Source organism: Lascolabacillus sp. (assembly GCF_028696275.1).
Lineage (GTDB): Bacteria > Bacteroidota > Bacteroidia > Bacteroidales > Dysgonomonadaceae > Proteiniphilum > Proteiniphilum massiliensis.
Map to the genome: position 1 here is coordinate 1 of NZ_JAQVHI010000017.1, position 40,372 is coordinate 40,372.

Here is a 40,372-nt window from a genome sequence, read left to right on the forward strand (position 1 = left end):
AGGTACAAACTGAAGCTCTGCGAAATAAGCAAAATACTTGTTCAAAACTCCCGAGATATCGAGAAATAATAATGAAATAACAATAAAAAAGGCTATTGCCAAAGCAACTCTTATTTTCTTTAACATGGCATCAGGTTGTTTTTAATTGTTGAACAAGATTGTCTATATTTAGTAATTCTGTGGGTATTTTTATGTTCTGAGGACAGGTAATTTCGCACTCCCCGCAATTAATGCAATGGTTTGCCTGCTCCAGTTCGGGAATAGTACGGTTGTAATCTGTTAAAAATGCCCTGGATGAACGTTTAAACTCAGCATCGCGAGGCCCATCCAGATTTGGCAGATTGCTATCCCAGGTAGCCTTGTTGTAATATAGCAGCACTCCCGGAATATCAACACCATATGGACATGGAACACAATATTTGCAATCTGTGCATGGGATAGTTTTTATGGAACGTATTATATCTGCAGCTGTGAGTAGCATATCTTTTTGTTTATCATTAATCTGAACAAGAGGAGAGAATGTTTTAATATTTTCCTGCAGATGTTCCATTAATGTCATGCCACTCAATACCACCATAACATTCGGATGTGAACCTGCAAAACGAAATGCCCACTGTGCTGGTGTGCTGTTAGGACTCTCTTCCTGCATCATCTCCAATACTGCTCGGCTTACTTTTGCAAGACGACTTCCCAGCAGAGGTTCCATAATCATTACCGGAATATTTCTCTCCACCAGTTTATTGTACATATATTCGGCAGGAACATACCCATACTTCCAGTCCAGGTAGTTCATCTGAATCATCACGAAATCCCACTCTACAGGCTCAGCAAGGACTTTGTTAAATAGTTGCTGATCTCCGTGAAAAGACCACCCCAGGTTGCGTATACGTCCTTCCTTCTTTTCATTCAGCAGGAAATCCAGCATTCCCCATTCTTTATAAATGCGCTCATACATTGAATCACTACTTAGGCTGTGCAGGTGATAATAATCGAAATAATCTACCTGAAGTTTTTCCATCTGCTTGTGATAAGTAGCAATTGCATCCTCTCTTGATTTAACGCTACCTGGTAATTTTGTTGAGACATAAAAACTGTTTCTTGGATATTTTTTCAGTATTTTACCGGTAAATGTCTCAGATTCTCCCTGGTGGTACATCCAGGCAGTATCATAGTAGTTAATGCCGTGTGCCATAGCGTAATCGATAAGCTGTTCTGCTTTTTCCTCATCAATGAATCTCCTTACCCCTTCCGGAGTCTCTCTTTCCACTGTAGGATAGCGCATTGTACCAAATCCTAACAGAGAAATCCTGTCACCAGCTTTTGACAATGTTCTATAAGTCATTTTATCTGTTGGGATGTTCGTTAAATCCGGAACGATCTGGTCGGTTTTTATTTTTTTCCCACAGCTGTTCAGATAAAAGCTTGCTGGTATAGCTGCTGCACCAATTCCCATGTATTTTAAGGCTGCTCTTCGCGAGATTTTATGTTTTCCATCGTCACCTTTCATAGCTTATATGTTTTTTATAGTATGTCACAAATATAGATAAAAGTTTAAATTTTTTTTATTAAGGACCAAAGAAATTAAAGTCCTGACTCCCCTCATGTTGCCCACTCCAGTTAATAGGACAGGAAAAGATTTACTGTACCATTATTCTTGAATATAACAAAAAAGCCACCTGACTTTTTTTACAGTCAGGCAGCTTTTAGGCGTGCGTTGTTTCGAGTGACCCCGCCAGGGTTCAAACCTGGAACCTTCTGATCCGTAGTCAGATACTCTATTCAGTTGAGCTACGGGGCCTTATTTGAGAGTGCAAAGATACATCAATTTCATAAAATCACAAAAAAGTTGACTTATAATTTTTAGTCTTATAATATACATGTTGATTTTAAACAGCTTAAGCATATTAATTAGTAGTGATTTTTAATGTTCAGTATTAGAGTGTGAACTTTTCGATATACAGCTTGTTATAGATAAATAGAATAATAAAAATACAGATATAGATGAAAACAGATATATTAGGGCTGCATCATGTAACTGCAATATCCAACAGTGCACAAGGCAATTTTGATTTTTACACAAATGTACTTGGCCTCAGACTTGTAAAAAAGACTGTAAACTTTGATGATCCCGGTACTTATCATTTCTACTTTGGCGATGAGCAGGGTACTCCCGGCACAATAATAACTTTCTTTCCCTGGGAGGGAATAGGTAAGGGTGTTAATGGTGCCGGAATGGCAACACATACTGCCTACTCAGTACCTTCGGGAAGTTTTGATTTCTGGAAAAGCAGACTCCAGAGTTTTGGAATCGAATCTCAAGAGAGTGTTATCTTTAATGAGAAAGTTTTATCATTTAATGATCCAGACGGAATGCAGTTGCAACTTGTTATTCCTGAAAAAAATGATGACAGAGAACCGTGGACAACGGATCAGATTGGAAAAGAGGTTGCTATAAGAGGATTTCATACTGTTACTCTTACACTTTGGTCGGCCGGACCAACTGCAAGTGTTCTGACAGATATATTGGGGTACACTCAAATTATGCATGAAGGCAACAGGTATAGATTTGCAGTTGATACTGTAAATAATGCAAATTATATAGATATTTTAGAGGATAGTGAAGCACCGGGTGGAAGAAATGCCGGTGGAACCAATCATCATATAGCTTTTAGGGTTAAGGATGATAATATCCTTATGGAGGTTAGAAAAAAAGTGACTGAAGCAGGTCTGCAGATTACTCCAAAAATTAATCGCGATTACTTTTTCTCACTCTATTTCAGAGAGCCGGGAGGAGTGTTGTTTGAACTGGCTACCGATAACCCCGGATTTACTGTTGATGAACCACTTGATAAACTGGGCAGCTCTCTAAGGTTGCCAAAAAGGTATGAGAGTATGAGGGATAAGATTGAGAGTGTTCTTCCTGATTTAAAATAAGAAAATAATGTCACATATACTTGATATAAAATATGGTGGAGTATCGGTTAATGAGGCTGATAAAGCTATAATTATGCTTCATGGAAGAGGAGGAAAAGCAGAAGATATCCTCTCGATATCACAATATCTTGAACTTCCCGGTTTTGCACTCGTTGCTCCACAAGCAACAAATAGCACCTGGTATCCCTATTCTTTTCTTGCACCAATAGAAGAAAATGAGCCATGGCTATCATCAGCTATCGATATTGTTGGTAAGACATTTGAAGAGTTGCTGAATCATGGTTTCACTGCAGAAAATATCTATTTTCTCGGATTCTCTCAGGGAGCCTGTCTCACTTTGGAGTACACAGCTCGTAATGCACAGCGTTATGGAGGAATTGTAGCCTTTACAGGAGGATTGATAGGAGATGAAATTGATCCTGCAAAATATAAAGGAGATTTTGAACAAACACCTGTTATGCTGAGTACCGGTGATCCAGATGCACATGTGCCTGTTGATCGTGTTCTATCTACTTCAGGTTTCTTTAAAGAGATGAATGCTTCGGTCACTGAAAAGGTTTTCCCTGGCAAAGTGCATTCTGTTTCAATGAAAGAGATTGAAATTGCAAATAATTTGATTTTTGGTCAGAAATAGTAGCAATTAATTTATGATCACTTTATTACAATATTAATAGGATAAGTATGAAAGTTACTCGTGTATATAGTGATGAAAACGGAGAGTCTCGTTTTGATGAAATTGATGTACCACTTTTTAATAAAGGTGAGATCGGTTACCTCTCAGAATCAGTTGCAGTGAAATCACTTCAGTTCCGAAAGGTGCCACCTGATTATGATTATGATTTTCACAACGCGCCTCAGCGGCAATATATTGTTTTGCTTGATGGGGGTGTTGAAATTGAGACCTCACTTGGTGAGATAAGAAGGTTTCAGACAGGTGAAATTTTACTGGTTGAAGATACGGCAGGAAAAGGACATCGCACAAGAAATCTGGAAAAGAGAGAACGCACATCGATATTTATCCATCTGCTATAGAGGATATAGTTGCAGTTAAATATTGATTTCCCGATTGGAGTTAAGTCCGATCGGGATTTATTTTTATGCTAAAAAATCAAATTGGAATGTTTATTGTTAAAATATTAACTTCTGTTCAAAATGTAGCTGATTTAGATTACTTTTTACTACAAAAAAGGAGTAGCAGGTAATTGTATTAACATAGTTAAGAAAATAAAAGACAAAAAACATAAAACAAAATTAAGCTTATGACGTTATAGTGAAAGATTGAATTAATATATTTTAAACGTTAAACCTTCGATAAATTTTAATCTATGAGCCTAAAACATTTTTCTATTTTAATTTTTATTGGTTTGCTTATGCTTTCCTGTGGTGGAAACAGATCTTCGGATGAAGGGAAAGACGGATCGCCCGGACTTTCTGAGGCTGTAGGTGGTTTTAGAAACCTTAATAAAGCTGCGAAAGCTGCTGAGGGCTGGGAAAAGAAACAGAGCGATTTGCAAAGCAAAACGCCGTTAACTAATGATGAGATGAAGGCTGTTTTGCCGGAAAGTTTAGCTGGAATGAAGCGCACAAGATTCTCTGTTGGAGATGCTTCTATGATGGGTTTGGTTACAGCTCAGGCAACTTACTCTGATGATCAGAGCAGGAGTGTTGAGCTGTCGATTATGGATGGTGCAGGAGAAGCCGGTTCAGGTGTGATCGCAATATATGTGATGTCTCTTTCAATGGATATGGAAGAGGAGACTGAGTCGGGATTCAGTAAAAATACAACAATTAATGGTAGTCGTGCTTCAATTAAAGAGCAGAGGGGGGATGACTGGGTAAATTCTGAGATAGGAGCCTTGGTGTCAGATAGGTATCTCGTGACGCTTAATGGATCAGGGTTGACCTATAAGGAGTTGGAGGATGTTTTTAAGGAGCTCAATTTTATAGGTCTTAAATAATAGATCAGGCTCTACTTCTTATAATATACGGCAGAGCGATGTTCTGCCGTATATTTTTTTAAATAAATAGGTAATGGATAGTCTTCACTGATACACACATGTTAGGTATTATTAAAAATAATTTAACATGTGGTTTAATAATTATTTTGTTGAATATTTTGCAAAATTAATGTTTGTTACTATCTTTGGGCGTGTACTAGTGAAAGAGAATTAACCTAAAATGTTGTAAAGTGCTGAAAATAAGGCAGAGGAGACTATTATGATGGCCCGGACGCCTGTTTCGGACTTATATTGTTAGCAAAATTAAATTGGAGTTATGTTAAATTTATTCATTAACTATTAATCATTGTTTTATGCAAAAAGAAAAACATTTGTTTTCAGAGTTGAGAAAGCTATGTCTGCTTTCTTTACTGATGATTGCCAGTGCAGGCTTGATGTTTGCACAGGTAAATGTTACCGGAGTGGTAACTGATGCTGATGGGGAAACACTCGTAGGTGTGAATGTTATCGAGAGAGGAACGGCACATGGGACTATCACCGATATAGATGGTAAATTTGCCCTTGACGTTGCTTCTCCGAATTCATATTTAGTATTTTCGTACGTGGGTTTCACTACCCAGGAAGTTCAGGTTGGAAACACTCGCAATTTCAATATTGTGTTGCAGCTCGACATGGAAACACTCGAGGAGATTGTTGTAGTGGGATATGGAACACAAGCAAAGAAAGATATTACAGGTTCTGTTGCTGTAGTAAACACCGAAGATCTTTTAATTACTTCAGGTTCTTCAGCAACACAACAGCTGCAAGGTAAAGCTCCTGGTGTTTATGTAGGACAAACAGGTTCTCCGGGATCTGCAACAATGGTACGTATTCGTGGTGTGAACACTGTTAATGATAACGGTCCATTATACGTTATTGACGGTGTTGCTACACGTAACCAGAACTTAAGTAGTTTGAACCCTAATGATATTGCAAGTATGCAGGTATTGAAGGATGCTTCTTCTGCTGCAATTTATGGTGCACAGGCTGCCAATGGTGTAATTCTTATTACAACAAAATCAGGTAGCAGAACAGGAGCTCCAAAACTTACCTATGATGCATATTATGGTATGCAGAAGACAACCTCAAGATATGATCTTGTAAACTCTATGGATAGGTTGAATTTGGAATGGGAAGCACAAAATAACTCTTTCCTGATTCGTGGTACTAAATTTGATGAGGATGGAAATGAAAGATTCCCGACTCATCCTCAGTTTGGTACAGGTCCAACTCCAAAGATTCCTAACTATATGACTACAACCGGTGCTAACGGTAGAACTGACATTAACATTAATGACTATTCATTCCCAAACAACCAGATGGTTAAGTTTTCTGACACAGACTGGTGGGATGAAGTTGACCGCACAGCTCCAATTCAGAATCACCAGTTGTCACTGGTAGGTGGTAATGACAGGGGTCAGTATCTGCTTGGTCTTAACTATTTCGATCAGCAGGGTACTGTAATTCACTCTTACTTCAAACGTTATCAGACCCGTATCAATACATCATTTGATATACGCAAATGGTTCAGAGTTGGTCAGAATTTACAGTTTACATATACAAAAGATCAGGGATTGCAGAGCAGTTCAGCAGAATCTTCAGCCTATTCTTATACTTACAGACCTTCACCGTGGGTGCCTGTTAAAGATGAGTTTGGCAACTGGGCAGGTTCTAAGATTGCAGGAACAGGTAACTTTGTTAACGTTGTTGCACGTGAAACAAGAAATAAAGACAACTATTGGGTAAATACCCGTCTGTTTGGTAACCTATGGGCTGAACTGGATCTTATGAAGGATTTGACTTTCCGTACCAGTTTTGGTCTTGACCATTCTACATTTTGGGGTTATAATATGAGCAAGAAGGATCCTGAATTCTCTGAAAGTCCGGGTACAAACTATTTCAATGAAGAGGCCAACAGTGGTTACAACCTGCAGTGGCAGAATACTCTTACTTACAGCAAAAGATTTGGAGACGTACATAGCTTAACAGTACTTTTAGGATCTGATGCTTTAAGAGGTGGACTTGGAAGAACACTCCGAGGCAGAAGATATAATTATCTGTTCGAAGATAATATTGATACATGGACGCTTCAGATGGGTGAAAACAACAACCAGAGACAGACTGAGTCATGGTATTGGGGTGAAACTGCACTATTTGGTGTGTTCGGTCGTGTTGACTATGGATTCGCCGACAAATATCTGTTCACTGGTATTGTACGTCGTGATGGTGCTTCTCGTTTCTCTCAGTCACAACGTTACGGAACATTCCCATCTGCATCTTTCGGATGGCGTGTTTCTGAAGAGGCCTTTATGGAAAATACACGTGATTGGTTAGATGACCTGAAGCTTCGTGTTGGTTATGGTTTGACAGGTAACTCTGAAATTCCTCGCGCAACTAACTTTGCATCTCTTTTCACAACTACTCCTGACAGAACAAACTATGACCTTTCAGGTGCAAATACAGGTACTTGGCTGGGATACAGACTATCTACATATGGTAACCCTGAAACCCGCTGGGAGGCTACAAAACAGCTGAACTTAGGTTTGGATATAACTTTCGGACAGGGTCGCTTCAATTCAACTCTTGAGTTCTATAATAAAGAAACTTCTGACATGTTGATTGGTGCTGCTTATTCTAACCTTGCTGGTGAGCCCGGAACTCCTTATATCAACTATGGTAGTATGAGAAACAGAGGTTTTGACTTCGCTTTCAATTACGCTGATAGAAAAGGTGATTTAGGATGGGATATTGCACTTAACCTATCAAGATATGAAAATGAAGTTCTTTCTCTTGCAGCAGCTGATGATTATGCAATCTACCAAAGTGGAACACGTATCTCAGATTCTGTAACAAGAACTATTAAGGGAGAACCAATTTCACATTTCTTTGGATATAATGTAATTGGATTCTATGAGTCAGAACAGGATGTATTGAGTTCACCAACTCCTTATGGTACAACAGCTAGCGCTATTACAAGTAATCCTGGATCTTATGTAGGTAAATTTAAATTTGAAGATGTTAATGGTGATGGCAAGATAGATAGCAGCGACCGTACTATCATTGGTAATCCTCATCCAGATCTTGTTGGAGGTTTGAACGTAGGCTTGACTTACAAGAATTTTGACTTTACTATGTTCTGGTATTCATCAATAGGAAATGATCTTTTCAACAACACCAAGTATTTCACAGACTTCCCATTGTTCGGTGGTAACCGTTCAACAAGAATGAGAGATTTGTCATGGAAACCGGGTGCAGATAATTCAAAGGCTATTCTTCCTATTCTGGACTCTAATGACAGTTGGGGTGGTGCAGTATCAAGTTCTTACTATGTTGAAGATGGTTCATTCCTGAAACTAAAGAACCTTGTATTGGGCTACACACTTCCTCAGGATTTAGTGAGAAAAGCTACAATTGAGAGACTGAGACTTTATATTCAGGCTGAAAATGTTCTTTCTTTTGACAGTTACACAGGATTAGATCCGGAATTCACAAATGCGGATACAGGTCAGGGTAGTGGAGCTGACCTTAGAAGAGGACTCGATATGGGTGGTTGGCCAACCACAATGCGTTTACTCTTTGGTGTTAACTTTACGTTCTAATCTTTAAAATTAATAAGTATGAAAAAAAATATATTATTGACACTTTTAATATCAGTATTTGTAATGCTGAGCTCCTGTGGAGAGGATTTCCTTTACATTGCTCCTCAGGGAAGTATCGACCAAAATGCGCTAAAGAACCAAACTGGTATTGACCTGCTTACTACAAATGCATATGCAAACTTCTCTGAAAATGGTTGGGGTGCATCTATTACCAACTGGACTTTCGGAAGTATGTATGGTGGTGATGCCAACAAAGGTTCTGACGCTAATGACCAGTCTGTTCTGAATACTATGGAAACTTATAGTATTTTAGCAAATAATGGATATATAGGTGAAAAATATTCTTGGGTATATAAAGGTGCCAAGCGTACCAATGTTGCCATTCAGACTATAAACGAAACTGAAGGTCTGCCTGATGCATTCAAGAATTCAAGACTTGGCGAAATGTATTTCCTTCGTGCATTGTTCTATTTTGAAGGAATCAGAGTATTCGGACCATATCTTCCATGGGTAGATGATACATTTACTGAAAATGATCCAAAGGTTCATAACGATATCGATATTTATCCAAAAGTATTGGCTGACATCGATCAGGCAATTGCGCTTCTACCTGCAACACAACCAGAAGTTGGTAGAGCTAACTCTTGGGCAGCAAAAGCACTTAAAGCAAAAGTTCTGATGCAGAGAGGTGATTTAGCAGCTGCTAAACCAATTCTGAAAGATGTAATTGATAATGGTGTTACTTCTAATAATCTGAAGTATGGTCTTGAGAATGATATGGATAGAAACTTCTATAGTCCAACTGATAATGGCAAGGAATCTGTTTTTGCAATTCAATTCTCAAACGACTATAACAATGCTAATCCTGGTATCTCAATTGCTTATCCTCACGGTGGAGCAGGTGGACCTGGTGGTTGCTGTGGTTTCTTCCAACCCTCTAATGAATTGGCAAACTCCTATAAAGTTGATGCAAACGGTCTTCCTTTCCTTGACAAATCATACAGGGATGCTCCTTTCGTAGCTGAAAGAAATACAGACCCTGCAGGTTATCTGTCAGTTAACGGAACAATGCCTGTTGACCCACGTCTTGACTTTGCAATTGGTCGTTTTGGTATTCCATATAAAGATTGGGGCCTACCACAGAACAACTGGGTAAGAGATGTTGCAAATGGTGGTTTCTATATGCCTAAAAAACATGTTTATACTAAGGAAGAGCTTGATGCAGGTCTTGCAAATGGTGGTATACACGATGGTTGGGCACCGGGTTCTGCTATCAATTATCAGTATCTGAGCTTCCGTGATATTCTTCTTCTTTATGCTGAGTGTCTTGCTAATGATAATCAATTGGCAGAAGCTATGAGTTATGTAAACATGATTCGTGAAAGAGCCGGACATGAGGATAATATTATTTTATTGCCAAATGGTGAGCCAGCTGCTAATTATCTGGTAAATCCTTATCCATCAACTCATGCTACATTCACTAATAAAGATCTTTGTATTGAAGCAATCCGCATGGAACGTAAGCTTGAACTTGCAATGGAAGGACAGCGCTGGTTTGACCTCGCTCGTTGGGGAGGACAATATATGGCTACAACTCTTTCTGAATATGTTGACTTTGAAAAGAATTTTATTACTAAATTTGCTTCGTCAGCTAAATTGGATGCAGCTAAAACAATGTTCCCTCTACCAGATGGTCAGATTCAAACAATGGGTAACGACGAAAATGGGAATCCTTATTTAGTACAACCGGATCCCTGGAAATAGAACTATTTTATAAATCGATAAAAAGGGAGGGCAACCTCCCTTTTTTTAATAAATTAATTATATATGGCAAAGTATAACCTGTTTATCTGTTTTGTTTTATTAATCGTGTTGATGGGCTGTAACAGCAATAGCAGCGAAAATAAGAATGAGGGTTCAGCTGAATTTGGTGAGTTCTCATACAAGTTTAGTATGGAAAGTGTGGATAATTATAAAGTAGAGTTTCAGATGAATCCCGATTCAACATATAAGATTGTACAGCAGAACATGTTCTTTGATAGATTTGCAGATAGGAGAAACCCAAGTACCAGGGAGGGTAAGTTGACCGCCGAAGAATTTGCCAGGTTTGATAAGCTTATCAGAGAAAGCAACATTTACAGCATGGAAGATGCATACGGTTTTGATGATGAAACCGAGAGCCCAATTATGTATATCATTGAACTTAATGATGGGGATAGCGTGAAATATGTTTCTATTAATCCTGAAACACCTCAAAACTTTTCATGGGAGTTTTCCGATTTAATTGAATTCACTACTAAGTTTATGGATTCTAAATTGGTAGATTGAGAAAATAAATTTTTTCATAAAAGAAAATAGCTTTAAACTCTTTGTTAATATATTGAATTATTGTAACTTTGCAGTCCGATTATTAGTTTTTTTCGATTAAGAGTTTGATTTTAAGCTTTTTATTTGCCTATTCTGTCCCTTAGCAAGACAAAACAGGAAGCAGAAAGAATCAACTTCACATTAACTTACTAATTAAATTAAACAAACAAGAATGGATACGCTTAGTTATAAAACCATTTCTGTAAACAGAGAAACGGCTCAGAAAGAATGGGTTGAAATAGATGCCACAGGGCAGACATTAGGGCGTCTCAGCTCAAAAGTAGCAAAATTACTTAGAGGTAAGTATAAAGCCAGCTTCACTCCACATGTGGATTGCGGTGATAATGTTATAATTCTGAATGCAGATAAAGTAATACTTACAGGAAATAAGTGGACAGAACGCACCTATTACCGCTATTCGGGATACCCAGGTGGTCAGCGTACATCTACACCATCAGAACTGATGGCAAAAGGTCCGGACAGACTCTTCAAAAAAGTTGTAAAGGGTATGCTGCCTAAAAATAAATTAGGTGATGCATTATTAAATAATCTGTTTGTGTATGCCGGTAATGAGCACCCACATCAGGCACAGAAACCAAAGAAAATCGATATTAACAGTCTTAAATAATAATGATGGAAGCAGTAAATGCAATAGGAAGGCGTAAAGCCGCAGTGGCCAGGGTTTTCGTGACCGAAGGTACCGGAAAGATCGTTATTAATAAACGTGAATTAGAAAATTATTTCCCATCTTCTATACTTCAGTACATAGTAAAACAACCATTAAATACTCTGAATGTAGCTGATAAATATGATATCAGAGTAAATCTAGATGGTGGTGGTTATAAAGGTCAGTCAGAAGCCGTAAGATTAGGTATTGCACGTGCTTTAGTGAAAATAAATCCTGAAGATAAGGCAGCATTAAGAGCTCAAGGCTTTATGACACGTGACCCACGTGTAGTTGAACGTAAGAAACCGGGACAACCAGGCGCCAGAAAGAAATTCCAATTCTCAAAACGTTAATATATTGGATATGTATGAAATCCGGATTATACCGGATTTTTACATAACAGCTGCGGTGCAGGCTAATACGTTTAGTATCTAAATTATAAGGACGTTATCCCTCAGAAGAGTTTAGTAAAGGGTAATTTACCTTATGATTCGACTAAAGAAAAAGAAAGTAAACGAATAATAACAAAAAAATCAAAATGGCAAAGTTAGAATTTGACCAACTATTAGAAGCCGGAGCGCATTTCGGCCACTTAAAAAGAAAATGGAACCCGGCAATGGCTCCTTACATATTTATGGAGCGTAACGGTATTCACATTATCGACCTTTATAAAACAATTGCTAAGACTGAAGAGGCTGCTGCAGCTATGAAGCAGATGGCTAAATCAGGAAAGAAAATCCTTTTTGTAGCTACAAAAAAACAGGCCAAACCTGTTATTGAGGCAAGAGCTCAAAGTGTGAACATGCCATACGTAATAGAGCGTTGGCCGGGTGGTATGCTTACTAACTTCCCAACAATCCGTAAAGCGGTTAAGAAGATGGGTAGTATAGATAAGATGATTAAGGATGGAACTTTTGATACTCTTTCTAAGAGAGAAAAACTTCAGATAACTCGTCAGCGTGCTAAACTGGAAAAGAACCTTGGTTCTATTCAGGATCTTACTCGTCTGCCTTCTGCAATTTTTGTTGTGGATGTGATGAAAGAACAGATTGCTGTAAGAGAAGCAGAACGTTTGGGAATACCTGTATTCGCAATCGTGGACACTAACTCTAATCCTTCAAATGTTGATTTTGTAATTCCTGCTAATGATGATGCTTCAAAAGCTATTGACCTGATTATAGGTGTTCTTTGCGATGCTATCAGAGAAGGTCTTGAAGAACGTAAAGTTGAGAAAGCCGATGCTGCAGCTGCTGAGGAACAGTCAGAAGATGCACCACAACGCAGAGAACGTAAAACTAAAGCTGCTAAGAAAGAGCGTGTAAAGAAGGAAGATTCTGAAGCGATGAAAGCAGCAGTGGTTAGCAAGTTCGCAAAAGATGTAGAGGTAGACGATTAATAAAAATAAAAAAACAATATATATATGGCAGTAACAATGGCAGATATACAGCACTTGCGCAAAATGACAGGTGCCGGTATGATGGATTGCAAAAATGCTCTGAATGAAGCGGGTGGTGATTTCGATAAAGCTATGGAAATTATCCGTAAAAAAGGACAGGCTATTGCAGCTAAAAGGGAAGATCGCGATGCTTCTGAAGGTTGCGTACTTGCTAAAACCGAAGGTAACTTTGGTGCAGTAGTTGCACTACAGTGCGAAACTGACTTTGTAGCAAAGAATGAAGACTATATTGCTTTAACAGAGCAGATACTTGATCTTGCTATGAGCAAAAAACCTGCAACACTGGACGAACTGCTTGCTCTTGAACTTAACAACGGAACAGTTGCTCAGGTTATCACTGATAAAATGGCTGCTACCGGTGAAAAGATGGAACTTGGCTACTATGAGTTTGTAACCGCTCCTTATGTAGCTTCTTACATACACATGGGTAATAAACTGGCTACCGTAGTTGGTTTTAATAAAGCTGATGTTGATGAAAATGTAGCTAAAGATGTTGCTATGCAGATTGCAGCTATGAATCCAATTGCTGTCACAGCTGATGGAATTCCTGCAGAAGTAAAAGAGAAAGAACTGGAAATAGCTCGTGAGAAAGCTCGTGAAGCAGGTAAGCCGGAAAACTTACTTGATAGAATTGCTGAAGGTGCTCTTACTAAATTCTATAAGGAGTCTACACTTCTTCAACAGGAATTTGTAAAAGACCCAAAGAAAACTATCGAACAGTACTTGAAAGAAAGTGATAAGGAATTGACAGTTACAGAATTCAAACGTGTATCACTTAGCGTTTAATAATAATATAACTGTTTCTTAATCAGATATAATTTTAAAAGCTCCGGACAATTCCGGAGCTTTTATTTTTAGTGTTGATTTGATATGTCCTTAAATATAGTTGACTTGAAAGTTAATTCTTTAAGGTGTCTACTACCCATGTAAGAACATACTCAGGATGTATCTCGTAATGCAGATTATATGTTCTGGTTTCTTTTGTTCTATATTCCGTAGCAGTAATAATGCCATTTTGAGATGGAGTGAATTTATGAATAAAGAGATGTTTTTTGAAATCAATACCTTGAGCATTAATCAATTTGAACATACACTCTTTAGCCGACCAGTGCAGAAGTTGATGAAGTATCTTCTTTTCAGGGTCGATATACTCATTTTCAGAAATAAATTTATAGGCTAGCTTCTCTACTCGATCTGACTTAATCTCTATATCTATTCCTACAGGATATAATTTATTTAGTAGAATTGCTGCATGATCTTTGGTGTGAGATATGCTTATGTGGTAGGAGTTATCAGCAAGATAAGGCTTGCCATCTTCGTGATTTTGAATGATCTTAATTTCACCAAGAAGCTCAAAGAGCATAATTCTAGTGGAAAGCCACTCTATTACACGTCTCTTTGACCCGATACTATTTATATAATTGTCAGCTTCAGAACGGATACTAGGAGGGAAAAGCTTTAAAAGCTCATCAATAGATTCATCCATTTTCCAAATACCCATCAGAGATCCGTTGTCAAAATAATCTTTTCTGATAAGCATATGTTATTTATTCAACTTCTTTTGTTTTTAATTTTGGAGGAATGTAGCGAACTTTAATAATTCTTTTCTTACTCATCTCCTCTGCCTGGAAAGTATATTTTTTATATGTAAAAGTTTCTTTCCGCTTTGGGAAATCTCCTTTCAACTCAAGTAGTAACCCTGCTAAAGTATCAACTTCATCAGACATTGCTTCGAAATCCTTTTCCGGGACATTCGTAATCTTAATAAAATCTTCAAGAGGTGTTTTACCTTCAAATATATATGTACCGTCTGCGGCTATAGTATATAAAGGCAACTCTTCATCATACTCGTCACTGATATCTCCTACAATCTCTTCGAGTATATCTTCCATTGTAACTAGACCAGATGTTCCACCATATTCATCTACAACTATTGCCATATGAATTTTATTTGACCGGAATTCTTCCAGCAAATCATCAATTCGTTTTGCACCGGGCACAAAATATGCAGATCTGATCAGTGACTGCCATTTAAAATTGTGAGGTTTGCCAAGATGAGGCAGAAGGTCTTTTACATAAAGTATCCCTTTTATATTGTCGGGATTATCCTCATATACAGGTATACGTGAGAATCCTGCTTCAACAATAAAGTCTATTACATCAACAAAAAGTGTTTGAATATTGATGGCGATCATATCACTTCTGGATATCTTGATGTCATCCACACTTTTATCTCTAAACCTGATAATACCTTCAAGCATCTCTTTTTCCTGATCTCTTGTAATTTCATCAGAAGTAATTTCAAGTGCTTTTGATAAGTCTTCCATCGACAACTCATGTTTACTATATGAGAGTGGGCGTGTATATGAGGTTGTTATTTTTGCAAGTAATCCTGAAAAAGGGCTCATCAACCTGCTTATAACGGTTATTAGCGGAGCATATCTGTTGGCGAATTTAAGTGGATCGTGTGATGCGTATAGTTTTGGGAGAATATCTACAAAAAGAAGAATTATAGATATTGTTATAACTGCCTCAAGTATAAGTTTTGAGCCAATTTCACCTGCAAAATAGGGTAACCTGTTTAATAGATATATTGTTAATACAGCTATTGTTACATTAAGTAAATTATAAGCCAGAACTAATGAAGCCAGTAGGTTTTCGGGCTTTTTTAGTAATGTGTTAGCCTTGTTTGTTATAGAGTCAGAAGATGAATATTTATCTTGACTGTACTCTTCGCTTAAGGAGAAATAAGCAACTTCTGAACCGGAAACGATAGCGTTCATAATTATAAGCAGAAGCAGCAAAACTGATATAAAATAGTCTAAAGCCACAGGTGTAAATACCGGCAGGGCTATTTGTAAAATCGATAAAGGGTCAGGATCCAAGTGACTAAGATTTAGTGAAACAAAAAGAGAATGTTACAATAACATTCTCTTACAAAATTACGATGTTTTTTTAAAACGGCAAATCATCCATATCAGAATTATTATCTACTTCATTTGATGTGTTTTCTGATACAGGGAGATCGTGTCTGCCCGTTATATTTTCATTCTCAACTCCACCTGATCTTTTACTAAGTAACTCCAGGTTATCGGCAATAATCTCTGTTATATATCGTTTAACACCGCTCTGATCATCATATGATCGAGTTTTTATCTTTCCTTCAATATAAACTAATGTACCTTTTTTTACAAATCTCTCTGCAATCTGAGCTAATCCTCTCCAGCATACAACGTTGTGCCATTCTGTTCTCTCAGGAACCTGAGTGCCGTTGGATGTGGTGTAACCTCTCTCAGTTGTTGCTACTGAAAAATTTGCTTTTGCAACGTCATTGTCGAAATACTTCATTTCCGGGTCTTTGCCTACATTTCCTACTAATATTACTTTATTCACCGACATAACTAATAATTTATTTGGTTTGAAATAGAGCTGTTAAGCTTTAAAGCAAAAATAAACATTATTTTATAATTACGCAATTATAAAACCTATTGTACATAATAATCTATAATCTTAATTCTGAGGCATTTTCAATTAATTCAAAAAGAGAAAATTTCTAGAGATTTATTTTTAGGGTTGAGAAAAAAGCTATATATTTGCAGTCCAAAAATTTACTAATTAGAGAGTTGCTGTAATTATTAATTATAAAAATATATAAATAAAATGACTAAAGCAGATATTGTAAACGAAATTGCGAAGAGGACTGGTGTAGACAAAACATCGGTGTTATCAACAGTTGAATCTTTCATGGATGTGGTAAAAGATTCATTGGCTAACGATGAAAATGTATATTTAAGAGGATTCGGAAGCTTCATCGTTAAAAAAAGAGCTCAAAAAACTGCGCGTAATATTTCAAAGAATACAACTATCATCATACCAGCACATAATATACCCGCATTCAAGCCATCAAAAACGTTTGTTGCTCAGGTAAAGGAAGTTAAAGTAGATTAATTAAATAATAGGAGATTTAAAACATGCCAAGTGGAAAAAAAAGGAAAAGGCATAAAATGTCTGTCCATAAAAGGAAAAAGAGACTAAGAAAGAACAGGCACAAAAAGAAAAAATAAGCCTGTAGTTAATTTCAGCCATATACAGGAACAAACTTATAAAAAAACCATTAGGGAAATAAGTTTGTTCTTTGTGTATAAAACTACAAGGGATGATTCAGGAGTGAACTCCCTTTCTGTTGTGATGACAGAAACCCAACATTATTTTAATCATTATTAAAAAAAACAATTGTGACAAGCGAACTTGTTGTAGATGTTCAATCAAAGGAGATAACCATTGCTGTTCTTGAAGATAAGAAGTTAGTTGAACTTCAGCAAGAAGATCAGAATGAGTCTTTCTCGGTTGGAAATATCTATATGGGCAAAGTTAAAAAACTTATGCCCGCCCTTAACGCAGCATTTGTGAACGTGGGACACAAAAAGGACGCTTTTCTTCACTATTTGGATTTAGGGGTTGAATTCAACTCGATTCTGCAGTTTCAGAAACTGGTTGAAGACAAGAAAAAGATTCCGCAGCTCCAGAAGATGAAGCTGCAGCCCGATATCGATAAAGATGGGTTAATCTCTGATGTACTCAAAGTAGGTCAGGAAATTTTAGTGCAAATTGCAAAAGAGCCAATATCTACAAAGGGTCCAAGATTAACAGCAGAAATCTCATTCGCGGGAAGATTTATGGTTTTAATTCCGTTTATCAACCGTGTATCGGTATCACAGAAAATTAAGTCAAGAGAGGAACGAGCACGTCTACGTCAGCTTATTCAGAGTATAAAACCCAAAAATTACGGGGTTATTATCAGGACAAATGCTGAAGGTAAGAGAGTAGCCGACCTCGATGCAGAACTTAAGATTCTGGTTAAAAGATGGGAAGATTGTATTGGAAAAATACAGAAAGCTAAAGCGCCATCTCTGATTTATGAAGAGACAGGACGCACAGTAGCACTGTTACGCGATATTTTCAATCCCTCTTTCGAACAGATACACGTCAATGATAGTGACGTGTCTAAACAAATTGCCGAATATGTAAATCTCATTGCACCTGACAGAAAAAATATAGTAAAAGAATATAAAGGTGCTCTGCCAATTTTAGACAATTTCGGCGTTACAAAACAGGTAAAGTCGCTCTTTGGAAAAACTGTTACATTTAAGAATGGTGCTTATCTCATTATCGAGCACACAGAGGCGTTACACGTAATTGACGTAAATAGTGGTAACCGCAACAAATCAAAACTAGGGCAGGAAGAAAGCGCATACGAAGTAAATGTTGCAGCTGCAGAAGAAATTGCCCGTCAGCTTAGATTACGCGATATGGGAGGCATTATTGTTATCGACTTCATCGATATGAATAAAGGTGAGCATCGGAACATGTTATTGTCCAAGATGCAGGAGCTGATGTCGACTGATAGAGCGAAACATAACATTTTGCCATTGAGCAAGTTCGGTATCATGCAGATAACTAGACAGCGTGTACGACCCGAAATGGAAATTGCCACAAGCGAAGTTTGCCCCACTTGCTTTGGTAAAGGTAAGATAAAGTCATCTTTCTTATTCACAGATACTCTGGAAGGTAAGATTGATTATTTAGTAAATAATCTGAAAGTGAAGAAATTCAGTCTGCACATACATCCTTATGTTGCAGCGTATGTTCAGCAAGGTTTCTTTTCGTTGAAAGGTAAATGGAAGAAGAAGTATAATGCAAACTTGAAAATAATCCCTAATCAGAAACTGGGATTTCTGCAATACGAATTCTACGATAGAGACGGAAATGAAATTGATCTGAAGGAAGAGATTGAAATGAAATAGTTTCCGTAATAACGGGACTAATAATAGTAAAAAAACCGATACTCCATCCGGAATATCGGTTTTTTGCATTTATACTCTATCTACATCGTATTGAATTGTAATATACTTGAACTCCCTCTTGGAGTGAAATTTTGACTCTGCAGATTTTATAGCTTCACGTGTTTTTTTCAGTGAAAAATTGTTATCGAGTTTTATTAGTATTTCTCTAAAATGGTAGCTTTGTATATAACTAACTATAGGTTTACCGGGTCCCTGTATCATTTCACCAAAAGTGATTCTGAGTAATTCAGCAAGATATCCGGCAGCAGCTTCAACTTTGTGCTCTATTTTATCTTTAATAATAATTGAAATAAGTCTGGAGAACGGTGGATAGTTAAACATTTTTCTTTCTGCCATTTGAGAGTTAAAAAAACCTTCATAATCGTAGTTTAATATATAATCATATACCGGTTGAAGCGGATCTGCACTCTGAATTATAACTTTACCCTGTTTGTTTTTACGTCCCGCACGTCCGGCAGCCTGCATCATAAGTTGAAAACCGCGTTCGTGTGATCTGAAATCGGGGAAGTTGAGAAGTGAATCTGCAGATATTACGCCAACAACCCCTACATTTTCAAAGTCAAGACCTTTTGAAAGCATCTGAGTGCCAATCAGAATCTGAACTCTTTTGCTTTGGAAATCATCTATGATTTTTTCATAAGCATCTTTGCCCCGAGTTGTGTCAAGGTCCATTCTTCCAACAAAATAATCAGGGAATAGACTTTCAACCTCTTCTTCCAGCTGTTCCGTGCCCTGCCCCAACTTCTTAAGATTTTCAGAATTACAAGATGGGCATTTTGCCGGCAATGTATATGTGGCATTACAATAGTGACAAATCAAACGGTCACGTTTTTTATGATAGGTGAGCGAAACATCGCATCTCTTGCATTTTGGGGTCCAGGCACACTGTTCACATTCAACTAGTGATGCAAAACCCCGACGATTTCGAAAAAGTATAACCTGTTCTCCATTTTCGAGACTCTGATTCATTTGATCTATAAGTAGAGGAGCCAAAACAGATTTCATCTTTTTCCTTTTTCTCAATTCAAAGGTGTTTACTATTTGAATCTCAGGCATCATAATGTTTCTGTAACGTTCCTGCAGCGTTACTAGTCCATATTTACCCGTTTTTGTATTATAAAATGATTCCAGTGAAGGTGTAGCAGAACCAAGAATGGTTTTTGCATTACAAAGATGTGCCAGCATTATGGCTGTATCACGGGCATGATATCGCGGTGATGGATCCTGTTGTTTAAAGCTTATTTCATGTTCTTCATCAATGATGACTAATCCCAGTTTATTAAAAGGCAGAAAAATAGATGAACGGACACCTAAAATGATTTCGAAAGGATCTTCAGACATCATTTTACTCCATATCTCTGCTCTTTCATTGTCATTTATTCTGGAATGATATATGCCTATTTTACTGCCAAAGACAGCTTGTAAACGTTGTGTCAACTGGGTTGTGAGTGCTATCTCGGGAACCAGATAAAGAGTCTGTTTACCCATTGAAAGCGCATCTTGTATTAAATGCATATATATTTCTGTTTTCCCGCTTGATGTAACTCCATGCAGAAGACAGGTTTGCTTGAACTCCAAACAGTTCTTTATCTCTTTATATGCTCTTTGTTGAACTTCATTAAGAGGGAATAGATTACGCGTTGGTTTTAAATCTGTATTTAATCTGCTTGTCTCGATAGTAACTGATTGCAACACACCTTTGTCAATCAAGCCTTTTAAGGCAGAGGTTGAATTACATTCTAGTTCAGAGACCTCTTTTCTACTGATATACTCTGACTTTCTTTCGATGAGTATATTCTCTATTTGTGAGTATAGGGATTGTTGTTTTTGTGCTTTCCCGATTATTTCCCTGATGATATTGGGATTCATATCAGGATTTATCTTTATAACTGTCTCTGTCCTAGGTGTGAATCTTGATTTAAGATTTTCTGATTTCATAGAGGAGGGGACAGCCGCATTAAACACATCACCTAAAGGGGACAAATAATAAAAAGAGATCCATTCCCATAAGTTGAGTTGCTGCTCGTTCACTAAAGGTTGCGAATTTAGTAAGGAATGAATCTCTTTAATATCTATATCTTTAAGTTCTTTAGATATAGTATCTTCTATTTTGTAAATTATAGCTGTGTAATATCTTTTGTTGCCAAAAGGAACAATTACTCTAGATCCTCTGGCAATTTTGTTCCTCATTTCAGCTGGTACAGCATAGGTATATAGATCGGAAAGAGGTAACGGTAATATTACATCAGCAAACATTTACTGAAATCAAAAATATATGGTTCCTGTAATTGTCCAGGACTCGTTTTTACCATTTAGAGGATCATGCCAGTTTGGAACATCTACAGAGTAATTATCTGTCAGCTTAACGCTGTAATTCAAACCAACCTGCAGAAAGCTGAGCAATTCCAGACCAATTCCGAGGTTAGCACCTGCCTGAAATTCTTTTGCTTTCACATCGTCAGCTAAACCCTGAATGTCAATTTTGTCTCCATCAATTAAATATCCAGCCCATGGTCCGGCAGTTGCAAATAGTCTTAGTGGTAGTAAACCCAGACCCATTTTCAGCTTAGCATTGACAGGAAGGTTAAGATATCTGTTTGATACATCTCTGTCGCCTCCCTCACCTGTAAGATTGGAGATTGTCATTCTGTTGTCATTATAAAGTAATGCGGCATCAATACCAAAGTTTGCAACACCTAGAGGTAGAAACATAGCTTCGATTGATGGACCTATACTGTATGATGTCATATTCTCAACATTAAAAGTCTCATCGAGAGTTTTAAATTCCGGATTATTAAGTCCCACACTTGCTCTAACACCAAAATTCACTTGTGCAAAAATTGGGCTGCTTAGCAGCAATATAAATATTACCACTATACTGGTTTTGATAATTCCTTTTGTCTTCATATTAGTATGTTTTGGTTGTCACTAATGTTAATTAATACCCGATTTGCTTCACAAAGTTATACCTGTGACTTAAATTAAACAAAGAAGATTGGAAATTGGTTGTTAAAGAAATGTAAATAGTAGTATATGAAAAAAAAGCGTCTCATCACCATATTAGAGTGAGAGACGCTTTTATTCCCTTTAGGATATTATACTAATCTTTGAATTTTGCTTTAAGAAATTCTCTGTTCAATCTGGCAATATTTGAAATAGAGATATTTTTAGGACATTCTACTTCACATGCACCTGTATTTGTACAGTTACCAAAACCAAGTTCATCCATTTTAGCAACCATAGATTTTGCACGTCTTGCAGCTTCTACCTTACCTTGTGGTAACAGTGCCAGCTGGCTTACTTTCGCAGATACAAATAGCATTGCTGAGCCATTCTTACAAGCAGCAACACAGGCTCCACAGCCAATACAAGCAGCAGCATCCATTGCCATTTCTGCCTGATCATGAGGGATTAGTATAGCATTTGCATCAGGAGTTCCACCAGTATTAACCGAAGTATATCCACCTGCTTGTATTATCTTGTCAAAAGCAGTTCTGTCAACTATAAGGTCCTTTATTACAGGAAATGCAGTAGATCTCCATGGTTCAACAGTAATAGTATCACCATCATTGAATTTACGCATATGAAGCTGACATGTTGTAATATCTTCATCCGGACCGTGTGGATGTCCATTTATATAGAGACTACACATTCCGCAAATTCCCTCGCGGCAGTCATGATCAAATACTACCGGTTCTTTACCTTCATTAATTAGTTTTTCATTCAATATATCAAGCATTTCAAGAAATGAACTGCCTTGAGATATATTTTCCAATGGGTAGACTTCAAAATGTCCTTTGTCTTTTGGTCCGTTCTGACGCCAAACTTTTACTTTTATATTGATATCTTTATCCATGATTATTCAATTTTTAAATGTTCTCCTGTTTTATCAACAGATTATGATTTATAGTTTCTCTGTTGGCGAACAACAAATTCGTAATCGAGTGATTCCTTATACATAACAGGCTCATTATCCTCACCCTTATACTCCCAGCAAGAAACATATGCGAATTCATCATCGTGTCTTAAAGCTTCACCTTCTTCAGTCTGGTGTTCAGTACGGAAGTGACCTCCGCAAGACTCTTCTCTATTGAGTGCATCGCGAGCCATCAGTTCTCCCATCTCAATGAAGTCAGCAAGTCTGAGCGCTTTCTCCAGTTCAATATTAAGTGTAGATTTTTCACCCGGGATTCGAACATTAGTCCAGAAATCCTTCTTGATCTCCTTAAGCTCCTCAATAGCCTTTTTAAGTCCAGCCTCATTTCTGGCCATACCAACGTATTCCCACATAATATGACCAAGTTTTTTATGGATACTATCAACAGAGTGCTTTCCTTTAATATTCATCAGGCGCTCAATTCTTTGATTGATCTCATTCTCGGTCTTTTCAAACTCAGGTGAATCAGTTTTGATGTGAGGAACTGATATCTGGTCTGATAAGTAATTCTGGATTGTGTATGGAAGTACAAAATAACCATCAGCAAGTCCCTGCATAAGAGCAGATGCGCCAAGTCTATTAGCCCCGTGGTCAGAGAAGTTAGCTTCGCCAATGGCAAATAGCCCAGGAATAGAAGACATCAGTTCGTAATCTACCCAAATACCTCCCATTGTATAGTGGATTGCAGGATAAATCATCATAGGAGTTACATATGGATCATCATCAACAATCTTTTCATACATCTGGAAAAGATTACCGTATCTAGCTTCAACTACATCCCTACCAAGTCTTTCAATTGCATCAGCAAAATCAAGATATACAGCAAGACCTGTTGTACCCACACCATAACCGGCGTCACAGCGTTCTTTGGCAGCTCTTGAAGCTACGTCACGTGGAACAAGGTTACCAAATGCCGGATAACGACGCTCCAGGTAGTAATCGCGATCTTCCTCTTTGATATCTGTTGGTTTAAGTTTTCCTTGTCTTATTGCTTCAGCATCTTCTTTCTTTTTAGGTACCCAAATACGTCCATCATTTCTGAGTGACTCTGACATAAGTGTCAATTTGGATTGAAACTCACCATGTACAGGAATACATGTTGGGTGAATCTGAGTCATACATGGATTAGCCATATATGCACCTTTTTTGTAGCACTGCCATGCAGCAGAGCCATTTGATGCCATTGCATTTGTTGAAAGGAAGAATGTGTTTCCATAACCTCCTGTAGCAATAACAACAGCGTGAGCACCGAAGCGCTCAAGTTTACCTGTAACAAGGTTTCTAGCAATTATACCACGTGCACGACCATCTATAACTACAAGATCAACCATTTCGTAGCGAGTATACAGTTTCACCTGTTTTTTATTAACAGCACGGCTCAAAGCAGAGTAGGCTCCAAGAAGCAACTGTTGTCCGGTCTGTCCTCGCGCATAGAATGTTCTGGATACTTGTGAACCTCCAAATGAGCGGTTAGCAAGTAAGCCTCCGTACTCTCTTGCAAATGGAACACCCTGTGCAACACACTGGTCGATAATTTCATTAGATACCTCAGCAAGACGATAAACGTTAGCTTCACGAGCACGGTAGTCACCACCTTTTATAGTATCATAGAACAGACGGTAAACTGAGTCTCCGTCGTTTGGATAATTCTTAGCTGCATTTATACCACCCTGAGCTGCAATTGAGTGAGCTCTTCTTGGTGAATCCTGTATACAGAAGTTTAGAACGTTATAACCTTGTTCTCCAAGTGTAGCCGCAGCCGATGCACCAGCAAGACCTGTACCAACAACAATTATATCCAGTTTTCTTTTATTGGCAGGGTTTACCAGCTTCTGGTTGTTTTTATAATTTGTCCATTTCTCGGCAAGTGGTCCTTTAGGTATTTTAGAGTCTATATTATTCATAATGTTTGATTTTCTTAAGTTAAGCTAATAAGTTGGAATATCCCAGGTACATAAGCACTGCTACAGCAATAAATCCAACACAGATAAATGTTGACAGTACATTTCCAATTATTTTAATACGTTTCATCCAGATGTCGTTATTCCATCCTACAGTATGCAGTGCACTCCAGAAACCGTGTGTCAGGTGAAACCATAGAGCAATAAAAGAAACTACATATAAGATTACAACCCAGATGTTTGAAAATATCTCTTCTACAAGCTGAGCACCGTCATGACGTACTCCATCCAGGCCAAATAGTTCTTTTACCTGCATCTGATACCACATCTGGTACAAGTGCAATACCAGAAAAAAAGTAATTACAAGACCTAAAACAAACATGTTTTTTGAAGACCATGTTGTTGTGGTTTTGCTAGATGATTCATATCTGATGTTTCCACGAGCTTTCCTGTTTTGTAGTGTCAGGAATGTAGCGTAGATAATATGAACGCCGAAACCAAAGAAAATAAAAACTGTTCCAACTATTGCCCACCAGTTTGCTCCCAGCACATCGTTTGCAAGGAAATTGTATGTTTCAAAGTTGAAAATTAGTACCAGGTTCATACAAACATGGAACAATAGAAACAGAATCAGGAATAATCCGGATAAGCTTTGTACAAACTTCCGCCCGATAGATGATTTGATTAACCAACTCATAAAGTTCTAATTTAATGATTAATTTTAATATAATTTTTTATTGAATTTTCAAACAACTGTATATCCAATAGTTACAAATTTCCTATATAATTATTTTGTATAATTTAGGTCCAAAGATGTTTCCTCCAACTTTATGGTGCAAAAATAGTACTTTTAACCGTCAAAAAAGAATGATTTAAAGAAATATTTCTTTAATAGGTTCTTTTAACGTCTCATTTCTCAAAGATATATTTTACATGTCATTACACAAAACTCTTTTTATAAATAATTTATTACCTTTGCGACTTTAACAGAAAAGAAATTGATTTTTTATGGATATTGTTTTAAGTGGTATACGCTCAACAGGTAAATTACATCTGGGAAATTATTATGGTGCACTGCTCAATTTTACAAAGATGCAGGATACAAGCAAATGCTATTTTTTTATTGCAGACATTCATTCACTTACAACTCATCCAGATCCCAAACAATTACATCAAAATGTTAAAAATGTACTAGTAGATTATCTTGCTGCAGGAATTGACCCTGAGAAGTCAGTTATATATGTACAGAGCGACTTACATGAAACGGCGGAGCTTTATCTATATTTGAATATGCATGCATATATGGGAGAATTGGCAAAAACTGCATCATTTAAGGAGAAAGCACGTAAGCAGCCTGAAAATGTAAACGCAGGACTCCTTACCTATCCAACACTAATGGCAGCTGACATTCTCATTCATAATGCTGATAAAGTACCAGTTGGAAAAGACCAGGAACAGCATCTTGAAATGACCCGAAAGTTTGCAAGACGCTTCAATAACTTTTATGGAGTAGAATATTTTAAAGAGCCTGTAGCATATAACTTCGGTAAAGAACTTGTAAAAATACCAGGATTGGATGGTAGCGGAAAGATGGGCAAATCCGAAGGAAATGCAATATATCTTAGCGATACACCAAAAGAGATAGAGAAAAAGGTGAAGAAAGCACTAACTGATTCCGGACCAACAATTCCAAATTCAGTAAAACCAGATTATATAGAGAATCTGTTCACAATCTTAAGAGTTGTTTCTACCGAAGAGGTGGTAAATCATTATGAAGATCAATGGAACAGGTGCGAAATTAGATATGGCGACCTTAAAAAGCAGTTAGCTGAAGATATAATAAAGGTAACAACACCTATTAGAGAAAGAATACTCGAGATACATAATGATGATAATTACCTACGCAAGGTAACTAGTGAAGGAGCAGAAAAGGCTAGGGAGAGAGCGTCAAAAACTATTGCTGATGTAAGAGAGATAGTGGGATTCAAGAAGTTTTAACTGAACTAACCGAATATATGCTAGAATTCAGGTCATTCGAATTAGAAGACAAAGATTTAATCAATTCATACCTTAAAAATCAGAATTATAGAGTTTCAGACCTTTGTTTTGTAAATCTATATGCTTGGGGAAAGAAGTTCAATACACAATTTGCTGTGTGTGACGACTGGCTTTTTATAAGATTTAAAGATAACTATGGCCGAAATTCATACCTCAAACCTATTGGTGAGGGTGATATTAAAAAAGGAATAGAGTTAATCATTGAGGACCACAAGCAGTTTGATACAGTATTTCAGATCAGGGGTGTAACCAAAGATATGATAGCGGAAATTGAGGAAGCTATGCCCGGAGTATTTGATTATAAGCTGAATATGAGTGTTTCGGATTATATATATACATCTGAAAAACTTATCAATCTAAAAGGCAAAAAGCTTCAGAGCAAGAGAAATCATATAAACAGATTCAAACGCGAAAATAGCTGGAAATATAAAACACTTACAGGTAATCCTCAACTGGTGAAAGAGTGTAAAAGTATGCTTGATAAATGGATGGAGATCAATTCTGATGAAAAAGACCCATCACTGGCATATGATGATTTTGCTACAAAAATAATGCTTGAGAATTTTGAGTACCTGGGTCTTAAAGGGGGACTTATATGCGTAGATAATGAAATTGCTGCATTTTCAATAGGTGAAGTACTTACAGAAGATACAGTGGTAGTGCATGTTGAAAAAGCGTTTACATCCATTCATGGTGCATATACAATTATGAACCAGCAGTTTGTTTTAAATGAAGCCGCTGAGTACAAGTATATAAACAGGGAAGAAGATATGGGAGTTGAAAATCTTCGTAAAGCAAAACTCTCATATCAGCCTGATATCCTGCTGGAAAAATATAATGCAAGATTCAAAGAATAATCAGTATACAAATATTTTATTTTAGTGTACTATATACAGATCTTGATATTTAAAACACTATTGTGATGATTCAATTTGCTGAAGATTCAACAAAACAGGAGGTCTGGGACATGTGGAAAAAGGTCTTTGGTGATTCTGACGACTACATGGAGATATACTTCAGACACAAATACCGCAATGAAAACACTTTAATCTACTTTGATAATGGTAAAGCAGTCTCTTCACTTCAGATGCTCAATTACCAGTTTACTTTTTGCGGTCAAGAGATACCAGTTTGCTATCTTTCAGGAGTTGCCACGCTAGCCAATTACAGAGGAAAAGGATACTCTCGTAAATTAATACTCAAAAGTTTTGAAGTAGCTGCAGAAAGGAATATTCCACTTGCTATTCTAGTCCCTCAGGAGGATTGGCTGCTTAGTTTCTACAATAAATTTGGATTTGCTCAAACATTTGATACTGGAAATGAAGATATAATTTCTCTTAAGGATTTAATTGATAAAAATCAAGGAGATCTTTATGAGGCTTACAAAGAGTATGATGCAATATTCAGGGCTAATGATATGACAGTTCAGAAATCGTTTTCTGATTTTGAAGCTATCGCAGAAGAAGCAAAATTGTTTGATTATCCACCCAAAAGAAATTTAAGAGGAATGGCTCGCATTATAGATGCAGAGCAACTGATCAAAATATTTGCTTGCAAATACAGCGATAAATCTTTTACAGTAAAGGTAAGAGATGAAATTGTGAGAGAAAACAGCAGTCAGTTTCAGGTTTCAATGGGTCAGCTCCAAAAGAATCCCGCCCGAATAATCCAGCCTGTTTTTGAAGTAGATATCAGAGAACTGGTTCAAATGCTTTTAGGATATCACACATCAGAAAAGAGCTGCTCAATTAGCTCATTTTTTCCGGAAAAATCAGCAGTAATGAATATGATGCTTGAGTAGCTACAACCACTTTTTCTTCCTGAAAATATATAGAATAATAAGTGATGAGAGTACCATTAAAATCAGGGCTACCGGATATCCCCACTTTTTATCCAGTTCCGGCATAAAATCAAAGTTCATTCCATAAATACTTGCAATAAGCGTTGGTGGCATGAAAATAACCGATACAATGGTAAATATCTTAATTATCTTATTCTGCTCAATATTAACATAACCCAGGAACGCATCCTGCAGATAATCAAGTCGGTCGAAACTAAATTTAATATGCTCAATTAGCGAGTTGATGTCCTTTATTATTATCGTAAGCTTTGGCTGCAGCTCCGTAGCAATAAACTCACTTCTTAACATACTTGAAATAACCCTTTGCTTATCAATTATATTTTCACGCAGCAACATGGTTTTTTCCTGAAGGTTCTTGATTTCAGAAAGTAGTTCCTCATCAGCATCTCTTAGTGAAATAGAGTTACTAAGCTGTGTAACCTTCTGAGTCATGTTTTCTATCATATCGGCATCAAAATCAACCCTCGTTTCAAGCAATGCTACAAGTACATGAGCCCCGGTAGGATAGTTCTTAGGGTTTGCGGAGATTTTCTTAACAGTTTCGTGAAAAGATATAAGTTCTTCACTGCGAACAGTTACAAGAATATTATTTTTTAATATAAATGAAACAGGGTCGGTTTCAAAGTTAGATAAAAGGAAATTGGAGTTAACCACAAGTGTATCAGTGGTTTCTATATATCGTGACGACATCTCGATTTCAATCATTTCCTCCTCTTCCTGAATATATATCTTAAGAAAATCTTCCAGTTCGTTTTCAACCTCTTCATCTACGTCCATGAGGTCTATCCATAGAAAATTCTGTATAGGATTTGATTTCAGGAATTCCAGGCTACGGCTTAATCTCACGATGCCGTCTTTATGATAGAATAATTTTATATCCGCCATGATCTGTTATTTTAAATCGTGTTCTCAAAAATGAACTTATCTCTCTGCCCGTCAGGCTTAATTCACCAAAGGTTCCAAAAGATTGGTAAGCTGTTCAAACTGCTCTATTGACAACTGTTCTGGCCTTTTAGTCAATATTGGATCTTCAGGTAGTGAACTATCTTCTTTTAAAAGTGATTTGATAGAGTTTCTAAGCATTTTTCTGCGTTGATTAAAACTGGTCTTAACAACAGTTTTAAATAACTTCTCATCACAGTTTAGCTTTACTCTATTGTTGCGAGTTAGTCTCACAACCGCCGATTTAACTTTGGGAGGAGGGATGAACGCCTGTTCGTTCACCGTGAAAAGGTATTCGATATCATACCATACCTGAAGTAATACACTTAGTATACCATAGGTCTTTTTTCCTGGTGAGGCAACCATGCGTTCTGCAACCTCCTTTTGAATCATACCGGACATGGATGGAATGTTTTCCCTATATTCCAGTACTTTAAAAAAGATTTGCGATGATATATTATAAGGGTAATTGCCAATGATACAAAAATCTCCTTTATAGAGCTTCTTAAGATCCAATTTCAGAAAATCCTCCTGTAAAATTCTGTCTTTAAGTTCAGGAAAATGTTCTTTCAGATATGCAATGGATTCGTAATCAATCTCTACAACAGTAAGGTCTTTGTTTTTTTGAATCAGGTACTGAGTAAGCATGCCTGTGCCAGGTCCAACCTCCATTACCGGAAGAGTGGGGTAGCCATCAAGTGTGGATGCTATTCGTTTAGCAATCTCATGATCTTTGAGGAAATGCTGGCCGAAGTTTTTTTTTGCTTTTACCTGAAACATTGATTTATGCCGATTATTACTTATATTTGCCGCCGCAAAGGTAATATATATTACTTAAAACCGGGCAAACCTATTCTAAAAAAACAAGATACAACAATATTACAATATCTCAAACGTAATATGAAGTCAGAATCCGCTAAAAATATTCTAAAGACTTTGCTATCACTGGTTCTCGGGTTACTAATTATCTGGGCAATGTATCGGAACTCTGATCTTGGCGAATTGTGGGATATAATTGAAACTGCCAATTTCGGAATAATTGGGGTATCTTTAATTTTTGGACTGATTGGTAATATACTCAGAGGCTTAAGGTGGGAGCTGTTTGTAAATTCACTCGGCTATCACCCTCCCAGAGCAAGTTTAATAAATGCAACTCTGGGGAATTATGCTGTAAACTTTTTGTTGCCACGTGCGGGAGATTTCTGGAGATGTGGTGTAGTCAGCAAGTATGACAAAATTCCATTTGCAAAAACTCTCGAGACTTTCCTAATAGATAAAATCGTTGATGTAATAGCAGGACTCTCAATAATATTTATAAGTATTATACTCTACATCGACTTCTTTATTTCATATTTAAACAATAATCCACAGTTTGGAGATAATATAGTCAATCTACTCTCTTCAGAGTGGCTTTATATCATTTTAGGACTATTTGTGATTCTTATTCTCTTGTACCTGGTATTTCTCAGGAAAAATCCATTGATGATTAAAGTCAGGAGTTTCTTATTGACTGTAAAACACGACCTAAAGCTTATTTCTTCGATGAAGGAGAAGAGGAGGATAATAATTTATACAATCCTTCTCTGGTTATGTTTTTATTTGTATTTTTACATCTGTTTCTTTTCATTTGATTTCACAAAGGAACTGGGACCGCTTGCAGGGTTGATTGTTTTTGCAATGACTAATATAGGAATTTCGGTTCCCGTTCAAGGTGGTATAGGTCCATGGCATTTCATGGTATCATCCTCTTTGGTTATATTGGGAGTTGCGGAAAATCAGTCACTTGCATTCGCAGCCGCCGTTTTTACAATACAATCAGTTTGGCAAATTTTATATGGTCTCTATGGTGTCTTTGCCATGCCTTTTGTTAAACGGGAACACACCTCCGGAAAAGTTCCGGATACTGAAACAAAAATAATTTAAACAAAATAATTATGTCAGCAACAGAGATTTTAAGTTTGAACCCCAAGAGAGTATGGAAACATTTTTATGAACTGACTCAAATTCCCCGACCCACTGGTCATATGGAAAAGGTCACACAGTTTATCAAAGATTTTGGGGAAGAACTCGGTCTGGAAGTTGAACAGGATAAGGTAGGCAATGTGTTAATCAGGAAGCCTGCTACAAAAGGGTTTGAAAGTACCAAAACGGTTATTTTACAATCACACCTCGATATGGTACCCCAGAAAAATTCTGATGTAACACATGATTTCCTTAATGATCCCATACAAGCTTATGTTGATGGAGATCAGGTAAAGGCTAAATCTACTACACTTGGTGCTGACAATGGTATAGGCTGCGCAATGATGATGGCAGTGCTTGAAGATAAAATGTTGAATCATCCTGCAATTGAGGCACTTTTTACTATTGATGAAGAGGTTGGAATGGATGGTGCAAACGGTCTAGAGAAGGGATTCCTTAAGGGTACTGTTATGCTTAATCTTGATACCGAAGCCGATAATGAGTTATGTATAGGTTGTGCCGGGGGAAGAGATGTCAACATTACATTTAATTTTCAGCCGGATACCGAGATTGATAAAGATGATATTGCATACAAGATAAGTCTCAGAGGGCTTAAGGGCGGACATTCAGGGGTACAGATACACCTTGGTCATGCAAATGCAAATAAACTTATGAACCGTTTTCTGAAAGAGGTTGTAAGAGACTATGAAGCCCGCCTGGCTAGTATAAATGGAGGGTCCCTAAGAAATGCAATTCCAAGAGAATCATTTGTGGTACTCACAATCCCGAGTCATCTTGAAGATGACCTTATCGACCTGGTTGATGAGTTTCAGACACAATTCAGAGAAGATTTTGCAGGAATTGAGACAGGTATCTCTTTCAAGGCAGAAAAAACTGATATGCCGGAGTTCTTACTCCCTGTTGAAATCCAGGATGATCTGATAAATGCAGTTGAAGCTTGTCCTAATGGAGTTATCAGCAACCTTGCAGACTTCCCAGGTGTTGTTGAAAGTTCACTTAATCTTGCTTTAGTTCAATCAGCTTCAGACAAAATTGAGGTGAAGCTATTGGTCAGAAGTTCCTCTGAAAGTCGAAAAGAATGGATATGTTCATCACTTGAAAGCCTTTTCCAATTAGCAGGTGCAAAAGTGGAATTTTCAGGAGATTATCCCGGATGGCAGCCAAATGCAAGTTCTGAGCTGCTTAGTCTGATGGAAAAAATTTATATTGAGGAGTATGAAGAAAAGCCTGAAGTTATAGTGATACATGCCGGTCTTGAGTGTGGTATTATTCAATCCAATGTAGAGCATGATCTTGATATTGTCTCATTTGGTCCCACTATCACCGGGGCACATTCTCCTGATGAGTCAGTTGATATAAAGTCAGTAAATAAATCATACGAATATCTAGTAGAGATTTTAGAGAACCTGAAATAAAATTATAATGAACAATACACTTATCGTTTTTGCTTCTGAGCACGGTACAGTGGAAAAATGTGCGCGTGAGCTCTTTAGGTTAATAGATGGCAAAGTTGATATTTGTGATCTCAGCCAGCGCCAAATTATTCCTGATCTCACCGGATATGATTCAATAATCATAGGAGGATCAATACATTACGGAGAGATACAGAAAGCTATATCAGACTTTTGTAAAACAAATTTAGATCTGTTGAATAAAAAACGTATTGGCTTGTTTATCAACTGTATTTATACCGGAGATAAAGCCATGCTGCAGCTGAATAATGCTTTCCCAAAGGAGTTAAATGATAAAGCAGTTGTGCGTGATTATTTTGGAGGAGAGATCAATGATCTTAAGTTAAATTATTTCGAAAGGTTCATAACAAAACAGATTATCAAAAAAGAAAATCTAGTTGTAAGCTTGTCCAGAGAGAAAATAGTACAATTTGCCAAAGTAATTTCAAATCATGAAACAAAAGAGTAAAAGATATATTCTCCTTCCCTCTTTACTTGTAATATATACTTTAGTGATGGCTGTGATAGCTTATCCAAGATATCAGGAGTCGGGCAAATGGATGGAGTATATTATTGTCCTTAGCGGCAGCCTTCTGATTGCATTATTGCTATACTTTATCCTAAAAAAGAAGCAAAAGTTGAGAGACAAATTTTCAGGTAAAATCTAATATGAAGTATTTCTTTTCCATTTTATTTCTTTTAACATCATTTCTGTCATACAGCTATAATGAAACCCAGCCTGTTCATTACAGATTCCGTGTCTATTTAACCGATAAGGGAGATGCAGTCTACACAACCGACAATCCCTCGCAATTTCTGACAGAAAAGGCAATTGAAAGAAAAAGAGTTCAGAAAGTAGAAATCGATGAAACTGATTTCCCTATTTCTGATGATTATATTACACTTGTTGAGATGGCAGGAGGTAAAGTTGTTAGTCACAGTAAATGGTTCAATACACTTGTAGTTGAGGTCTCTGACAGTCTCAAGATTGAAAACATCAGATCATTAAGCATAGTTGATTCCGTAAAATATGTTTGGAAAGGGACCAATAATGTATACCGCAAGTCGCTCCGACCACGCCTAAGCCGCAATTTACCCCAAGCAGAGTCAATCGATACAGTATATGGCTATACCTATTCACAATTCATGGTACATAATGCCGATAACCTCCATTCTGCGGGTTACAGAGGCAAAGGCATTGAAATAGGTGTTATAGATGCAGGGTTCACTAACTTTGATGTAATTCCTGAATTTGAGACAGTCGACCTGCTCGGCTACTCCAATTTTGTACCCGAAGGTGATATGTTTGCCACAAGCGATCATGGAACAAAAGTGCTTTCTGCTATGGCAGTAAACCAGCCCGGGCTTATGATGGGATCTGCCCCCGAAGCCTCATACTGGCTGCTTCGTTCAGAAGATGTTACATCAGAATTCCCTGTAGAGGAAGATTACTGGATAAGGGCTATTGAGTTTGCCGATAGCATAGGACTAGATATTATCAACACATCGTTGGGCTACTATGAGTTTGATGATTTAATTCTCAATTACACACATGATGATTTGACGGGAGAGGTCTCATTAATGTCGCGTGCAGCAGATCTGGCATATGAGAAAGGGATGATTATAGTTGTCAGTGCAGGAAATGAAGGTAATAAACCCTGGCAGAAGTCTACACCTCCCGGTGATGCAAAGAATGTTATTGCAGTAGGTGCGATTGGCACAGACAGCATCATAGCCCCTTTCAGCTCATATGGAGAACTGGCCGATGGGCGCATAAAACCTGACCTTGTCTCCATAGGCAGAGGCACAATCACCATAAATCAATTTGGGGAGGTAGTAAGAACAAACGGAACCTCACTCTCATCACCATTTCTTGCAGGTTTGATAGCATCGCTATGGTCTATAAACCCCCAACTCCACCGTACCGAATTAATCGATATAATATTAAGATCATCTGATAGATACATGTCACCAGATCCCGTTTACGGACAAGGGATAACCGATTTTAGCAAAGCCATGAACGAAGTGCTGAAAACAATAAAATAATTTTTTTGTCACAAAGTTTATGCATCATCGTCTACTAATTAAAGTACGATTAATAACACTTTAATTTTTATTGTATGAACAAAAGACTTCTAATTATTTTCACCTGCAGTTTATTAGCACTGTCACTTTACTCACAAACTTCGGTTGAGCAGCTCTATCGAACTTTTTCTAAGGAGTCCAATGTTGAGAAGGTCAATCTTAACGAATTAGCAATGTTCATGATGAGACCATTTTCAAACAACGACACTGAGAGTAAAATCACAAGTATCAGTGTTCTTTCTTTAGAAGATTGCTCACCTGAAGTAAAAGAGCGATTCAACAAAACTGCCCTTAATTTTAATGATAAGGATTACGAGCTATTTGTCAGCTCCAACGAAGAGAATGAAAAAGTAAGGATCTTCCTTAAGTTTCAGAAAGATTTTATTCGCGAAATGGTAATCTTGTCGATGGGAGATGAGCCTGCCATGGTACAGCTGAAAGGTAAAATATCGCCATCTGAGATTGATAAAATGAAAAATGGACGGAAATGAGTTTAAAAGCCGGTTTTTACCCTATACAAATCTGATTTACAAGATCTCTTTTGCAATCACAAAAGATAGAGAAGATGCAGAAGATGTAGTTCAGGAGGTATATGAAAAACTGTGGAAGAGTCGCCAATCACTATCAGAAGTAGAAAACGATGAATCTTTTATAGTAATCATGGCAAGAAATATGGCATTAGACAGATACAGGTATAAAGCGAAACGACAAACCTCACCTCTTAACAATATTGTAGAAGTAAATCATGAGGTCACTCACGACATCATAGAACATAAAGAGGCGCTTTCTAATGTTGAGAAGTTGTTAAGTACACTACCTCAGACACAGCAATTGGCAATCAGGCTCCGTCACTTCAGCGACATGTCTATTTTACAGATTGCCGATACAATGGAGATAACGCAAGAGAATGTACGTCAACTTCTATCCAGGGCACGCAGAACCATCAAAGATAAAATGGAGAAGATATATGAAAACTGAAGATATAGAAAAATTATTATTCCGCTTCTATCAAGGTGAAACAGATGAGGAAGAGGAAAAGTTCCTCGCTCAATACCTGTCTCAGATAGATTCTGATGAAAGATATAAAGCCGATCGCGATGTTTTTCATTCACTCTCAGAAGATGAACCTGAAGTACCTTCAGAACTTGAGTTTAAGATATCAACTCTTATTGATTCATGGGAAGAGAGCGAAAAGAAACAGACAAAACGCTTTACAAAGTTAAGATTCAGTAAGCAGATCATAGGTATTGCCGCTTCACTTTTACTGGTAATCAGTATAGGGTTTTGGTATCAGCATTACAATTCTGCAAATTCAGAAATAGTAAACACATACAATGATCCGGAGGCGTCGCATGAAGTCGTAATAGAAGCTTTGCGACTGTTTTCGGAGAATTTCTCTAAAGGCACACAAGCATTAGAGAAAGCAGACAGTCGGGTAGATAACACCTTTAAGATACTGGAAAAGGTAATAAATGAATAGATAAACTTTTCGGTAAAAGTTATCCCAATATTCAAATAGCAAACATTAAAAAGATTACAACAATGAAAAAAATAATATTCACTTTAGCACTAATTTTTGCAGTAACAGTAGTTTCAGCACAAGATAATCCATTCGAGAAATTCACTGATATGGATGGAGTAACATCAGTATTTATCTCAAAAAACATGATGGCGCTCTTCCCGAAAGATTCAAATCAGTTTGGTGGAGTAAGTATTAACAGCTTTGTAGATAAGTTAAGCTCTATCCTCATTCTTACCACAGAAAACAAGAAAGTAGGGCAGGAGATGCTTTCTTTGGCAAACAGCAGAATCAAGACCAATAACTATGAGCTTCTGATGCGTGTCAAATCTGATGATGGCGAGAATGTGAACTTCTACATGAAAGGTAAGCCTGAAAATATACAGGAGCTTATTATGATAGTTGACGGAGATGATGATGAGAGCGTAATTATGCAGTTCTTAGGCAACTTCAAGCTGGAGGATGTGCAAAATATGACTAAAGAGTTCAAGAAACAAAACAACATGCAATAACCCCCATCCATTATTATATTCTGTTTAATTGTATTATTTTTGTTTACAATTAGACATGCATATGCCGGAAAATTTTCTCACACTAACAGAACTCAACTTAAGGGTACGGGATGCCATCAGAGAGTATCTTCCCGATACATACTGGGTACGTGCCGAAACAAGCGATGTGCGTCGCAACCGCAACGGTCACTGCTACCTTGAGTTCCTGGAAAAGGATTCTGTTGATCACTCAATCGTTGCAAAAGCAAGAGGAGTAATCTGGTCCAATGTATACGAGATGCTTTCGGCATATTTTCTTAGAGAAACAGGACAGGAGTTCACTTCAGGTTTAAATGTGCTTGTAGCCGTTTCAGTCACATTCCACGAACTATATGGATACTCTCTCACTGTAGTGGATATCGATCCATCCTTCACCTTGGGAGAGATTGCGCGTAACAGGCAGCAGGTAATAAAGAGGCTCGAAGATGATGGTGTACTCACACTAAACAAGGAGCTGGTCTTGCCTGAAATTGCAAACAGGATAGCGGTAATCTCCTCACCCACTGCAGCAGGTTACGAGGATTTCCGTGATCAGCTTGATAATAATGCCAATGGCTTCATCTTTTATACTAAGCTATTTCCAGCAATTATGCAGGGCGACCGCAGCGAATCTTCAATAATAGCTGCCCTTGAGAAAATATTTCTCCACAAAGAGTTTTTCGATGCAGTGGCAATAATACGCGGAGGAGGAGCTTCAGCCGATCTCAACTGTTTCGACTCCTACCTGCTTGCCAATAATGCCGCTCAGTTTCCACTCCCCATTATAAGTGGAATCGGTCACGAAAGAGATGTCACCGTTCTCGATGTTGTTTCTCATACGAGGGCTAAAACACCTACCGCTGTTGCAGAGTATTTCATCGCACATTTAACAAAAACCGCTTCTGAATTAATATCCCTGCAAGAGAGAACAATAAATATCAGTGAGAAGGTTATTTTAAGAGAGCGAGCAGATCTTCTTTCACTCTCAAAAGAGGTGATACATGGCTCCACTCTCAGAATACAAAAAGAGAGCAACTTTATCGAGAAATCATCAACAACCATAAAGCATCGTATCAGCCATTTAGTTCAAAATCAGATTCACTTCCTCGAGAGGAACCAACAGTATATCAATATGGTGTCACCCTTTAATATACTTAAACGGGGCTATACACTATTACTCAAAAATGGAAAGATCATTACTTCGGTAAACGAGATAGAGGTGGGAGATGATATTCAAACGCTGTTCAGAGATGGAACAGTAACCTCAAAAGTTACTAATAAAGAGGCATCCGGAGATGCAGTTAAATAAAATCAGATCAAAAGGATATGGAACAAGAGATGGAGAAATTGACCTATACATCAGCAAAAAAAGAGCTGGAAGCAATTGTAGCTTCTATTGAATCCGGTGAGCTTGATGTAGATGCACTTACAGACAAAGTAAAGCGAGCATCTGAGCTAATCACCTTTTGTAAGGATAAATTAACCAAGACAGATAAAGAGCTCCAGAAGCTGCTAGAAGAGCTGGATTAACACATTAAGTATAAATTATAAGATGATTCCTGAAAGAAAATACAGTGCAATTATTGTAGCCGGGGGCAAAGGTTATAGGGTAGGAGGAGAATTGCCCAAACAGTTTATATCTATTGGAGGTAAACCAATGCTTATGCACACCATTCAGGCATTTTATGATTATGACTACAGAGTCAGAATAATAGTTGTTCTCCCCGAAGGTTATAAGCCCCTATGGCAACAACTATGCGATGAATACAGGTTTGCCATTAACCACACAATAGTTTATGGAGGAGAAACAAGGTTTCATTCAGTGAAAAATGGTCTAAGCCTGATCTCCGACGAAGAAACAGTCTGCATACACGATGCAGCCCGCCCATTTGTAACCTCAGGTCTGATTGGTCGCTGCTTTGATATTGCTTTTAATGATAACTGCGGAGTAATCCCGGTAATTGATGAGGTTAACAGCGTACGCAGGCTAACTGAAAAAGGGAGTGAGATTGCCAATCGCGAAGAGCTTAAAATAGTTCAAACCCCTCAGGCATTTCCTGCAGAACAACTCAAGGCAGCATACAACACACATTATTTGCCGGTATTTACCGACGATGCCTCCGTTGCTGAAATTAGCGGAATAAAAATCATTCTGACCGAAGGCGAAGAGTCCAACATAAAAGTTACCACCGCTTTTGATATTGAATTAGCAGAATTCTACCTTAAATATTTATCAAAACGATAAGATTACCGCTAATTCTTTGGATTTTCATTGAAAATGTACATTAAAATATAAAATAGGCTTCCATTTTGTCATAATATCATAGATATTTATTACTTTTGTACTAATTATTCAAAGTAGAGAATTCCCCATGGAAAAAATTGACAAATTAGACAGACAAATTCTGGAGATCATCACTCAAAATGCACGTATCCCATTCAGAGATGTAGCTGAACAGTGTGGAGTTTCGCGTGCTGCAATCCATCAGCGAGTACAAAGAATGATCGAAAACGATGTTATTACCGGATCAGGCTATCATGTAAATCCGAAGGTGCTTGGCTATGCTTCCAGTGCCTATATAGGTGTGAAGCTTGAGAAAGGATCAATGTATAAAAACGTTATCCCCGAGTTCGATAAGATCCCCGAGGTAACTGAATGTCATTTTACTACCGGTCCATATACCCTGCTTATAAAACTATTTGCCCGCGACAACGAGCACCTGATGGACCTGCTAAACAACCGCATACAGGAAATTCCCGGTGTAGTGGCAACAGAAACAATGATATCACTTAGCCAGAGTGTCAAGCGTGAGATACCTATCATGAATGACAACAACAAACAGTAAAACAGGAAAGTATAAAACAGAATTCATAAAAAAACAGACGAAAGTGATTAGCTCTCGTCTGTTTTTTTATATGCTGTCGGGATGAGAAGACTCGAACTTCCGACCTCCACGTCCCGAACGTGGCGCGCTAGCCAACTGTGCTACATCCCGTTTTTTTTGTGATGCAAAGGTAATATTTTTTTTACTTTTCTACGAAAAATATTTACATTTGCCAACACATTTTGCGGCAATAGCTCAGTCGGTAGAGTATTAGCTTCCCAAGCTGAGGGTCGCGAGTTCGAGTCTCGTTTGCCGCTCGTTCATCATCAAGCACTTATCGGTTTATTCCGGTAGGTGCTTTTTTCTTATAACAAACAAATAACAAACATGCGCCCA

40 protein-coding genes and 3 tRNA genes are annotated in these 40,372 nt (G+C 37.5%); 30 read left to right on the plus strand and 13 right to left on the minus strand.

Features of this window, described 5'->3' with window-relative positions:
* Positions 1-130: 130 nt before the first annotated feature.
* Both PHO43_RS05875 and PHO43_RS05880 read right to left on the minus strand, forming a co-directional pair.
* Positions 131-1,507 (minus strand): aldo/keto reductase, encoded by a 1,377-nt coding sequence (locus PHO43_RS05875; RefSeq protein ID WP_045088782.1) that lies wholly within the window; start codon positions 1,505-1,507, stop codon positions 131-133.
* A gap of 217 nt (positions 1,508-1,724) precedes the next feature.
* Positions 1,725-1,798 (minus strand) — tRNA-Arg (locus PHO43_RS05880).
* Positions 1,799-2,001: 203 nt separating this feature from the next.
* Between PHO43_RS05880 and PHO43_RS05885 the strand changes: the two genes are divergently transcribed.
* The 11 genes from PHO43_RS05885 (at position 2,002) to tsf (ending at position 13,806) form a co-directional block, all read left to right on the plus strand.
* A complete protein-coding gene (locus PHO43_RS05885) occupies positions 2,002-2,934 on the plus strand; it encodes a ring-cleaving dioxygenase (RefSeq protein WP_045088783.1) in 933 nt (310 codons plus the stop codon).
* A gap of 7 nt (positions 2,935-2,941) precedes the next feature.
* Positions 2,942-3,568: an alpha/beta hydrolase gene (locus PHO43_RS05890; protein ID WP_053826894.1), complete on the plus strand. Its 627-nt coding sequence runs from the start codon at positions 2,942-2,944 to the stop codon at positions 3,566-3,568.
* A gap of 47 nt (positions 3,569-3,615) precedes the next feature.
* The gene (locus PHO43_RS05895; RefSeq protein ID WP_045088785.1) at positions 3,616-3,966 is read left to right on the plus strand and encodes a cupin domain-containing protein; all 351 of its coding nucleotides are present in this window, start codon (positions 3,616-3,618) and stop codon (positions 3,964-3,966) included.
* Between the two features lie 293 nt (positions 3,967-4,259).
* The gene (locus PHO43_RS05900; protein WP_288011627.1) at positions 4,260-4,892 is read left to right on the plus strand and encodes a hypothetical protein; all 633 of its coding nucleotides are present in this window, start codon (positions 4,260-4,262) and stop codon (positions 4,890-4,892) included.
* A gap of 413 nt (positions 4,893-5,305) precedes the next feature.
* Positions 5,306-8,530, plus strand: coding sequence for a SusC/RagA family TonB-linked outer membrane protein (locus PHO43_RS05905; protein WP_288011635.1), 3,225 nt, complete (start codon positions 5,306-5,308; stop codon positions 8,528-8,530).
* 18 nt (positions 8,531-8,548) lie between these two features.
* Complete coding sequence (locus PHO43_RS05910; protein WP_045088787.1) at positions 8,549-10,294, plus strand: RagB/SusD family nutrient uptake outer membrane protein; 1,746 nt, start codon at positions 8,549-8,551, stop codon at positions 10,292-10,294.
* Between the two features lie 63 nt (positions 10,295-10,357).
* Positions 10,358-10,858: a hypothetical protein gene (locus tag PHO43_RS05915; RefSeq protein WP_052673047.1), complete on the plus strand. Its 501-nt coding sequence runs from the start codon at positions 10,358-10,360 to the stop codon at positions 10,856-10,858.
* Positions 10,859-11,069: 211 nt separating this feature from the next.
* The gene (rplM, locus tag PHO43_RS05920; protein ID WP_045088788.1) at positions 11,070-11,525 is read left to right on the plus strand and encodes a 50S ribosomal protein L13; all 456 of its coding nucleotides are present in this window, start codon (positions 11,070-11,072) and stop codon (positions 11,523-11,525) included.
* A 5-nt stretch (positions 11,526-11,530) separates the two neighbouring features.
* Positions 11,531-11,917: a 30S ribosomal protein S9 gene (gene rpsI, locus PHO43_RS05925; RefSeq protein ID WP_045090730.1), complete on the plus strand. Its 387-nt coding sequence runs from the start codon at positions 11,531-11,533 to the stop codon at positions 11,915-11,917.
* 185 nt (positions 11,918-12,102) lie between these two features.
* Complete coding sequence (rpsB, locus tag PHO43_RS05930; protein WP_045088789.1) at positions 12,103-12,960, plus strand: 30S ribosomal protein S2; 858 nt, start codon at positions 12,103-12,105, stop codon at positions 12,958-12,960.
* A 24-nt stretch (positions 12,961-12,984) separates the two neighbouring features.
* The gene (gene tsf / locus PHO43_RS05935; protein ID WP_053826890.1) at positions 12,985-13,806 is read left to right on the plus strand and encodes a translation elongation factor Ts; all 822 of its coding nucleotides are present in this window, start codon (positions 12,985-12,987) and stop codon (positions 13,804-13,806) included.
* A 112-nt stretch (positions 13,807-13,918) separates the two neighbouring features.
* On the opposite strand, the gene PHO43_RS05940 is transcribed toward tsf, so the two are convergent.
* From PHO43_RS05940 to PHO43_RS05950, 3 genes are all read right to left on the minus strand, one after another.
* Positions 13,919-14,560: a 4'-phosphopantetheinyl transferase superfamily protein gene (locus PHO43_RS05940; protein ID WP_053826889.1), complete on the minus strand. Its 642-nt coding sequence runs from the start codon at positions 14,558-14,560 to the stop codon at positions 13,919-13,921.
* 7 nt (positions 14,561-14,567) lie between these two features.
* Positions 14,568-15,905 carry a gliding motility-associated protein GldE gene (gene gldE / locus PHO43_RS05945; protein ID WP_288009620.1) on the minus strand — a complete coding sequence of 446 codons (1,338 nt, stop codon included), beginning with the start codon at positions 15,903-15,905 and terminating at the stop codon, positions 14,568-14,570.
* Positions 15,906-15,975: 70 nt separating this feature from the next.
* A complete protein-coding gene (locus PHO43_RS05950; protein ID WP_045088792.1) occupies positions 15,976-16,419 on the minus strand; it encodes a single-stranded DNA-binding protein in 444 nt (147 codons plus the stop codon).
* A 261-nt stretch (positions 16,420-16,680) separates the two neighbouring features.
* Here PHO43_RS05950 and PHO43_RS05955 point away from each other — a divergent pair, with 261 nt between their 5' ends.
* Positions 16,681-16,968, plus strand: a complete 288-nt coding sequence (locus PHO43_RS05955) for an HU family DNA-binding protein (protein ID WP_045088793.1) — start codon at positions 16,681-16,683, stop codon at positions 16,966-16,968.
* Between the two features lie 287 nt (positions 16,969-17,255).
* Positions 17,256-18,824 carry an Rne/Rng family ribonuclease gene (locus tag PHO43_RS05960; RefSeq protein WP_045088794.1) on the plus strand — a complete coding sequence of 523 codons (1,569 nt, stop codon included), beginning with the start codon at positions 17,256-17,258 and terminating at the stop codon, positions 18,822-18,824.
* A 69-nt stretch (positions 18,825-18,893) separates the two neighbouring features.
* Here the strand turns inward: PHO43_RS05960 and priA are convergent, their stop codons facing one another.
* The 5 genes from priA to PHO43_RS05985 all read right to left on the minus strand — a co-directional run bounded on the left by priA (position 18,894) and on the right by PHO43_RS05985 (position 25,419).
* Complete coding sequence (gene priA, locus PHO43_RS05965; RefSeq protein ID WP_288011631.1) at positions 18,894-21,140, minus strand: replication restart helicase PriA; 2,247 nt, start codon at positions 21,138-21,140, stop codon at positions 18,894-18,896.
* A 9-nt stretch (positions 21,141-21,149) separates the two neighbouring features.
* Positions 21,150-21,791 (minus strand): outer membrane beta-barrel protein, encoded by a 642-nt coding sequence (locus PHO43_RS05970; protein ID WP_053826886.1) that lies wholly within the window; start codon positions 21,789-21,791, stop codon positions 21,150-21,152.
* A gap of 193 nt (positions 21,792-21,984) precedes the next feature.
* Complete coding sequence (locus PHO43_RS05975; RefSeq protein WP_045088797.1) at positions 21,985-22,740, minus strand: succinate dehydrogenase/fumarate reductase iron-sulfur subunit; 756 nt, start codon at positions 22,738-22,740, stop codon at positions 21,985-21,987.
* A gap of 41 nt (positions 22,741-22,781) precedes the next feature.
* Positions 22,782-24,725, minus strand: coding sequence for a fumarate reductase/succinate dehydrogenase flavoprotein subunit (locus tag PHO43_RS05980; RefSeq protein WP_045088798.1), 1,944 nt, complete (start codon positions 24,723-24,725; stop codon positions 22,782-22,784).
* Between the two features lie 19 nt (positions 24,726-24,744).
* Complete coding sequence (locus PHO43_RS05985) at positions 24,745-25,419, minus strand: fumarate reductase (RefSeq protein ID WP_053826885.1); 675 nt, start codon at positions 25,417-25,419, stop codon at positions 24,745-24,747.
* 311 nt (positions 25,420-25,730) lie between these two features.
* Between PHO43_RS05985 and trpS the strand changes: the two genes are divergently transcribed.
* From trpS to PHO43_RS06000, 3 genes are all read left to right on the plus strand, one after another.
* Positions 25,731-26,720 (plus strand): tryptophan--tRNA ligase, encoded by a 990-nt coding sequence (gene trpS / locus PHO43_RS05990; RefSeq protein WP_045088800.1) that lies wholly within the window; start codon positions 25,731-25,733, stop codon positions 26,718-26,720.
* A gap of 17 nt (positions 26,721-26,737) precedes the next feature.
* Positions 26,738-27,637, plus strand: a complete 900-nt coding sequence (locus PHO43_RS05995) for a DUF2156 domain-containing protein (protein WP_288011633.1) — start codon at positions 26,738-26,740, stop codon at positions 27,635-27,637.
* Positions 27,638-27,702: 65 nt separating this feature from the next.
* Positions 27,703-28,581: a GNAT family N-acetyltransferase gene (locus PHO43_RS06000; RefSeq protein ID WP_053826883.1), complete on the plus strand. Its 879-nt coding sequence runs from the start codon at positions 27,703-27,705 to the stop codon at positions 28,579-28,581.
* Here the strand turns inward: PHO43_RS06000 and corA are convergent, their stop codons facing one another.
* A complete protein-coding gene (gene corA / locus PHO43_RS06005) occupies positions 28,582-29,526 on the minus strand; it encodes a magnesium/cobalt transporter CorA (RefSeq protein ID WP_045088802.1) in 945 nt (314 codons plus the stop codon).
* A gap of 57 nt (positions 29,527-29,583) precedes the next feature.
* On the minus strand, positions 29,584-30,363 hold the full coding sequence (gene rsmA / locus PHO43_RS06010) for a 16S rRNA (adenine(1518)-N(6)/adenine(1519)-N(6))-dimethyltransferase RsmA (protein ID WP_045088803.1): 780 nt from the start codon (positions 30,361-30,363) through the stop codon (positions 29,584-29,586).
* A 120-nt stretch (positions 30,364-30,483) separates the two neighbouring features.
* Between rsmA and PHO43_RS06015 the strand changes: the two genes are divergently transcribed.
* The 13 genes from PHO43_RS06015 to PHO43_RS06075 all read left to right on the plus strand — a co-directional run bounded on the left by PHO43_RS06015 (position 30,484) and on the right by PHO43_RS06075 (position 39,997).
* Entirely contained in the window at positions 30,484-31,506 is a 1,023-nt protein-coding gene (locus PHO43_RS06015) for a lysylphosphatidylglycerol synthase transmembrane domain-containing protein (RefSeq protein ID WP_045090733.1), read from the plus strand.
* Positions 31,507-31,517: 11 nt separating this feature from the next.
* Entirely contained in the window at positions 31,518-32,981 is a 1,464-nt protein-coding gene (locus PHO43_RS06020; RefSeq protein WP_288009630.1) for an aminoacyl-histidine dipeptidase, read from the plus strand.
* A 7-nt stretch (positions 32,982-32,988) separates the two neighbouring features.
* A complete protein-coding gene (locus tag PHO43_RS06025; protein ID WP_045088805.1) occupies positions 32,989-33,486 on the plus strand; it encodes a flavodoxin domain-containing protein in 498 nt (165 codons plus the stop codon).
* Positions 33,470-33,685: a hypothetical protein gene (locus PHO43_RS06030; RefSeq protein ID WP_045088806.1), complete on the plus strand. Its 216-nt coding sequence runs from the start codon at positions 33,470-33,472 to the stop codon at positions 33,683-33,685. The genes PHO43_RS06025 and PHO43_RS06030 overlap by 17 nt, the downstream gene beginning before the upstream one ends.
* 1 nt (position 33,686) lies before the next feature.
* Entirely contained in the window at positions 33,687-35,063 is a 1,377-nt protein-coding gene (locus PHO43_RS06035; RefSeq protein ID WP_052673051.1) for a S8 family serine peptidase, read from the plus strand.
* 74 nt (positions 35,064-35,137) lie between these two features.
* Positions 35,138-35,593: a DUF4252 domain-containing protein gene (locus PHO43_RS06040; protein WP_053826879.1), complete on the plus strand. Its 456-nt coding sequence runs from the start codon at positions 35,138-35,140 to the stop codon at positions 35,591-35,593.
* Positions 35,580-36,080, plus strand: a complete 501-nt coding sequence (locus tag PHO43_RS06045; RefSeq protein ID WP_045088808.1) for a GFO_1088 family ECF-type sigma factor — start codon at positions 35,580-35,582, stop codon at positions 36,078-36,080. Before PHO43_RS06040 ends, PHO43_RS06045 begins: the two co-directional genes overlap by 14 nt.
* Complete coding sequence (locus PHO43_RS06050; RefSeq protein WP_045088809.1) at positions 36,070-36,582, plus strand: PG0215 family putative anti-sigma factor; 513 nt, start codon at positions 36,070-36,072, stop codon at positions 36,580-36,582. Before PHO43_RS06045 ends, PHO43_RS06050 begins: the two co-directional genes overlap by 11 nt.
* 62 nt (positions 36,583-36,644) lie before the next feature.
* The gene (locus PHO43_RS06055; protein ID WP_045088810.1) at positions 36,645-37,133 is read left to right on the plus strand and encodes a DUF4252 domain-containing protein; all 489 of its coding nucleotides are present in this window, start codon (positions 36,645-36,647) and stop codon (positions 37,131-37,133) included.
* A gap of 61 nt (positions 37,134-37,194) precedes the next feature.
* Positions 37,195-38,460 (plus strand): exodeoxyribonuclease VII large subunit, encoded by a 1,266-nt coding sequence (gene xseA, locus PHO43_RS06060; RefSeq protein WP_045088811.1) that lies wholly within the window; start codon positions 37,195-37,197, stop codon positions 38,458-38,460.
* Positions 38,461-38,477: 17 nt separating this feature from the next.
* Positions 38,478-38,681 carry an exodeoxyribonuclease VII small subunit gene (gene xseB, locus PHO43_RS06065; protein WP_045088812.1) on the plus strand — a complete coding sequence of 68 codons (204 nt, stop codon included), beginning with the start codon at positions 38,478-38,480 and terminating at the stop codon, positions 38,679-38,681.
* A 22-nt stretch (positions 38,682-38,703) separates the two neighbouring features.
* Positions 38,704-39,396, plus strand: coding sequence for a 2-C-methyl-D-erythritol 4-phosphate cytidylyltransferase (locus PHO43_RS06070; protein ID WP_045088813.1), 693 nt, complete (start codon positions 38,704-38,706; stop codon positions 39,394-39,396).
* 127 nt (positions 39,397-39,523) lie between these two features.
* Positions 39,524-39,997 (plus strand): Lrp/AsnC family transcriptional regulator, encoded by a 474-nt coding sequence (locus tag PHO43_RS06075; RefSeq protein ID WP_045088814.1) that lies wholly within the window; start codon positions 39,524-39,526, stop codon positions 39,995-39,997.
* A 76-nt stretch (positions 39,998-40,073) separates the two neighbouring features.
* Here PHO43_RS06075 and PHO43_RS06080 read toward each other — a convergent pair.
* A tRNA-Pro gene (locus PHO43_RS06080) sits at positions 40,074-40,147 on the minus strand.
* Between the two features lie 73 nt (positions 40,148-40,220).
* Between PHO43_RS06080 and PHO43_RS06085 the strand changes: the two genes are divergently transcribed.
* Positions 40,221-40,293 (plus strand) — tRNA-Gly (locus PHO43_RS06085).
* The last annotated feature ends 79 nt before the right edge of the window (positions 40,294-40,372 follow it).

Excerpts from the sequence above, each read along its gene's own strand:
- PHO43_RS05875 (WP_045088782.1), bottom strand. The coding sequence starts at position 1,507 with ATGAAAGGTGACGATGGAAAACATAAAATCTCGCGAAGAGCAGCCTTA.
- PHO43_RS05885 (WP_045088783.1), top strand. The coding sequence starts at position 2,002 with ATGAAAACAGATATATTAGGGCTGCATCATGTAACTGCAATATCCAAC.
- PHO43_RS05890 (WP_053826894.1), top strand. The coding sequence starts at position 2,942 with ATGTCACATATACTTGATATAAAATATGGTGGAGTATCGGTTAATGAG.
- PHO43_RS05895 (WP_045088785.1), top strand. The coding sequence starts at position 3,616 with ATGAAAGTTACTCGTGTATATAGTGATGAAAACGGAGAGTCTCGTTTT.
- PHO43_RS05900 (WP_288011627.1), top strand. The coding sequence starts at position 4,260 with ATGAGCCTAAAACATTTTTCTATTTTAATTTTTATTGGTTTGCTTATG.
- PHO43_RS05905 (WP_288011635.1), top strand. The coding sequence starts at position 5,306 with ATGATTGCCAGTGCAGGCTTGATGTTTGCACAGGTAAATGTTACCGGA.
- PHO43_RS05910 (WP_045088787.1), top strand. The coding sequence starts at position 8,549 with ATGAAAAAAAATATATTATTGACACTTTTAATATCAGTATTTGTAATG.
- PHO43_RS05915 (WP_052673047.1), top strand. The coding sequence starts at position 10,358 with ATGGCAAAGTATAACCTGTTTATCTGTTTTGTTTTATTAATCGTGTTG.
- rplM (WP_045088788.1), top strand. The coding sequence starts at position 11,070 with ATGGATACGCTTAGTTATAAAACCATTTCTGTAAACAGAGAAACGGCT.
- rpsI (WP_045090730.1), top strand. The coding sequence starts at position 11,531 with ATGGAAGCAGTAAATGCAATAGGAAGGCGTAAAGCCGCAGTGGCCAGG.
- rpsB (WP_045088789.1), top strand. The coding sequence starts at position 12,103 with ATGGCAAAGTTAGAATTTGACCAACTATTAGAAGCCGGAGCGCATTTC.
- tsf (WP_053826890.1), top strand. The coding sequence starts at position 12,985 with ATGGCAGTAACAATGGCAGATATACAGCACTTGCGCAAAATGACAGGT.
- PHO43_RS05940 (WP_053826889.1), bottom strand. The coding sequence starts at position 14,560 with ATGCTTATCAGAAAAGATTATTTTGACAACGGATCTCTGATGGGTATT.
- PHO43_RS05950 (WP_045088792.1), bottom strand. The coding sequence starts at position 16,419 with ATGTCGGTGAATAAAGTAATATTAGTAGGAAATGTAGGCAAAGACCCG.
- PHO43_RS05955 (WP_045088793.1), top strand. The coding sequence starts at position 16,681 with ATGACTAAAGCAGATATTGTAAACGAAATTGCGAAGAGGACTGGTGTA.
- priA (WP_288011631.1), bottom strand. The coding sequence starts at position 21,140 with ATGTTTGCTGATGTAATATTACCGTTACCTCTTTCCGATCTATATACC.
- PHO43_RS05970 (WP_053826886.1), bottom strand. The coding sequence starts at position 21,791 with ATGAAGACAAAAGGAATTATCAAAACCAGTATAGTGGTAATATTTATA.
- PHO43_RS05975 (WP_045088797.1), bottom strand. The coding sequence starts at position 22,740 with ATGGATAAAGATATCAATATAAAAGTAAAAGTTTGGCGTCAGAACGGA.
- PHO43_RS05980 (WP_045088798.1), bottom strand. The coding sequence starts at position 24,725 with ATGAATAATATAGACTCTAAAATACCTAAAGGACCACTTGCCGAGAAA.
- PHO43_RS05985 (WP_053826885.1), bottom strand. The coding sequence starts at position 25,419 with ATGAGTTGGTTAATCAAATCATCTATCGGGCGGAAGTTTGTACAAAGC.
- trpS (WP_045088800.1), top strand. The coding sequence starts at position 25,731 with ATGGATATTGTTTTAAGTGGTATACGCTCAACAGGTAAATTACATCTG.
- PHO43_RS05995 (WP_288011633.1), top strand. The coding sequence starts at position 26,738 with ATGCTAGAATTCAGGTCATTCGAATTAGAAGACAAAGATTTAATCAAT.
- PHO43_RS06000 (WP_053826883.1), top strand. The coding sequence starts at position 27,703 with ATGATTCAATTTGCTGAAGATTCAACAAAACAGGAGGTCTGGGACATG.
- corA (WP_045088802.1), bottom strand. The coding sequence starts at position 29,526 with ATGGCGGATATAAAATTATTCTATCATAAAGACGGCATCGTGAGATTA.
- rsmA (WP_045088803.1), bottom strand. The coding sequence starts at position 30,363 with ATGTTTCAGGTAAAAGCAAAAAAAAACTTCGGCCAGCATTTCCTCAAA.
- PHO43_RS06015 (WP_045090733.1), top strand. The coding sequence starts at position 30,484 with ATGAAGTCAGAATCCGCTAAAAATATTCTAAAGACTTTGCTATCACTG.
- PHO43_RS06020 (WP_288009630.1), top strand. The coding sequence starts at position 31,518 with ATGTCAGCAACAGAGATTTTAAGTTTGAACCCCAAGAGAGTATGGAAA.
- PHO43_RS06025 (WP_045088805.1), top strand. The coding sequence starts at position 32,989 with ATGAACAATACACTTATCGTTTTTGCTTCTGAGCACGGTACAGTGGAA.
- PHO43_RS06030 (WP_045088806.1), top strand. The coding sequence starts at position 33,470 with ATGAAACAAAAGAGTAAAAGATATATTCTCCTTCCCTCTTTACTTGTA.
- PHO43_RS06035 (WP_052673051.1), top strand. The coding sequence starts at position 33,687 with ATGAAGTATTTCTTTTCCATTTTATTTCTTTTAACATCATTTCTGTCA.
- PHO43_RS06040 (WP_053826879.1), top strand. The coding sequence starts at position 35,138 with ATGAACAAAAGACTTCTAATTATTTTCACCTGCAGTTTATTAGCACTG.
- PHO43_RS06045 (WP_045088808.1), top strand. The coding sequence starts at position 35,580 with ATGGACGGAAATGAGTTTAAAAGCCGGTTTTTACCCTATACAAATCTG.
- PHO43_RS06050 (WP_045088809.1), top strand. The coding sequence starts at position 36,070 with ATGAAAACTGAAGATATAGAAAAATTATTATTCCGCTTCTATCAAGGT.
- PHO43_RS06055 (WP_045088810.1), top strand. The coding sequence starts at position 36,645 with ATGAAAAAAATAATATTCACTTTAGCACTAATTTTTGCAGTAACAGTA.
- xseA (WP_045088811.1), top strand. The coding sequence starts at position 37,195 with ATGCCGGAAAATTTTCTCACACTAACAGAACTCAACTTAAGGGTACGG.
- xseB (WP_045088812.1), top strand. The coding sequence starts at position 38,478 with ATGGAACAAGAGATGGAGAAATTGACCTATACATCAGCAAAAAAAGAG.
- PHO43_RS06070 (WP_045088813.1), top strand. The coding sequence starts at position 38,704 with ATGATTCCTGAAAGAAAATACAGTGCAATTATTGTAGCCGGGGGCAAA.
- PHO43_RS06075 (WP_045088814.1), top strand. The coding sequence starts at position 39,524 with ATGGAAAAAATTGACAAATTAGACAGACAAATTCTGGAGATCATCACT.